The organism is Pseudaquabacterium pictum (genome assembly GCF_005403045.1).
Lineage (GTDB): Bacteria > Pseudomonadota > Gammaproteobacteria > Burkholderiales > Burkholderiaceae_C > Pseudaquabacterium > Pseudaquabacterium pictum.
In genome coordinates, this window is sequence record NZ_BJCL01000008.1 from 222,485 (window position 1) to 280,155 (window position 57,671).

At 71.4% G+C, this 57,671-nt stretch carries 42 protein-coding genes (2 of these 42 running past the window's edge); 19 read left to right on the forward strand and 23 right to left on the reverse strand.

What is annotated here, in order from left to right; all coding sequences use genetic code 11:
* The 7 genes from FFT10_RS16655 to FFT10_RS16685 form a co-directional block, all read left to right on the forward strand.
* Nucleotides 1-625, forward strand: partial view of an ABC transporter substrate-binding protein gene (locus tag FFT10_RS16655; RefSeq protein WP_373282538.1) — the 3' portion only. It extends 545 nt beyond the left edge of the window; only the last 625 of its 1,170 coding nucleotides appear in the window; the start codon falls outside the window, past its left edge; it ends in the stop codon at nt 623-625.
* 11 nt (nt 626-636) lie between these two features.
* On the forward strand, nt 637-1,518 hold the full coding sequence (locus FFT10_RS16660; RefSeq protein ID WP_137733966.1) for a branched-chain amino acid ABC transporter permease: 882 nt from the start codon (nt 637-639) through the stop codon (nt 1,516-1,518).
* Nucleotides 1,515-2,531: a branched-chain amino acid ABC transporter permease gene (locus FFT10_RS16665; RefSeq protein ID WP_137733967.1), complete on the forward strand. Its 1,017-nt coding sequence runs from the start codon at nt 1,515-1,517 to the stop codon at nt 2,529-2,531. The genes FFT10_RS16660 and FFT10_RS16665 overlap by 4 nt, the downstream gene beginning before the upstream one ends.
* Nucleotides 2,528-3,274, forward strand: coding sequence for an ABC transporter ATP-binding protein (locus FFT10_RS16670; protein WP_137733968.1), 747 nt, complete (start codon nt 2,528-2,530; stop codon nt 3,272-3,274). The genes FFT10_RS16665 and FFT10_RS16670 overlap by 4 nt, the downstream gene beginning before the upstream one ends.
* A 1-nt stretch (nt 3,275) precedes the next feature.
* Nucleotides 3,276-3,992, forward strand: coding sequence for an ABC transporter ATP-binding protein (locus tag FFT10_RS16675; RefSeq protein WP_137733969.1), 717 nt, complete (start codon nt 3,276-3,278; stop codon nt 3,990-3,992).
* A 160-nt stretch (nt 3,993-4,152) separates the two neighbouring features.
* Nucleotides 4,153-4,389, forward strand: coding sequence for a hypothetical protein (locus FFT10_RS16680; protein ID WP_137733970.1), 237 nt, complete (start codon nt 4,153-4,155; stop codon nt 4,387-4,389).
* Between the two features lie 29 nt (nt 4,390-4,418).
* On the forward strand, nt 4,419-4,988 hold the full coding sequence (locus FFT10_RS16685) for a hypothetical protein (RefSeq protein WP_137733971.1): 570 nt from the start codon (nt 4,419-4,421) through the stop codon (nt 4,986-4,988).
* Between the two features lie 17 nt (nt 4,989-5,005).
* Here FFT10_RS16685 and FFT10_RS16690 read toward each other — a convergent pair whose 3' ends face one another.
* Nucleotides 5,006-5,638 (reverse strand): LuxR C-terminal-related transcriptional regulator, encoded by a 633-nt coding sequence (locus FFT10_RS16690; RefSeq protein ID WP_162520822.1) that lies wholly within the window; start codon nt 5,636-5,638, stop codon nt 5,006-5,008.
* 73 nt (nt 5,639-5,711) lie between these two features.
* Between FFT10_RS16690 and FFT10_RS16695 the strand changes: the two genes are divergently transcribed.
* The gene (locus FFT10_RS16695; protein WP_137733973.1) at nt 5,712-7,532 is read left to right on the forward strand and encodes an ATP-binding response regulator; all 1,821 of its coding nucleotides are present in this window, start codon (nt 5,712-5,714) and stop codon (nt 7,530-7,532) included.
* On the forward strand, nt 7,514-7,723 hold the full coding sequence (locus tag FFT10_RS27660) for a hypothetical protein (protein ID WP_162520823.1): 210 nt from the start codon (nt 7,514-7,516) through the stop codon (nt 7,721-7,723). The genes FFT10_RS16695 and FFT10_RS27660 overlap by 19 nt, the downstream gene beginning before the upstream one ends.
* A gap of 150 nt (nt 7,724-7,873) precedes the next feature.
* Here the strand turns inward: FFT10_RS27660 and uvrA are convergent, their stop codons facing one another.
* The 4 genes from uvrA to FFT10_RS16715 all read right to left on the reverse strand — a co-directional run bounded on the left by uvrA (nt 7,874) and on the right by FFT10_RS16715 (nt 21,334).
* A complete protein-coding gene (uvrA, locus tag FFT10_RS16700; RefSeq protein WP_137733974.1) occupies nt 7,874-13,633 on the reverse strand; it encodes an excinuclease ABC subunit UvrA in 5,760 nt (1,919 codons plus the stop codon).
* Between the two features lie 120 nt (nt 13,634-13,753).
* Nucleotides 13,754-14,380 carry an OmpA family protein gene (locus FFT10_RS16705; RefSeq protein ID WP_137733975.1) on the reverse strand — a complete coding sequence of 209 codons (627 nt, stop codon included), beginning with the start codon at nt 14,378-14,380 and terminating at the stop codon, nt 13,754-13,756.
* A 20-nt stretch (nt 14,381-14,400) separates the two neighbouring features.
* A complete protein-coding gene (locus FFT10_RS16710; RefSeq protein WP_162520824.1) occupies nt 14,401-19,683 on the reverse strand; it encodes a two-partner secretion domain-containing protein in 5,283 nt (1,760 codons plus the stop codon).
* A 13-nt stretch (nt 19,684-19,696) separates the two neighbouring features.
* Entirely contained in the window at nt 19,697-21,334 is a 1,638-nt protein-coding gene (locus FFT10_RS16715; RefSeq protein WP_162520825.1) for a ShlB/FhaC/HecB family hemolysin secretion/activation protein, read from the reverse strand.
* 200 nt (nt 21,335-21,534) lie between these two features.
* On the opposite strand from FFT10_RS16715, the gene FFT10_RS16720 reads away from it, so the two are divergent.
* The 5 genes from FFT10_RS16720 to FFT10_RS16740 are packed head-to-tail and all read left to right on the forward strand — an operon-like array spanning nt 21,535 to nt 25,866.
* Entirely contained in the window at nt 21,535-22,635 is a 1,101-nt protein-coding gene (locus FFT10_RS16720; RefSeq protein ID WP_228027146.1) for an ABC transporter substrate-binding protein, read from the forward strand.
* Entirely contained in the window at nt 22,632-23,330 is a 699-nt protein-coding gene (locus FFT10_RS16725; RefSeq protein ID WP_137733979.1) for an ATP-binding cassette domain-containing protein, read from the forward strand. Before FFT10_RS16720 ends, FFT10_RS16725 begins: the two co-directional genes overlap by 4 nt.
* Entirely contained in the window at nt 23,327-24,589 is a 1,263-nt protein-coding gene (locus tag FFT10_RS16730) for an ABC transporter permease (RefSeq protein WP_137733980.1), read from the forward strand. Before FFT10_RS16725 ends, FFT10_RS16730 begins: the two co-directional genes overlap by 4 nt.
* Before the next feature lie 3 nt (nt 24,590-24,592).
* Nucleotides 24,593-25,180 (forward strand): DUF3299 domain-containing protein, encoded by a 588-nt coding sequence (locus FFT10_RS16735; RefSeq protein ID WP_137733981.1) that lies wholly within the window; start codon nt 24,593-24,595, stop codon nt 25,178-25,180.
* Nucleotides 25,177-25,866 (forward strand): phosphatase PAP2 family protein, encoded by a 690-nt coding sequence (locus FFT10_RS16740; protein ID WP_137733982.1) that lies wholly within the window; start codon nt 25,177-25,179, stop codon nt 25,864-25,866. The genes FFT10_RS16735 and FFT10_RS16740 overlap by 4 nt, the downstream gene beginning before the upstream one ends.
* Here FFT10_RS16740 and FFT10_RS16745 read toward each other — a convergent pair.
* Nucleotides 25,849-26,103, reverse strand: a complete 255-nt coding sequence (locus tag FFT10_RS16745; RefSeq protein ID WP_137733983.1) for a hypothetical protein — start codon at nt 26,101-26,103, stop codon at nt 25,849-25,851. The genes FFT10_RS16740 and FFT10_RS16745 overlap by 18 nt on opposite strands.
* Before the next feature lie 149 nt (nt 26,104-26,252).
* Between FFT10_RS16745 and FFT10_RS16750 the strand changes: the two genes are divergently transcribed.
* The 4 genes from FFT10_RS16750 to FFT10_RS16765 all read left to right on the forward strand — a co-directional run bounded on the left by FFT10_RS16750 (nt 26,253) and on the right by FFT10_RS16765 (nt 29,887).
* Nucleotides 26,253-26,960, forward strand: a complete 708-nt coding sequence (locus FFT10_RS16750) for an SOS response-associated peptidase (RefSeq protein ID WP_137733984.1) — start codon at nt 26,253-26,255, stop codon at nt 26,958-26,960.
* 24 nt (nt 26,961-26,984) lie between these two features.
* Nucleotides 26,985-27,386 (forward strand): DUF2946 family protein, encoded by a 402-nt coding sequence (locus FFT10_RS16755; RefSeq protein WP_137733985.1) that lies wholly within the window; start codon nt 26,985-26,987, stop codon nt 27,384-27,386.
* Nucleotides 27,387-27,464: 78 nt separating this feature from the next.
* Nucleotides 27,465-29,540 carry a TonB-dependent receptor gene (locus tag FFT10_RS16760; RefSeq protein ID WP_137733986.1) on the forward strand — a complete coding sequence of 692 codons (2,076 nt, stop codon included), beginning with the start codon at nt 27,465-27,467 and terminating at the stop codon, nt 29,538-29,540.
* Nucleotides 29,541-29,656: 116 nt separating this feature from the next.
* Complete coding sequence (locus FFT10_RS16765; protein ID WP_137733987.1) at nt 29,657-29,887, forward strand: hypothetical protein; 231 nt, start codon at nt 29,657-29,659, stop codon at nt 29,885-29,887.
* A gap of 11 nt (nt 29,888-29,898) precedes the next feature.
* Here the strand turns inward: FFT10_RS16765 and FFT10_RS16770 are convergent, their stop codons facing one another.
* The 3 genes from FFT10_RS16770 to FFT10_RS16780 form a co-directional block, all read right to left on the reverse strand.
* The gene (locus tag FFT10_RS16770; protein ID WP_137733988.1) at nt 29,899-30,480 is read right to left on the reverse strand and encodes an NnrU family protein; all 582 of its coding nucleotides are present in this window, start codon (nt 30,478-30,480) and stop codon (nt 29,899-29,901) included.
* A 39-nt stretch (nt 30,481-30,519) separates the two neighbouring features.
* Complete coding sequence (locus FFT10_RS16775) at nt 30,520-31,806, reverse strand: hypothetical protein (protein WP_137733989.1); 1,287 nt, start codon at nt 31,804-31,806, stop codon at nt 30,520-30,522.
* 100 nt (nt 31,807-31,906) lie between these two features.
* The gene (locus FFT10_RS16780) at nt 31,907-32,893 is read right to left on the reverse strand and encodes a Tim44 domain-containing protein (RefSeq protein WP_174246122.1); all 987 of its coding nucleotides are present in this window, start codon (nt 32,891-32,893) and stop codon (nt 31,907-31,909) included.
* 185 nt (nt 32,894-33,078) lie between these two features.
* On the opposite strand from FFT10_RS16780, the gene FFT10_RS16785 reads away from it, so the two are divergent.
* On the forward strand, nt 33,079-33,378 hold the full coding sequence (locus FFT10_RS16785) for a protease inhibitor I42 family protein (RefSeq protein ID WP_137733990.1): 300 nt from the start codon (nt 33,079-33,081) through the stop codon (nt 33,376-33,378).
* A gap of 11 nt (nt 33,379-33,389) precedes the next feature.
* Here the strand turns inward: FFT10_RS16785 and FFT10_RS16790 are convergent, their stop codons facing one another.
* The 14 genes from FFT10_RS16790 to FFT10_RS16855 form a co-directional block, all read right to left on the reverse strand.
* Nucleotides 33,390-34,226, reverse strand: a complete 837-nt coding sequence (locus FFT10_RS16790) for an alpha/beta fold hydrolase (protein ID WP_137733991.1) — start codon at nt 34,224-34,226, stop codon at nt 33,390-33,392.
* The gene (locus FFT10_RS16795; protein ID WP_137733992.1) at nt 34,223-35,302 is read right to left on the reverse strand and encodes a branched-chain amino acid ABC transporter permease; all 1,080 of its coding nucleotides are present in this window, start codon (nt 35,300-35,302) and stop codon (nt 34,223-34,225) included. The genes FFT10_RS16790 and FFT10_RS16795 overlap by 4 nt, the downstream gene beginning before the upstream one ends.
* Before the next feature lie 7 nt (nt 35,303-35,309).
* Nucleotides 35,310-36,338: a branched-chain amino acid ABC transporter permease gene (locus FFT10_RS16800; RefSeq protein ID WP_137733993.1), complete on the reverse strand. Its 1,029-nt coding sequence runs from the start codon at nt 36,336-36,338 to the stop codon at nt 35,310-35,312.
* A complete protein-coding gene (locus FFT10_RS16805; RefSeq protein WP_137733994.1) occupies nt 36,335-37,072 on the reverse strand; it encodes an ABC transporter ATP-binding protein in 738 nt (245 codons plus the stop codon). Before FFT10_RS16805 ends, FFT10_RS16800 begins: the two co-directional genes overlap by 4 nt.
* Nucleotides 37,069-37,860: an ABC transporter ATP-binding protein gene (locus FFT10_RS16810; RefSeq protein WP_137733995.1), complete on the reverse strand. Its 792-nt coding sequence runs from the start codon at nt 37,858-37,860 to the stop codon at nt 37,069-37,071. Before FFT10_RS16810 ends, FFT10_RS16805 begins: the two co-directional genes overlap by 4 nt.
* Nucleotides 37,861-37,867: 7 nt before the next feature.
* A complete protein-coding gene (locus FFT10_RS16815; protein ID WP_137733996.1) occupies nt 37,868-39,073 on the reverse strand; it encodes a substrate-binding domain-containing protein in 1,206 nt (401 codons plus the stop codon).
* 229 nt (nt 39,074-39,302) lie between these two features.
* Complete coding sequence (locus tag FFT10_RS16820) at nt 39,303-41,231, reverse strand: ATP-binding protein (protein ID WP_137733997.1); 1,929 nt, start codon at nt 41,229-41,231, stop codon at nt 39,303-39,305.
* A gap of 49 nt (nt 41,232-41,280) precedes the next feature.
* Nucleotides 41,281-42,789, reverse strand: coding sequence for a sigma-54 interaction domain-containing protein (locus FFT10_RS16825; RefSeq protein WP_137733998.1), 1,509 nt, complete (start codon nt 42,787-42,789; stop codon nt 41,281-41,283).
* 56 nt (nt 42,790-42,845) lie between these two features.
* On the reverse strand, nt 42,846-43,784 hold the full coding sequence (locus FFT10_RS16830) for an MCP four helix bundle domain-containing protein (RefSeq protein ID WP_137733999.1): 939 nt from the start codon (nt 43,782-43,784) through the stop codon (nt 42,846-42,848).
* Between the two features lie 116 nt (nt 43,785-43,900).
* The gene (locus tag FFT10_RS16835) at nt 43,901-46,465 is read right to left on the reverse strand and encodes a ligase-associated DNA damage response DEXH box helicase (RefSeq protein WP_137734000.1); all 2,565 of its coding nucleotides are present in this window, start codon (nt 46,463-46,465) and stop codon (nt 43,901-43,903) included.
* A 29-nt stretch (nt 46,466-46,494) separates the two neighbouring features.
* On the reverse strand, nt 46,495-47,868 hold the full coding sequence (locus tag FFT10_RS16840; RefSeq protein ID WP_137734001.1) for a TolC family protein: 1,374 nt from the start codon (nt 47,866-47,868) through the stop codon (nt 46,495-46,497).
* Between the two features lie 55 nt (nt 47,869-47,923).
* Complete coding sequence (locus FFT10_RS16845) at nt 47,924-49,255, reverse strand: HlyD family type I secretion periplasmic adaptor subunit (protein WP_228027147.1); 1,332 nt, start codon at nt 49,253-49,255, stop codon at nt 47,924-47,926.
* The gene (locus FFT10_RS16850) at nt 49,252-51,546 is read right to left on the reverse strand and encodes a type I secretion system permease/ATPase (protein ID WP_137734002.1); all 2,295 of its coding nucleotides are present in this window, start codon (nt 51,544-51,546) and stop codon (nt 49,252-49,254) included. The genes FFT10_RS16845 and FFT10_RS16850 overlap by 4 nt, the downstream gene beginning before the upstream one ends.
* 232 nt (nt 51,547-51,778) lie before the next feature.
* Nucleotides 51,779-57,671 carry part of the coding region annotated (locus FFT10_RS16855; protein ID WP_174246123.1) for an SdrD B-like domain-containing protein on the reverse strand (this coding region is incomplete at its 5' end). The annotated region continues 734 nt past the right edge of the window, so 5,893 of the 6,627 annotated nt are shown.

A 57,671-nucleotide genomic window follows, 5' to 3' on the forward strand; every position in this document is an offset into this window, starting at 1 on the left:
GGGCTTCACCGAGGCCTTCGAGAAGGGCGGCGGCAAGGTGGTCAAGGACCTGAACCTGCCCTTCCCCAACGTGGAGTTCCAGGCCCTGCTGACCGAGATCGCGTCGCAGAAGCCGGACGTGGTGTTCGCCTTCTTCGCCGGTGGCGGTGCGGTCAAGTTCGTCAAGGACTACGACGCCGCAGGCCTGAAGAAGACGGTGCCTCTGATGGGCTCGGGCTTCCTGACCGACGGCACGCTGGAGGCGCAAGGCGCCAGCGCCCAAGGCCTGCTGACCTCGCTGCACTATGCCGACGGCATCGAGACGCCGCGCAACAACGCCTTCCGCAACAAGTACGCCGTGGCCTACAAGATGCAGCCCGACGTGTATGCGGTGCAAGGCTATGACGCGGCCCAGCTGCTGGCCGCCGGCCTGAACGCGGTGAAGGGCGACTTCAACAAGCGCGACGAGATGGTGGCCGCGATGCGCAAGACCACGGTGGACAGCCCGCGCGGCAAGTACACCCTGAGCGCGGCGCACAACCCGGTGCAGGACTTCTACGTCCGCGAGGTCAAGGGCCGTGAGAACGTGCAGACGGGCATCGCCGTGAAGGTCCTCCCCGACCCGGCGCGCGGCTGCAAGATGTGACGTAGCGAAGGATGGACCTCGCCACCTTCCTCATCCAGTGCCTGAACGCCCTGCAGTACGGGTTGCTGCTGTTCCTGGTGGCGGCGGGGCTGACGCTGATCTTCGGGATCATGGGCGTGATCAACCTCGCCCATGGCAGCTTCTACATGATCGGCGCCTACATGGCCTACGCGCTGGCGCCGGTGGTGGCCAGCACGTTCGGCGGCGGCTTCTTCGCCACGCTGTTCGTCGGGCTGGTGCTGGCGGTCATCCTGGGCTATGTGCTGGAGTGGGCGTTCTTCAGCTTCCTCTACGAGCGTGAGCACCTGCAGCAGGTGCTGATGACCTACGGCCTGATCCTGGTGTTCGAGGAGCTGCGCAGCCTGATCGTCGGCGACGATGTGCACGGCGTGAAGCCGCCCGACATCCTGGCCGGCACCCTGCCGCTGGGCGACGTGATGACCTACCCGGTCTACCGGCTGTTCATCAGCGGCGTGTGCCTGCTGCTGGCGCTGGGCATGTGGTTCGTCTTCACCCGCACCCGGCTGGGCATGATGATCCGCGCCGGCAGCACCAACCGCGAGATGGTGCAGAGCCTGGGCGTGGACATCAAGTTCCTCTACCGCGTGGTGTTTGCCGCCGGCGTGGCGGTGGCGGTGCTGGCCGGCATGGTGGCCGCGCCGGTGTCGTCGGTCTACCCGAACATGGGCGGCCAGGTGCTGATCATCTGCTTCGTGGTGGTGGTGATCGGCGGCATCGGTTCGATCCGCGGCGCCCTGCTGGCCGCGCTGCTGATCGGCGTGGTCGACACCTTCGGCAAGGTGATCTTCCCCCAGGCCGCCGGCGTGCTGGTCTATGTGCTGATGGCGCTGATCCTGCTCTGGAAGCCCGCAGGCCTGTTCAAGGCCGGATGAACACGATGACTGCTTCCCCCAAGGCCCTGTTCGTCGCCCTGTGCCTGGGCGGGCTGGCGCTGTACCCGCTGGCCGCCGGCGACTACGGCATGGACCTGGTTACCAAGATCATGGTCTACGCCATCTTCGCCTTGAGCCTGGAACTGCTGGTCGGCGCCACCGGCCTGGTGTGCTTCGGCCATGCGGCGTTCTTCGGCATCGGCGCCTATGCGGCGGTGCTGCTGTCGCCCGAGAGCGATGCCGCCCAGCTGCTGTGGCTGCTGCCGGCCTGCGTGGCCGCAGCTGCGGCCTATGCGCTGTTCATGGGCGCCTTGAGCCTGCGCACCCAGGGCGTGTACTTCATCATGGTGACCCTGGCCTTCGCCCAGATGGCCTACTACATCGTGCACGACACGCCGCTGGGCGGCGGCACCGACGGCATCTACCTGAACGTGAAGCCGCAGCTGCAGCTGGGCGGCAGCACCTGGCTGGACCTGGACGGCGACCACACCATCTACTTCTTCACCTGGACCGCGCTGGTGGCCGTGTTCGGCTTCCTGGGCCTGCTGCTGCGCAGCCGCTTCGGCCGCGCGCTGGCCGGCATCAAGGCCAATGAGCAGCGCATGCGCGCCACCGGCTTCTCCACCTACCCTTACAAGCTGGCGGCCTTCGTCATCTCCGGCGCCATCGCCGGGCTAGCGGGCTTCCTGTTCGGCGTGAAGGACGGCTACGTCAACCCCGAGCTGATGAGCTGGCACCTGTCGGGCGCGGTGCTGATCATGATCATCCTGGGCGGCCTGGGCCATTTGCGCGGCGCGCTGGTCGGCGCCTTCGCCTTCGCGCTGCTGCAGGAGTTCTTCAAGAGCGAGGCCATCTTCGGTGCCTTCGCCAAGCACTGGCACCTGGGCCTGGGCCTGACCATCATCGCCAGCGTGGCCCTGCTGCCCAACGGCCTGGTGGGCCTGCCGGCGCTGTGGCGCCAGCGGCTGCTGGGCAAGGCGCGCGGCGCCGCGCCGGCGGGAGAGCAGGCATGAGCGACGTGCTGCTGCGCGGCCAGGGAATCACCCGCCGCTGGGGCGGCCTGGTGGCCGTCAATGATGTGGCGCTCGATCTGAAGCGCGGCGAGGTGCATGCCGTCATCGGCACCAACGGCGCGGGCAAGAGCACGCTGATCAACATCCTGTCGGGCGAGATCCCGCCGTCGGCCGGCACGGTGCAGCTGCTGGGGCAGGATGTGACGGCCTGGTCGCAGCCCAAGCGCGCCCGCGCGGGTCTCGGCCGCAGCTACCAGCGCAACACCATCTACCCCGGCTTCAGCGTGCTGGAGAACTGCCGCCTGGCCGCCCAGGCCCGCACGCCCAGGCCCTGGCACTGGTGGCAGAGCGCGCAGCACTGCGAGGCCAGCCTGGGCGCCGCCCGACAGGCCGCGCAGCAGGCCGGTCTCACCGAGGTGCTGGACCGCCCGGCCGGCAGCCTATCGCATGGCCAGAAGCGCCAGCTGGAGATCGCCATGTGCCTGGCCACCGCGCCGCAGGTGCTGCTGCTGGACGAACCGCTGGCCGGCATGGGCGCCGAGGAGACCGACCGCATGCTGGCCCTGCTGGCCACGCTGAAGGCCGGCCACGCCATCCTGCTGGTGGAGCACGACATGGACGCGGTGTTCCGCATCGCCGACGTGATCACCGTGATGGTCAACGGCGCGGTGATCTTCAGCGGCGCGCCGGCCGCCGTGCGCAGCAGCCCTGAGGTGCAGGCCGCCTACCTGGGAGGCCACTGAGATGGCCGCAGCAGAACTGATCCTCGACGCGCGCGACATCCACGCCTGGTACGGCAGCAGCCATGTGCTGCACGGCGTGCAGCTGCAGGTGGCCAGGGGCGAGACGGTGGGCCTGCTGGGCCGCAACGGCATGGGCAAGAGCACGCTGATCCGCAGCCTGCTGGGCCATGTGGCGCAGCGCGACGGGCAGATCCACCTGTTCGGCCGCGATGTGTCACGCGCCAAGCCGCACGAGGTGGCCCGCCTGGGCGTGGCCTATGTGCCCGAGGGCCGTGGCATCTTCCCCAACCTGAGCGTGCGCGAGAACCTGGTGATGGCCGCCCGCCCGGGCCGCGATGGCCAGCAGGACTGGACCCTGGAGCGCGTGCTGGCCACCTTCCCGCGGCTGGCCGAGCGCCTGGGCAACCTGGGCGCGCAGCTGTCGGGCGGCGAGCAGCAGATGCTGTCGATCGGCCGCGCGCTGATGACGCACCCGTCGCTGATCATCCTGGACGAGGCCACCGAAGGCCTGGCACCGCTGATCGTGGCCGAGATCTGGCGGGTGATCGGCGAGATCCGCGCCGCCGGCATCGCCACGCTGATCGTCGACCGCGACTACCGCAAGGTGCTGGCGCGCAGCGACCGTGCGCTGGTGCTGCAGAAGGGCCAGGCGGTGCTGCACGGCGCCGCCGACGAGGTGGCGACCAGCCCGGCGCTGGCGGGCTTTCTCGGCGTCTGAGCCTGCCCGGGCCACGCGCCGCGATCTGACCAGCCATCCTCAGGGTTGGGGATCCGTGTCGGCCGTTCGGCCGATGGGCGGCCGGGTGGCTGCAACCTATGGTCACGGGCCATGAACAAGCGCATCCCGCGGCTTGTCCTGCATCCCGGAGCCCCCGCACATGGCAGACCTTCTTCGCACCGCGGCCCCCCGCGGCCTGGCGCCGCTGTGCCTCACCCTGTGCCGCTGGCTGCTGGCCGCGTGCGTGCTGGGCCTGGCCGGTTGTGGTGGTGGCGGCGACAGCAGCGAACCAGCCGCCACCACCACCGCGCCCACGCCCCCTGCCCCACCCGCCAGCGCCGCAGCACTGGCCTGGGATGGCGCGCAAGCCACCTGGGACAACGTCGTCTGGCAATGACGCCTCTTCACGCACCGAGCACCTCCACCATGAAACTACACGCCTTTGCCGCGGCCGTCGCCGCCATCAGCCTCACCCTGGCCGGCGCTGCCAGCGCCCAGGTCACCGTGCCCAACACCTTTGTGGCCGGTGCCCCGGCCCGCGCAGCAGACGTCAACGCGAACTTCCAGGCCCTGGCCACGGCCATCAACAGCCTGGCGGCGCGCGTGGCCAAGACCGAAGGCCAGCTGGTGGCCGCCGACCTGGCAGGCAGCTACACGCTGTCGCGCTTCCAGACCGAGATGGGCACCGGCACCAACAGCGGCTGGGTGGCCAGCTATGTCAGCGGCGGCACGCTGACGCTGGCGGCCAACGGCTCGGCCACGCTCAGCGGCATGACCGAGTCCGGCAGCCAGGTCGACTTCCCCAGCGGCACGCGCCGGGCGCTCAACCGCACCGACGCGCCTGCCAGCTTCAGCTGGTCGCTGTCTGGCGGCAAGGTGGTGCTGCCCGATGGCGGCAGCTTGTCGGTGGCCGACGGCGGCCGCCTGCTGATCAGCACCAGCGCCAACACCGCCGACGGCACGACCGTGCTGCTGCTGTTCGTCCGCAGCAATTGAGCGCAGGCGCCGGGCTGTCAGGCGGCCGGGCTCGGCAGCACCGGCAGGCGCCAGCCCAGGCCGGCCACGGCCACGACCGCCTGCGTTCGCGTGCGCACCCCCAGCCTGCGGAAGATGGCCTCCAGATGGGTCTTCACGGTCGAGTCCGAAATCACCAACTGGCGGCCGATCAGCTTGTTGCTCCGGCCCTGCACCAGCAGGGCCAGCACCTGTTCCTGGCGCGGCGTCAGGCCCGTGGCCTGTGGCTGCTCGGGCAGCTCGACCAGCGGCTGGGGCAGGTAGACACCGCCGTCGAGCACCCGCTGCAGGGCCACCCGCATCACCTGGCTGCGCGCTGTCTTCGGGATGAAGCCGGCCGCGCCGGCGTCGATGGCCTGCAGCACCGTGGCGGGCGATGCATCGGCCGAGACCACGATCACGGCCGCCTGCGGGACATGCTGGCGGAAGGTGGCCAGCGTCTGCGCAGGCGTGCTGTCGGGCAGGTGCAGGTCGAGGAAGGCCAGCTGCAGGTCGGGGTGCTGCTGCGCCAGTTGCCGGGCCTCGGCCAGGCTGCCTGCCTCCAGCAACTGCAGCTGGGGAAAGTGGTGGGCCACCAGCAAGGCCAAGCCATCACGGAACAGTCCGTGGTCATCCACCAGCATGGTCTTCATCGCCGCATCCGTTGTCCCCACTGTCGCGGCCGGTGTCGCGCGCTTGTGATGGCCAGACAGTACCATCCGGTCGATGCGCAGCGCATCGGGTGAAGCGGCCGCTGGCGGCCCGGCGCCCGCTGAAGCCAGGCTGCAGCTGGAGCAGCTTCGGCTGACCTGCCACCAGGCGGCCCACTTTCCCTTGCCAGTGGTGGCGGTCGATGCCCTCCTGGCCTGGCTGCAGTGGCGCGAGGGCATGCCGGCCCTGGCCGGCGCCTGGTTGGCGATGCGGCTGCTGCTGCAAGCGGGTCTGAGCTGGTACGTGCGGGCGCTGCAGCGCCGGCTGGACGCCAACACGCCCGGGCCGGCTGGCTGGCACCATGCGCAGCGGGTGCTGGCCTGGCAATTCGGCCTGATGGGGGCCTCGCGGGCCCTGCTGGTACCGGCGCTGTTCGGCGCCACGCCCGGTGAGTCGCAGTACATCTTCACCATGGTGTGCATGGGCCTGGCCGCGGCCGGCGTCGGCAATGTGGGCGGCCAGGTGCGGGTGTATGCCGCCTTTGCCCTGCCGCTGGGTGCGGCGCTGGCCGCGGGCTGGGTGCTGCAGGGCGGCGAGGTGCCGGTCATGGTCGGCGTGCTCACGCTGGCCGCGGTGGCTTTCCTGCTGAGCTTTGTGCGCGAGCAGGCGCGGTCGATGCGACAGGTCTATGCCCTGCTCGAGGAGCGCGAGCAGTTGGCCGCCAGCCTGCACCTGGAGCACCAGCGGGCGCAGGACGCGCTAGCGGCCCGCTCGCGCTTCATCGCCTCGGCCAGCCATGACCTGCGACAGCCCGTCACCACCATCGGGCTGCTGGTCGGGCTGATGACCGACAGCACGGCGGATCCCTCGTCGCAGGCCATGCTGGCCCGGGTCGCCCGGTCGGTGGGGGCGCTGGAACACCTGTTGCGCGGCCTGCTCGACCTGTCGCGGCTGGAATCCGGCACGGTCAGCCCGGTGATGCGCCCCGTCCCGCTGGCCGCACTCTTTGCCCAGTTGCAGGCGCACGTCGAGCCCGGCGCGCGCACCAAGGGCCTGCGGCTGCGGTGGCGCGGTGACAACCTGTGCGTGCACAGCGACCCGGTGCTGCTGCACCAGATGCTGCAGAACCTGCTGGACAACGCGCTGCAGCACACGCAGCGCGGCGGCATCCTGGTCAGTGCACGGCGCCGGGGCGCCGCGGGTGTGCTGCTGGAGGTGCGCGACACCGGCTGCGGGATCGCGGCGCAGGACCAGCGGCGGGTCTTCGAGGAGTTCGTGCAGCTGGGCCAGTCGCGGCCGGATGGACGCGGTGGCCTGGGACTGGGCCTGGCCATCGTCCAGCGCAATGCCGACCTGCTGGGCCACCGGCTCACCCTGCGCTCGCAGCCAGGCCGAGGCAGTTGCTTCGGCATCGCACTGGCGCTGGCCACCACGCCATCGGCCGTGGGCGCCGACGCTGGCGCCGGGCTGGATGGCAGCCTGGATGGCAGCCCGCCGGCAGCCACGCCGCCCGGCCCGGGTGTGCTGGCCGGCATGGTGCTGTGGCTGCTGGAGGACGATGCCACGGTCCGCGCCGCACTGGCGGCACGGCTGTCGGCGTGGGGCGCGCAGGTGCAGCCGTTCGGCCAGCTGGCGGAGCTGCACGCCGCGCTCGACCAGGCGCAGCCGGTGCCACACGGGCTGCTCACGGACCACCGGTTGCCCGACGGCAGTGGCCTGGATGCCATCGACGCGGTGCGCAGCCGGCATGGTCTGGTGCCTGCGCTGGTCCTCACCGGTGACACCGGCCGCGACGAGCTGATGCGGTTCAAGACGCGTGGTGCGCCAGTGCTGCACAAGCCATTCCGGCAGGACGAGCTGCTGGCGCGCGTGGCATCGTGGCGGCAGTCTGCCTGAGGTGGCGCCTCAGGCAGAGCGATGTCGACCAGGGCCGGGTGATGGGCGCCGCCGCGGTGGCGCGGCTGCAGAGCGATGCCACGGTCCAGGCCCAGCTGGCAATGGCGCGGCAAGAGGTGACCGAGACCCGCACCAAGGGTGCCAAGTCGCCGCTGAACTGCGCGGCGGAGAAGGCGGTGCTCGGGCGGTGAGCAGGTCTCCTTTGGGCTCTTTGCGGAAGTCCCCGACTTGCCACGTTCGGCGCGAGGCCGAGGCCAGCGGGGGACATGGAGCAAAGCAGGCCCTCCCGGCCCGGCGCGATCGCGCAGAACCAAACGTCCGCTACGAGCCCAGAGCAGCCCTCACCCCCGCGCCAACACCGGCGCCAACGCCCGCCCGGTGTGCGTCCCGCGCTCCACCAGCGTCTCGGGCGTGCCGGTGCACACCACCGTGCCACCTGCATTGCCGCCCTCCGGGCCCAGGTCGATGACCCAGTCGGCCTCGGCGATCACGTCCAGGTCGTGCTCGATCACCACCACGCTGTGGCCGCCGGCCACCAGGCGGTGCAGCACGGCGATCAGCCGCTCCACATCGGCCATGTGCAGGCCCACCGTGGGCTCGTCCAGCACGTACAGCGTGTGCGGCGTCTTCTGGCCGCGGCGGGTGACGTCGTCGCGCACCTTGCTCAGCTCGGTCACCAGCTTGATGCGCTGAGCTTCACCACCGCTCAGCGTCGGGCTGGGCTGGCCCAGCGTCAGGTAGCCCAGGCCCACGTCCTTCAGCAGCTGCAGCGGGTAGGCGATGTTGGGCATGCTGGCGAAGAACTCCACCGCCTCGTCCACCTCCATGCGCAGCACGTCGCCGATGCTCTTGCCGCGCCAGCTCACCGCCAGCGTCTCGGGGTTGAAGCGCTGGCCGTGGCACTGGTCGCAAGGCACCTTCACATCGGGCAGGAAGCTCATCTCGATGGTGCGCATCCCCTGGCCCTCGCAGGCCGGGCAGCGGCCGTCGCCGGTGTTGAAGCTGAAGCGCGCCGCCGCATAGCCACGCGCCTTGGCCTCCAGCGTCTCGGTGAACAGCTTGCGGATGGTGTCCCAGAAGCCGATGTAGGTGGCCGGGCAGCTGCGCGGCGTCTTGCCGATCGGCGTCTGGTCGACTTCCAGCACCCGGTCGATCGGCATGAAGCCGCTGATGCCGGTGCAACCCGTCAGCGGCGGCAGCTGGCCCGCGGCCAGCGCATCGCGTCCGGCCTTGCTGACCTTGGTGGCCACGATGGCCTGCACGTTCGCCAGCAGCACATCACGCGCCAGCGTGCTCTTGCCCGAGCCGCTGACGCCCGTCACCGCCACCAGGCGTTGCAGCGGCACCTGGATGTCGACGTTCTTCAGGTTGTGCAGATGCGCGCCGGTCAGCGCCAGGTGGTCGACCGCCCGGTTGACCTTGCGCCGTGGCTGCAGCGGGTGATTCAGCGGATGGGCCAGGAAACGGCCGGTCAGTGAATCGGGGTTCTTTGCCAGATCGGCCGCCACACCCTGGGCGATGACGGTGCCGCCGCGCTTGCCGGCACCGGGGCCGATGTCGATGATGTGGTCGGCCCGGCGGATGGTGTCCTCGTCATGCTCCACCACCACCAGGGTGTTGCCCTGCTCGCTGAGCCGGCCCAGCGCCTTCAGCAGGATGGCGTTGTCACGCGGATGCAGGCCGATGGTGGGCTCGTCCAGCACGTAGCACACGCCCTGCAGGTTGCTGCCCAGCTGCGCGGCGAGGCGGATGCGCTGCGCCTCGCCGCCGCTCAGCGTGGGCGCGGCGCGGTCCAGCGTCAGGTAGCCCAGGCCCACTTCTTCGAGGAATTCCAATCGGCTGCGGATCTCGCTGACCACGTCACGCGCGATGGCCGCATCACGGCCTTCCAGTGCCAGCGCGGCGCTCCACTGCCGTGCCTCGTCCACCGCCCAGCCGGCCACCGCGGTGATGGTGTGGCCATCGAAGCGGATGTTGCGGGAGATCGGGTTCAGCCGCGTGCCGTGGCAATCGGGGCACGGCTCGCCGCTGAGGCCTTCCACCTCGGGCTCGTCGGACGGGAAGCTCTGCTCGCGACCCTTCTGGTCATCGTCCCTGACCGAGTCATCCAGCGCCTTGCGTTGCTCGCGGGTCAGCGTCAGCCCGGTGCCGACGCAGCCGGTGCACCAGCCATGCTTGCTGTTGTAGCTGAACATGCGCGGGTCCAGCTCGGGGTAGCTGGTGCCGCACTGCGGACAGGCGCGCTTGGTCGAGAACACCTTCAGCGTGCCGATGTGGGCGGTGCTGCCACCGCCTTCCATCGCTGCGGCCAGACCGTCCAGCGGCGTCAGCAGGTGCAGCACGCCCTTGCCCACGTCCAGCGCCTTGGCCAGCAGTTCGCGCAGTTCCGCTTCATTCGATGCCGACACCACCAGGTCACCCACCGGCAGCTCCAGCGTGTGTTCCTTGAAGCGGTCCAGCCGCGGCCAGGGGTCGACCTTGACGAACTCGCCATCCACCCGCAGGTGGGTGTGGCCGCGGGCCTTGGCCCACTTGGCCAGATCGGTGTAGACGCCCTTGCGGTTGACCACCAGCGGCGCCAGCAGGCCCACATGCTGGCCCCTGTGCTCCTTCAGCAGCTGCGCCGCGATGCTCTCCACGCTCTGCGGCCGCACCTCGGCGCCGTCGTGCACGCAACGCTGGGTGCCCAGCTTCACCCACAGCAGGCGCAGGAAGTGCCACACCTCGGTGGTGGTGGCCACGGTGCTCTTGCGGCCGCCGCGGCTCAGCCGCTGCTCGATGGCCACCGTGGGCGGAATGCCGTACACCGCATCCACCTCCGGCCGGCCGGCCGGCTGCACGATGCTGCGGGCGTAGGCGTTCAGGCTTTCCAGGTAGCGGCGCTGGCCCTCGTTGAACAGGATGTCGAAGGCCAGCGTGCTCTTGCCCGAACCCGACACGCCGGTGACCACGGTGAACTTGTCGCGCGGGATGTCGACGTTCAGGCTCTTCAGGTTGTGCTCGCGGGCGTTGACGATGCGGATGTCGTTGCCCGCCGCCTGCTTGGCCGCATCCCGCCGGGCCTTGGCCACCAGCTGCAGCGGCCGGCCTTCCTCGGCCGTCAGGCTGATGCCCAGCGCGGTGTCGTACTCGCGCAGCGCCTTGCCGGTGTGGGATGTCGGATGCGCCTTCACATCCTCCGGCGTGCCGGCGCACACCAGCTGGCCGCCGGCATCGCCGCCCTCGGGGCCCAGGTCGACGATCCAGTCGGCGCTGCGGATCACGTCCAGGTTGTGCTCGATGACGATCAGCGAGTGGCCCGCGTCCAGCAGCTTGCGCAGGCTGCGCATCAGCTTGGCGATGTCGTCGAAGTGCAGGCCGGTGGTGGGCTCGTCGAACAGGAACAGCGTGCCCTTCTTGGCCGCCGGCTGGCGCGGCCCGGCCGCGGCCTCGGCCAGGAAGCCGGCCAGCTTCAGCCGCTGGGCCTCGCCGCCGCTGAGCGTGGGCACCGGCTGGCCCAGGCGCACATAGTCCAGGCCCACGTCGACGATGGGCTGCAGCCGCGCCGTCACAGCCGGGTCGCCGCTGAAGACCACGCAGGCCTCGCTGACGGTGAGCTCCAGCACGTCGGCCACGCTGAGCTGGTAGGCACCGCGGATCAGCTTCACCTCCAGCAGCTCGGCGCGGAAGCGCTTGCCGTCGCAATCGGGGCAGCGCAGGTACACGTCCGACAGGAACTGCATCTCCACATGCTCGAAGCCGCTGCCGCCGCAGGTGGGGCAGCGCCCATCGCCGGCGTTGAAGCTGAACATGCCCGCGCTGTAGTGCCGCTCCACCGCCAGCGGCGCCAGGGCGAACAGCTTGCGGATCTCGTCGAAGGCACCCACGTAGCTGGCCGGGTTGCTGCGCGCCGTCTTGCCGATGGGCGACTGGTCGACAAACACCGCATCGGCCAGCCAGTCCATGCCCAGCAGCGCCTGGTGTGCGCCGGCGCCCTCGGTGGGCTTGCCGAAGTGGCGCTGCAGGGCCGGCACCAGCACGTCCTGCACCAGGGTGCTCTTGCCGGAGCCGCTGACGCCGGTGACCACGGTCAACCGCTGCAGCGGAAAGCTGACTTCGATGTTCTGCAGGTTGTGCTCGGTCACGCCCTGCAGGATCAGCTTGGGCGTGGCCTCGTTGACGAAGCGACGCAGGCCGATACCCACATGCTTGCGCGCGCCCAGGTAGGCACCGGTCAGCGTGTCGGCGTTGCGCGCCGCATCGGGCGTGCCGTCGAAGACGATCTGGCCGCCCCGCTCGCCCGGTCCCGGGCCCATGTCGATCAGCCGGTCGGCGGCCAGCATCACCGCCGGGTCGTGTTCGACGACGACCAGCGTGTTGCCGGCATCACGCAGCCGGTGCATGGCCTCGACGATGCGGTTCATGTCCCGCGGATGCAGGCCGATGCTGGGCTCGTCCAGCACGAACAGCGTGTTGACCAGGCTGGTGCCCAGCGCGGTGGTGAGGTTGATGCGCTGCACCTCACCGCCACTGAGCGTGCGGCTTTGCCGGTCCAGCGTCAGGTAGCCCAGGCCCACGTCGCACAGGTAGCGCAGCCGCGTGCGCATCTCGTCGAGCAGCAGCTTCAGCGCTTCGTCCAGCATGGTGCTGGGCAGCGTCAACCCATCGAAGAAACGCCGCAGCCGCTCGATCGGCAGCAGCATCAGGTCATGCAGGCTGAGGCCGGGCAGCGCCTCCAGCTGCGCGCGGCTCCAGGCCACGCCCACCGGCAGCATGCGCTTCTCAGGCGCCATCACCGCATCGGCCGCCGCCTTGTCGCCCATGCGCCAGAGCAGCGCCTCGGTCTTCAGCCGTGCACCGCCGCAGGTGCCGCAGGGGGTGTAGCTGCGGTACTTGCTCAAGAGCACACGGATGTGCATCTTGTAGGCCTTGCTCTCCAGGTAACCGAAGAAGCGCCGCACGCCGTACCACTGCTTGTTCCAGTTGCCCGAGAAGCTGGGGTTGCCCTCGATCACCCAGTCCCGCTGGGCCGGGCTGAGCTGCGCCCAGGCGGTGTCGCGCGGGATGCCGGCCTCGCCGGCGTACTTCAGCAGGTCGTCCTGGCACTCCTTCCATGCCGGCGTCTGCAGCGGCTTGATGGCGCCGTTGCGCAGGGTCTTGCGGTGGTCGGGGATCACCAGGCCCATGTCGACGCCGATGACCCGGCCGAAGCCGCGGCAGGCCTCGCAGGCGCCGAAGGCCGAGTTGAAGCTGAACAGCGCCGGCTGCGGATCGGCATAGCGCAGGTCGCTGTCGGGGCAGTGCAGGCCGGTGGAATAGCGCCACAGCACCGGCTCGGCCTCACCCTCGCCCAACGCATAGACGTTGACCCGGCCGCTGCCGCGCTTCAACCCCAGTTCGATCGCCTCGACCACGCGGATCTTGTCGGCGCCGGCGATGCGCAGCCTGTCTGCAACGACATCCAGCACCTTGCGGTCATTCACCGTGCGCTCGGCCTGCACCCGGGTGAAGCCGCTGGCCGACAGCCACTGCTCCACCTCGGCCGGTGTCACCGTGGCCGGCAGTTCCACCGGGAAGGTGATGACCAGGCGCGGGTCCCCTGCGGCGGCAGCCTTGGCCAGCAGGTCGGCGTGGATGGTTTCCGGCGTGTCGTGCCGCACGGCCTGCGCGGTCTGCTTGTCGAACAGCTGGGCGGCGCGGGCGAACAGCAGCTTCAGGTGGTCGTTCAGCTCGGTCATCGTCCCGACCGTGGAGCGTGAGGTGCGCACCGGGTTGGTCTGGTCGATGGCGATGGCCGGCGGCACGCCGTCCACCCGGTCGACCGCGGGGCGGTCCATGCGGTCGAGGAACTGGCGGGCGTAGGCGCTGAAGGTCTCGACATAACGCCGCTGGCCCTCGGCATACAGCGTGTCGAACACCAGGCTGCTCTTGCCCGAGCCGCTGGGCCCGGTCACCACCGTCAGCTCGCCGGTGTGGATGTCCAGGTCCAGGTTCTTGAGGTTGTGCTGCCGCGCGCCGCGGATGCGGATCAGCCCGGTGGTGGGCCCGGCCGACAGGCCTTCGGTGTCATCCCCCTGTGGCGGAACCAAGGCGCCTGCAGGCGGGTCGACGGGACGGTTCATGCAGCAGGCTCCGGGAGGCAAGGCCCAGCATTCTAGGGACCGGACCCCGCCCGGGACGACCCAAGGGCATGCCGATGCAACCCGGCGCGCGCCGGCTCCTGACAGCGCGGTGTCAGGAGGTCATTGCGTGGTGACGATGGTGACGCGGCGGTTTTCCTGCGCCTCGGGCTGGCCGGGGTTCAGCAGCTCGGTGCTGCCCTTGCCCACCGGCTGGATGCGGTCGGGCAGGACGCCCAGCTTGGTCGTCAGGTAGCTGGCCACGCTCTGCGCCCGCTCTTCCGACAGCTTCAGGTTGTACTCCAGCCCGCCGCGCGGATCGGCATGGCCCTCGATGCGGAAGGCGAAGCCCGCCAGCTTGTCCGACTGCAGCGCCTTGGCCACCGTCTCCAGCACCTTGATGGTTTCGGGCGTCAGCTCGGCCGAGCCGGTGGCGAAGGTGATCAGCAGATTGGCCTTGCCCGGCGCCGCCGGCTTGGCCGGGCCGGCCTTGGCCGGCTGGAAGGTGGAGCCGCCGGGCCGGGTGGCCGGCCGGAAGCCGCGGGTGGCGCCGCTGGCAGCCTCGGCCGGCTCGGGCACGTCGATGGCCAGGGCGTCGACCAAGGCGTCTTCGGTCACCTGGCTGGTCTTCAGCACCGGGGCGGGCGCGGTGGCCTGGGCCCAGGCCGGTGTCACGGCAGCACCTGCCAGCGCCAGAACCAGCGCCTGACCCAGGGCAAACCGGGACCAGAGGGGGGCAGCAATGTGCATCACAGGCTCCTTCGCTTGCGTCAACGGACGTCCAATTGTCGCTGCTCGAACAGGTAGTCGGCGCCGGGCTCGTGGCCGCCACCGCGGCTGGCACCGTACTGCGGCCGCTGCGGCAGCTTGCGCGCCACGGCGAAGCGCACCTGCTCGAACAGGTTGCTGCCGGGCTTCCAGCCGCCCACCTGCTGCAGCGACTGCATCAGGTTCCAGGCGAACGGCGAGTGGCCGTTGGAGCCGGCATCGAACACGGGCTCGTTGCCGCCCGAGGTCATCACCACCACCGCCCGCTTGGCCAGCAGGCCGCTGGCGTCGGGCGTGGTGGCCACGCCGCGGATGCGCTCGCCCGACACCAGGCTGCCCGAGTAGCAGCTGTCGGACACCATCGCCAGCTGCTGGGCCGGCAGCTGGCGCAGCAGGCGGTCGATGTCGGCGTTGGAGATCCAGGTCTCGGGCCGGGCGGCATCGGCGTCGGACGGCTGCCAGTAGCCCAGGCCGGTCTTCTCGACCCGCTCGCCATGGCCGGCGTAGTACACCACCACCGAGTCGTTCGGGCCCACCTGCGCGGCCAGCTGGTTCAGCACCCGGAAGATCGTGGCCTTGCCGGGGTTCTCCAGCACCACCGTCTCGTAGCCCAGGTTCTGCGCCAGCGTGCTGGACATGGCGCGCACGTCGTTCACCGCATTGGCCAGCTTGGGGATGCGGCCATCCAGGTAGTTGTCGACGCCGATCAGCACCGCAATCTTGCGCTGGATCTGCGGCACCGCGGCACGGGCCACGTTGCGCCGCTGCGGCAGGTTGACCTGCAGATCGGCCGGCAGCGGCTGCACCCGCAGCGCCGCCGTTGCGGGCCGCGCCGGCACGGCCGCCACCGCCGGCGCCGCGGCGGGTGCAGCGGCAGGGGCCGGGGCGGGTGCAGCCGGCGCCGTGGGCGCAGCGGTGGTGGGCGCCGTGATCGGCGCACGCTCGACCACCCGGGCATTGGAGATGTCCAGCCCCACGCCCAGCGGCTTGACCACCAGGCACTGGCCGCTGGCGGCCTGCTGGGCCGTGGCACAGCCGGTGGCGTCGGCCGCCGCGGGGTTGCCTTCTAGCTCGGCCAGGGCGTCGCGGAACACCGTCTTCTTGTAGGCGTCCCGCGCGGCCAGCACCGAGGCCACGGTGGCGCTGGGCAGGTTGTCCAGGTCCAGCGTGCCGAAGCTGCCGCTGCGGCCGTCGCCCTGCAGGCCGGGCACGGCATCCAGCGCCCGACCAGAGCCGGCCGAGCTGCCCTGCGGTGTGGTCAGCACCGCCGCCACCGCACCCAGGGTCACCAGGGTGTTCACCGGTTCCTGGGCGGCGGGCGGTTCCACGGGCGGCAGGTTGATGGCCAGCGCAGTCGCATTGGAGGGCGCCTGGGTGAAGACATAGTTCCGCGCCGTCAGCCCGCTGCCGTTGATGGCGTACAGCCCGGGCTCGGATTCGGTGGTGGCGGTGGTCTGGAACTTCAACTCGCCCAGGGTGGCGGTGGCCAGGGATTCTTCGTTGACGAAGCCCTGCACCGTGCCGGTCAGCGCCGGCAGCGTGGCACCGCGCGTCAGCGACACCGGCGTGGCCGAGTAGCGCAGCGTGGCCGGCGTGATGTCGGCGCTGGTCGTGGCACGGCTGGTGCCCAGTCGGTAGTTGCCGGCATCCAGCCCGCCCAGCGACAGGGCATCGGCCGTCACCAGCTTGGCCGCGCCGACATGGGGGTCACCAAAGCTGGCGCTGCCGCTGGCCACCGTCACCAGATCGCCCTCGAGCACACCCGACAGCGTCCAGCGGGTGATGGCCGCGGCCGTGCCGCCGTCATACACCTTGCTGGCGGCCAGCACCTCGGTGAGGTTCAGCGTGATCGGGGTGACGCTGACCCGCAGCGTCGCAGCATCGAGGGCATAACCGAAGACCGGCGTGCCGTCGCTGGCGATCACCGTGTTGCCCAGGGCGCCCAGGCTGGGCAACAGTGCCTTGGATTCGCCGGCGTTGCGGTCCTGCAGCATCAGGTCACCGGCCAGGGCCTGGCCGTCGCGCAGACCGGTGATACCGAGGCCCAGCGCTGCCAGGTTCACCGCCACGCCGCCATCGTAGGCCTTGGCCAGCACCGATTCGCTGGTGGGCTCCAGGCCCAGCACCGGGGTGGCGGTGAACAGGAAGCCGTTGCCCGGCGCCGCCGGCGCGCTGCTGCCCGGTGTGGCGCCGTATTGCCAGAAGTCGGCGCGCAAGCCGCCGGGCTGGAAGGTGATGCCCTCGCCGTCGTCGGAGTCGAATGCCTCCAGCTGCCAGCGGCCGTTGGGCGCCTGCAGCACCGTGCTGCCGCCCAGATTGATGAAGTTCAGCACCGGCGAACCGGCAGCCTTGCCGGTGATGCGCAGGGCATCGCCGGTGGCGCCGGCAAACAGCAGGGCGTCGCTGCCCAGCGACACGGTGTCGGCAGCGATCTCCAGGCGGCCGCCGGTGGCCAGCACCACGGACGCATCCAGCGCGGGCAACGCAGCGGGCTTGACGCCGGGCACGGTCGACAGCGAGCGCTTACCCGGTACCGCCCGGGCACCCAGGAATTCGCCCTCGAATTCGCCGCCGTCGTCGTCGTCGCCCGGCAGGCCGATGGCCAGGATGTCGGCCCGCACCGACACCAGGGTGTCGGCATCGAACCGGATCTGGGTGCTGGACTCGCCGGACCCGCCGATCGCCACGGTGCGGCCGGCCAGGGCCACGGTGGTCGGGGTGCCGTCGATGGCCGCATCGCCGATGATCAGGTCGCCAGCGGCCAGCAGGCTGAGGCTGCCGCCGGCGGGCGCCCGGATGCGGCCCGACAGCAGCAGGTTGCTGCTGGAGTCCAGCACCAGGCTGCTGCCTGCCGTGGCGTCGATCTCCGCATCGCTGTCGTCCATCAGGATGCCGTAACCCAGGCCCGCGGTCTCGGTCGTCCCGCGGATGGCGACCTCGGCACCGGCCAGCGCGACGAGTTTGCTGCCACTGCCACCCAGGCGCATGCCGATGCGCGGCAGGCCGTCTTCCTCCGCACCGGTGTCGATGGCCGTGCCGCTGAGCAGCAACACGGGCGCGCTGGCGCCTTCCGGGCGTGTGGCGCCCTCCACGCCCACCCGCAGCAGGCTGTTGCGACCGATGTCCACACCGGTGGCGAACACGCCATCGCTGCCGGTCAGCGCGGTGGCCACGCTGCCGGTGATGCGCAGCTCGTCGGTGGCAGCGATGCCACTGTCGGACACCACCACGCCGTGGCGCAGGCTGGCCTCGGTCAGCACCCCGGCATCCACCGTGCCGCGGATGGTGATGCGGCTGCCTTCGAGCTGGCTGCCGTCGGCAATGCGCACACCAGCGGTGTCGGTGAAGCCGACCAGGCTGTGGCCATCGATCTGGATGCGGCCGGTGCCGGCACGCAGGCTGCTGCCGCTGATCGCGACGCCATCGAACACGCTGGTGCCCGACGACGCCACGGCGCCGGTGTTGCCGGCCGCGCAGCCGAAGACCGGGCCGCAAGCCAGGCTGGGGCCGCCCAGGGTGATGTCGCCGCCGGCGGTGGCGATCAGCGAGTCCGTCAGCTTGATGCCGCCGCCAACGCCGCCGGCGTCGCCCAGGCCCACGCTGCCGCTGCCCACGCCGGCCTGCAGGTTGACTGTCAGCGGTGCGTTCAGCGTCTGGATGCTGGAGTTCTCCATCACCAGGCTGCCCGCCGCCTTGAAGGTGAGGCTCACCGCCGCGGTGGGCGCCACGTTGAGGAAGGCGCTGCTGAGCGTGATGTCGCCGCGGCCTTCGCTCTCCGGCCGGTCGGCGGTGGTGATGGTGACGTTGTTGTTGGCGTTTAGCGCCCGGCTGATGGTGAAGGTGCTGAGGGTGGCATCGCTGTCGCTGGTGGTGAAGTCGGGCCCGGCGCTGATGCCGCTGTCGCTGACATCGCTGCTGATGAGCAGGTCGTCGGGGTCGATCAGCCACCGCCCGGCGCGACCAGCGCGGGCGCCGGCATCGACCGCCGCGGGTCGCACATCGATCCAGCCGCCCGAGGTCTCGATGAAGCCGCCGTCGCCGCCCAGCGCGCCGCCGCGGGCGCTGAAGCTGCCGTAGGCGCGGGCCGTCTTGCTGCCCCACAGCACCACCAGGCCGCCGTTGCCGCTGGCCAGCGCATCGGCACGCAGCTGCGCGCCGGCAGCCATGAAGGTGGCGTCGGCATTGCGCCAGGCCGGATCGGCCCCCTGCAGACCGCCACCCACCCGCACCGCGCCGCCGCCGCTGGCGCCGGAGGCATCGGCCAGCGCGCCATCGAGCAGGCCCACCTGGCGGCCCAGCAGGCCGATGCTGCCGCCGACACCGTGGCTGCCCTGGGCGCTGACCGTGCCGCTGGCCAGCAAGGTGCCGCCGCCGGCATCGACGACCACCTGGCCGCCGCTGGCGCCATCCGCGCTGGTGCGGCTTCCAGCCGCCAGCGTGGCACCCTGGCTGGCGCTGACCAGCACCTGGCCGCCCGGGCCGGCGCCCAGGCTGTCGGCCCGCACGATGCCCTGCTGGTTGACCAGCGCGGCCTGCAGGTCGATGCGGCCGCCGGCGGCCGCGAGCGCGCCCAGGTTCAGCACCTCGCCCTGCGGCGCGCTCAGCTGCAGGCCCAGCCGCGGCGTGGCGGTGTCGACCAGGTCGACCCGGGCGCCGGCGGCCAGCAGCACCTGGCCGTCGGGCGCCTCGATCAGGCCCTCGTTGCGCACGCCGCCGGCACCGCCGATCAGCAGGATGCGGCCGCCGCTGGTGCTGCGCAATTCGCCCTGGTTGACCACGCCGGCGCTGAACGAGCCGTCGGCCGCGCCGCCCAGGCTGAAGCGGCCGGTCGCCAGGCCGGCGCGCCAGGCGTTGTCGTCCAGGCGCAGGGTGCTGGCCACCAGGCCGGCCACGTCGATGCGCGCACCGGCGCCGAACAGCACGCCGTTGGGATTGAGCAGCCAGACCTGGCCGTTGCTCGACAGGCTGCCGAAGATGGCCGACGGGTCATGCCCCACCACCCGGTTCAGCACCTTGCTGCTGGCACTGGGCTGCACGAAGCGCACGGCATCCTGGGCGCCGATGGAGAACTGCTGCCAGTTCAGCACCGCGCCGGCGCTGTTGGTGACGGTGAGCTGGCGGCCGCTGGTCTGCAGCGTGGCCTGGCCCTGCATCACCTGCAGGCCGGACGGCAGCACGGGCCCGGCGGCTTGCAAGCTGCCGCCGGCACACAGGCTGGCGGCGGCCAGGGCCAGCGGGCGCAGGGCCCGCAGCCGGGAGGGAATGCAACGGAAGCTGGCGGTCATGGGAAGGTTCCGATCAGAAGCTGGCGGACAACACGACATGGGCGCGCCAGTCGCCGCGCTCGGTGCTGACGGCGTCTTGCATGGCGCGCGCGACATCGGCGCGCAACTGCACCGGGCCCCAGCCCAGGCGCAGGCCGGCACCCACGGCACTGGCGCGGCAGCGGCTGGCGGCCGCGCGGCAGGCGGTGCCGCCCTGGTTGTTGACCTCGCCGGCATCGGCAAAGGCCACCAGGCGCAGGTCGGTGGTGGGCGGCAGCCAATCGGCACCCAGGCGCGGGCTCAGCAGTTCCAGCGACAGCTGCCAGCCGGAGTCGCCGGACAGCTCGCGCTCCTGGTAGCCGCGCACCGATTGCGCGCCGCCCAGGCCGAACTGCTCGCCAGCCACCAGCGCGTCGCCGCTGTGCTGCAGGCTGAAGCGGGCGGCCACGCGGGCCTCGTCCAGCACCGGCATGCTGCCCTGCGCGCCGGCGCGCAGCACGGTGTAGCGGCGCGGTGCGCCAGGGCGCACGGCGTCGAAGTCGGCCTGGTCGCCGTGGCTGCCGCCCAGCGCCAGGTTCTGGGTGACGCCCAGGGTGAACAGCATGGGCGTGGTGCCGCCCTGCTGGGCCGCCCATTCCACCGACAGGGGCTGCACCGACACGCTCTCGCCGGCAGCGCCGCAAGCGCCGGCAGGCAGGCCGGCCACGCTGCAGTCGTTGAGGTAGGCGCGGCTCTCCAGGCCGGTGGTCAGGCGCTGGTCGAATTCGCCCAGGCGCGGCAGGTACCAGACCACCCGCGCACCGGCGATGCGGCCTGCGCCGGCGAAGCTCAGGTCACCGGCGGCGATGGTCTGCGTGCCGCCGTCGACGTTGGAGTAGGCGGCGAACAGGTCGATGGCTGCGCGCAGGCCCGGCAGCGGCCAGCGGTAGCCGGCGCTGGCCACCCGCACCATGCTGGGCTCGGTGGGCGAGGTCTGCAGGTTGATGCTGAACTGGTCGTCATGGCCGGTCAGATCGGCATGCTGCCAGCCCACCGCCAGGCGGTAGCGGCCGGTGCGGGCGTTGCCCGAGTTGTCGAGCGAGGCGCTGAAACGGTGCACCGGCTGCTCGTCGACCTTGACCGTGGCCTGCACCTCGCCGGGCGCGGCGCCCGGGCCCAGCAGCACGGCCATGCTCCGGCCAGGGTTCTCGTTGGCGATCTGCAATTCGGCGTCGATGCGGCGCACCCGCGGCGTGGCGCCTTCCACCAACGAGGGCAGCGCGGCGCGCACCCGCGCCGGGCTGAGCCGCTGGTTGCCCTGCACCAGCACCTGGCCCACCTTGCCCTCGACCACGTTGAGCGTGACCACGCCGTCGTTCACAGGCTGTGGCGGCAGGTAGACCACCACCGCCGCCCAGCCAGCCTGCACATACAGCGCCTGCACCGCCTGGGCGGCCTTCTGCAGATCGGCCAGGCTGCGCGCGCCGGTGTGCGGCGCCAGCGCGGCCTGCACCGCCGCGGTGTCGATCAGGGTGTTGCCTTGCACCTGGAAGCTGCGCACCTGCACCTGCTCGGCGGCAACGGCCTGGGCCTGCGCCGTGGGGTGGGTGGCCAGCCAGGGCAGCGCCACGGCGGCGGCCAGGGCCAGTGCATGCCCGCGTCGCGGTCGGGCCGCGCGGTGGGTCAGGTTCATGGATCCTCCTCGATCTGACGACGGGCCGGCCTGTCGATCGGCCGCATCCCCAACCATGCCATGTTGCCTGCTGGCTGCCCAGCCACCCATCCAGATGTCCACCGAAATGGAGAGATGCGGCACCGGCGCGACAATGCCGACTCATCCGCCTCCCCCGGCCCTCCCCCCAGACCGATCGCCACGCCATGCTGCAGCGCCTGATGCTTCTCGTCCTGCTGGCCGTCGCCGCTGCACTGCCGGCGCGGGCACAGATCCTGATCGGCCAGACGGCCGGCCACACCGGCGCGGTGGCCGCCACAGTGAAGGAGGCCACGGCCGGAGCCAAGCTGCTGTTCGACAGCCTCAATGCGCGCAACGGCATCGGCGGCCAGAAGCTGGAGCTGGTGGTGCTGGACGACGGCTTCGATCCGCAGCGCGCGGCCGACAATGCGAAGGCGCTGATCGAGCGCGGCGTGGTGGCGCTGTTCCTCACCCGGGGCACGCCGCACAACCAGAAGATCATGCCGTTGCTGACCGAGTACAAGGTGCCGCTGGTGGGCCCGAGCACCGGCGCGATGGTGCTGCACGAGCCGGTGCACCCCTGGCTGTTCAATGTGCGCGCCACCTACCAGCGCGAGGCCGAGCGCAGCATCAAGCACCTGCTGGCCACCGGCGTCACCCGCATCGCCCTGGTGCAGGTGGACGACAGCTTCGGCCAGGACGCCGCCACCGGCGCGCTGCGCGGCTTCGGCACCGGGCTGAAGCCGGTGGTGCACGACACCTACGACCGCGCCAAGCCCAGCTTCGGCGCCATCGTGCAGCGGCTGGTGGCGGCCGATGCGCAGGCCGTGCTGTTCATCGGCTCGGGCACGGCGGTGGTCGAGGGCATCCAGGCGCTGCGCAATGCCGGCTCTCGGGCCCAGGCGCTGACGCTGAGCAACAACGCCTCGGCCGGCTTCATCAAGGCACTGGGCGAGCAAGCCCGCGGCGTGGTGGTCAGCCAGGTGCTGCCGGGCGAGCGGTCGATGGGCGTGCCGATGGTCAAGGAAGCACACGACCTGGCCAAGGCCCGTGGCGTCGACCCGCAGGCCATCACCCCGGCCTTCCTGGAAGGTTATGCCGCCGCCAAGGTGCTGGCCGAGGGCCTGCGCCGCGCCGCCGCCAGCGGCGCGCTGAACCGCGCCGGCCTGCAGCGCGCGCTGGAGGGCCTGAAGAACTACGACCTGGGCGGGCTGGAACTGAGCTTCAGCGCCACCGACCACACCGGCCTGGACTACGCCGATCTGTCGATCATCGGCGCCGACGGCCGTTTTCGGCGGTGAGCGCCAGCGGCACCGCGGCGCTGGACCTGCAGGGCCTGCGCTACCGCTGGCCGGGTGCAGCGGCCGACACCCTGGCCATCGAGGCGCTGACGCTCGCGCCGGGCGACAGCGTCTTCCTGCGCGGGCCCAGCGGCTGCGGCAAGAGCACGCTGCTGAGCCTGTGCGCCGGCGTGCTGCTGCCCGATGCCGGCGCGGTGCGGCTGCTGGGCCAGCCCTGGCAGGCGTTGGGCGCCAGCGCCCGTGACCGCCACCGCGCCGACCACCTGGGCTACATCTTCCAGCAGTTCAACCTGCTGCCCTACCTCAGCGTGCTGGACAACGTGCGCCTGCCGCTGCGCTTCTCGGCGCGGCGGGCGCAGCGCGCCGGGCCGCAGGCCGCCGAAGACCTGCTGGTCCGCACCGAGCTGCCCCGCGCGCTGTGGACGCAAGCCGCCGGCACGCTGTCGGTGGGCCAGCAGCAGCGGGTGGCGGCAGCGCGGGCGCTGATCGGCGCGCCGGCGGTGGTGATCGCCGACGAGCCCACCTCCGCGCTCGACGAAGCCCTGCGCGAGGCCTTCATGGCCCTGCTGCTCGACAGCTGCGCCGCCGCCGGCAGCGCGCTGCTGTTCGTCAGCCATGATGCCCGGCTGGCGCAGCGCTTTGCCCGGGTGGTCGATCTGCCGGCCATCAACCACGCGGCGCGGGCGGCGGCATGACCGCGTTGCTGCATCTCGCCGCGCGCAGCGCGTGGAACCGCCGCTTCGTGCTGGGGCTGGTGGTGCTGTCGATCGCGCTGAGCACCTTCCTGCTGCTGGGCATCGAGCGGCTGCGGCAGGACCTGCGGGCCAACTTCGCGCAGGCGGTGTCGGGCACCGACCTGATCGTCGGCGCGCGCACCGGGCCGGTGCAGCTGCTGCTGTACGCGGTGTTCCGCATCGGCAACGCCACCAACAACATCCGCTACAGCAGCGCCGAGGCCATCGCCCAGCACCGCGGCGTGGCCTGGATGGTGCCGCTGAGCCTGGGCGACAGCCACCGCGGCTTCGCGGTGCTGGGCACCACCACCGGCTACTTCGAGCATTTCCGCCACGGCCAGAAGCAGCGCCTGGTGCTGGCCCAGGGCAAGCCCTTCGAGGCCCTGTACGACACCGTGGTCGGCGCTGAAGTGGCGCGCCGGCTGGGCTACACGCTGGGCCAGCGCATCGTGCTCAGCCATGGCGACGGGGCCATGGCCGCCAACGACCATGCCGACAAGCCGTTCACCATCGTCGGCATCCTGGCGCCCACCGGCACGCCGGTGGACCGCACGGTGCACATCAGCCTGCAGGCGATGGAGGCCATCCACCTCGACTGGATGGCCGGCGCGCCGCTGCCCGGCCAGGCGGTCAGTGCCGAGCAGGCGGCGCAGAGGGACCTGACGCCGCGCACCATCACCGCCGCGCTGATCGGCCTGAAGAGCCGGGCCGCGGTGTTCGCGGTGCAGCGCGACGTGGCCGCCTTCCGCGCCGAGCCGCTGCTGGCCATCCTGCCCGGCGTGGCGCTGGATGAGCTCTGGGACGTGGTCGGCCTGGGCGAACGCGGCCTGCAGGCGATGAGCGCCCTGGTGGCCACCGTCAGCCTGGCCGGCCTGGTGGCGGTGATCCTGGCCGGGCTGAACGAGCGCCGGCGCGAGCTGGCCATCCTGCGCGCGGTGGGTGCCGGCCCGCGGCAGATGCTGGCCCTGCTGGCGGCCGAGGGCCTGCTCGTCACCGGTGCCGGCGTGGCCCTGGGCGCGCTGGCCTGCTGGGGCACGGTGGCGCTGGCCGGCGGCTGGGTGCAGGCGCAATTCGGCATCACGCTGCAACTGCTGTCACCTGGCTATGCAGAATGGCGCCTGATGGCCGCGGTGCTGGCCGGCGGCCTGCTGGCCAGCCTGGTGCCGGGCTGGCGGGCCTACCGCCTGTCGCTGTCCGATGGCCTGTCTCCCAGGATCTGAACCATGCCCACCTCTGCCCTCCCCCGCCGCCAATGGCTGCAGTGCGCTGCCGGCCTGCTGGCGGCTGGCGCGCTGCCCTTGGCCGCCCAGCCGCTGCCCAAGCCCACCACCAACAGCGCGGGCTACACCGAGATCCGCTGGGACGACCTGGTGCCCAAGGGCTGGGATCCGGCCAAGCTGCTCAAGGACAAGGGCCTCGGCGACACCGCCATGCTGATCGACGGTGATCCCAAGACGCAGGCCCTGATGCAGCAGATGCGCGAGGTCTGGGACAACGCCCCCACCGAGCCGGCACTGAACAACACCCGCGTCAAGCTGCCCGGCTACCTGGTGCCGCTGGAAGAAGTGGCCGAGGGCCACACCGAATTCCTGCTGGTGCCCTACTTCGGCGCCTGCATCCACACGCCGCCACCGCCGGCCAACCAGATCGTGCTGGTGGTGCCGGCCAAGCCGGCCGGCGGCCTGCGCAGCATGGACACGGTGTGGGTCAGCGGCGTGCTCAAGACCAGCCGCAACAACTCGGCCATGGGCACCACCGGCTACCGGCTGGAGGCCGCCCTGGTGGAACGCTACAAGCCGCCGGCGCGGTGAGCGAGGCCGCGCTGCCGGGCGGTGTGGCCTGGTGGTGGGCGCAGATCACCCGCCTGGGCGAGGCGCAGATCCTGCTGCCGGCGATGGCGCTGTCGCTGCTGTGGCTGTGGCGCCAGCCGGGCGGGCCGCGGCTGGCACTGGCCTGGCTGCTGGCCAGCGGCGTGGCGGTGGCCGTCACCACCACCAGCAAGATCGCCTTCCTGGGCTTCGGCATCGGCCATGCGCCGCTGGACTTCACCGGCTTCTCGGGCCACGCGATGTTTGCGGCGGCGCTGATGCCGTTGCTGCTGCGCCTGGCGCTGGGGCCGCGCACGGCCGACGGCCGGCGGCGGGTGCTGATCCTGGGCTACCTGCTGGCGCTGGCGGTGGCGGTGTCGCGGGTGAAGGTGGGCGCACACTCGGTCAGCGAGGTGGTGGCCGGCTACGGCCTGGGCGCCGCGGCCAGCGCGCTGGCGCTGCGGGCCGGGCGCTGGCCGGCGCTGCCGCTGGCCCGCTGGATGCCGCTGGCCCTGCTGGCCTGGGCGCTGCTGGGGGTGGTCGGTGCGCCGGCGTCGCGCACCCATGACTGGGTCACCCGGCTGTCGCTGGCGCTGTCGGGCCGGCCGCAGGCCTACCAGCGCTGGGAGATGCACCGCGACCACCAGCAACGGCTGTCGCCGCCAGCGGTGTCACTGCCAACACGCTGACGGCGCCGCCGGCGCGCCCAGCGCAGCCAGCCACAGCGCGGCCACGGTGCCGTCATCGGGCAGGTCGGACGGACCCAGCTCCTGCACCGCCAGGCCCTGGCGCAGCGCCCAACTCGATTCGAACCAGCCGCAAACCGGGCTGGCGTCCTCCACGGGCGGGTCGCCATCCACCGCGGCGGGCGGCACCCGGGGGATGCTGACATGCACGACGATGCGGGGGCGGTCGGTGGTGGCCATGCGGGTCTCCGGCAGTGGTTGGCAGGCAGGTGCAGCCATGGTCGGCCGGCCAGCGACGCCGCACCATCACCCGGCGGTCGGAGAGAAGGGGGGACCCCGCGACGGGGGAGCTGTGCAAACATCACAACCCGCCCAGCCCGGAGCACCGCATGTGTGGCCGCTACGTCGTCGCCTATGACCCGCAGACCCTGGTGTCGGGCTTCAGCCTGACCCGCATCCAGCCCTTCGGGCCGCGCTTCAACATCGCGCCGCAGTCCGACGTGCCCGTGGTCTACGAGACCAAGGAAGGCGAGCGCATCGCCGAGACCATGCGCTGGGGCCTGGTGCCGCACTGGGCCAAGGACCCCGCCCTGGGCGCCAAGCTGAACAACGCCCGCAGCGAGGGCATGGCCGAGAAGCCGTCGTTCCGCCAGGCGGTGCGGCGGCGGCGCTGCATCCTGCCGGCCAGCGGCTTCTACGAATGGCAGCCGGTCACCGGCCCCGACGGCAAGCCGGCCAAGCAGCCGCACTACATCAGCCCGGTGGACGCGCCCTTCTTCGCGATGGCCGGGCTGTTCGAGGCCTGGCGCGCCCCGGCGGCCGAGGGCGCCGACGCCGGCGACTGGCTGCTGACCTGCTGCGTCATCACCACTGCCGCCAATGCGCTGATGGCGCCCATCCACGACCGCATGCCGGTGATGCTGCCGCCGGCGCAGTGGGCCGCCTGGCTGGACCGCGGCAACACCGACGCCGCCAGCCTGGCGCCGCTGCTCCAAGGCCTGCCCGAGGGCGCGATGCAGGCCTGGCCGGTGGCACGCGCGGTGGGCCGGTCCAGCGCCGAGGGGCCGGACCTGATCCTGCCGCTGCCGCCGGCCTGACGGCCACGGTCACCGCAGCCGGCTATGCTCGGCGCCTCCATGCGCCAGCGCCTGCTCGCCCTCTCGCTCAGCCTGCTGCTGCTGCTCACGCAGCAGCTGGGCGCGCTGCACCTGCTGTCGCATGTGCTGCAGCCCCCTGGGCTGGCCACGCTGGAGACCGGGGCCGACAGCGGGCCACACGGCCACGACCATGGCCACCACCACGGCGACCACCACGGCGACGGCGGCCATGCCGACGCCGGCGATGCGCTGTGCCAGATCTGCCTGGTGCTGGCGACGCTGGGCGCGGCCAGTCTGCCGGTGGTCTGGGGCTGGCTGGCCCGCCAGGCCCGCGGCGGAGCGCCGCTGCCCATGCCACGGCCGGCACCCCGGCGGCTGGCCACGGCCCCCTGGCAAGCCCGCGCCCCGCCCCTGCGCCTGCACTGACCCGCCCGCCTGCCCGCGCAACGGCCCGCCTCCACGGCGGGCTGGCGCCGGCCACCGTCATTCCTGCAGGACTTCCCCATGCCTTTGCCTCTGCATCTGCGGAGCGCGCAGCGTCGCGCGCCCCGCTTCTCCGTCTTCACCCTCGCCCTGGCCAGCGCCCTGCCCGGCCTGGCCCTGGCCCAATCGAACGCCCCCGCCACCGTGGTCATCACCGGCAATCCGCTGGGCAGCCGGCTCACCGCGCCCAGCAGCGTGCTGGCCGGTGACGAGCTCACCCGCCGACGCGGCGGCACCCTGGGCGACACGCTGGACGGCCAGCCCGGCGTGGCCGCCACCAGCTTCGGCCCGCAATCCAGCCGGCCGGTGATCCGCGGCCTGGACGGCGACCGCATCCGCCTGCTGGACAACGGTGGCGCGTCGGCCGATGCCTCCAACCTCAGCTTCGACCATGCGGTGGCGGTCGACCCGCTGGTGGTCGAGCGGCTGGAAGTGCTGCGCGGCCCGGCGGCGCTGCTGTATGGCGGCAATGCCACGGGCGGCGTGGTCAATGCCATCGACAACCGCATCCCGCGCAGCGCCCTGGGCGCACTGGGCGGCCGGGCCGAGCTGCGCCTGGGCGGGGCCGCCCGCGAGACCGCCGGCGCCGCGGTGCTGGAAGCCGGCGCCGGCGGCCTGAACTGGCATGCCGACGTGGCACGGCGCCAGAGCGGCGATCTGCGCACACCCGACTTCATCCGGCCGGGCGACACGGCGCCCAGCCACCGCGTGGCCAACAGCGACGGCACCAGCGAGGCAGCGGCGGTCGGCGCCTCCTGGGCCGATGCACGGGGCTTCGTCGGCGCCGCGGTGGACGCCTACCGCAACAGCTATGGCGTGACGGTCGATCCCGAGGTCCGCATCCGGATGCGCCGCGACCGCCTGCAGCTGGCCGGCGAGCGGCGCGGCCTGGCCGGCCCGTTCGACAGCCTGGGCTGGCAGGCCAGCACCACCCGCTACCAGCACCAGGAAGTGGAAGGCGACGGCGCGGTGGGCACCACCTTCAAGAGCACCGGGCAGGAGCTGCGGCTGCAGGCCACGCAGGCACCGCTGGCCCTGGCCGGCGGCACACTGCGCGGCGTGCTGGGCCTGCAGGCCGAACGGCTGGACTTCTCCGCCCTGGGCGAGGAAGCCTTCGTGCCCGACACCCGCACCCGCAGCGAGGCGCTGTTCACCCTGCAGGAGCTGAGCCTGGGCGCCGCCACGCTGCAGGCCGGCCTGCGGCTGGAGACGGTGCGTGTGCGCAGCGATGGCGATGCCGCCGATGCGGCCGAGCCGAAGTTCGGCCCGGCGCTGTCGCGCAGCTTCCGCCCGCGCAGCCTGCTGCTGGGCCTGCAGCTGCCGGTGGGCGCCAGCGGCTGGCGGGCCACCGCGTCGCTGGGCAGCACCCAGCGGGCGCCGGCCTACTACGAGCTGTTCGCCAACGGCGTGCATGTGGCCACCGGCGCCTTCGAACAGGGCGATGTCGACCAGAAGCTGGAGCGCAGCCGCCACCTGGAAGTGGGCCTGCAGTGGCAGCAGGCTGGCCACAGCCTGCGGGCAGCGCTTTGGCACACCCGCTTTGCCAACTACATCGCGCTGGACGCCACCGGTGCCACCGTGCCGGTCGAGGATGAGGACGGCAACCCGATCGACGTGCCGGTCTACCGCTTCAGCGGCGTGCCGGCGCGGCTGGTGGGCGGCGAGATCGAGGCCCGCAACCGGCTCGATGCCGGGGCCTGGCTGCCCGGCTGGACGCTGGAGGCCAGCGCCGGCCTGGACTGGGTGCGCGGCGACAACCGTGCCAGCGGCCAGCCGCTGCCGCGCATCGCCCCGCTGCGGCTGCAGGCCGGACTGGAGGCGGCGCAGGGCGCCTGGCGCGGCGGCCTGCAGCTGCGCCACGCCGCCCGCCAAAGCCGCGTGCCCGACAGCGACGTGGCCACGCCGGCCTGGACCACGCTGGACCTGTGGGCCAGCTGGACCCAGCGCCTGGGCGCGGGCGCCGAAGCGCTGTGGACGCTGAAGCTCGGCAACCTGGGCGATGCCCTGGCCACCAACGCCGTCGCCCTGCCCACGGCGCGGGCGCTGGCGCCGGCCGGCGGCCGCGCCCTGCAGGGCAGCGTGCGCGTCGTGTTCTGACGCCAACCCGCCGGGCGTGACGGATGCACGCCCTGGGCGGCCAACAGCGCAACAGCGGCTGCCCGGCGGGCCTGTTCGGCCGATCGGGCGGTGCCGGCGGCGGTAGTCTGCCGGCCATGCGCACCACCCGCCCACCGCTCCACGACCGCCGCGCCTGGCAGGACACCACGCCGGGTGAATTGGCGCCCGCCATCGGCCAGGCCGACTTCAAGCCGGGCACCCGGGTGCAGCCACCGCTGCAGGAGGTGCTGCAGGGGCTGGATGCCCGCGAGCTGGAAGGCGAGACCGTCTTCGACCAGCTGTTCGGCCCGCGGCCGGGCGGCGACCCGCGGCTCCAGCGCGGCTGATCCGCGGCGGTTCAGCGGCCGAAAGGCCGCACGCCGAACAGCAGCCCGTGCAGCCAGAAGGCGAACGCGGCCCACAGCAGCACGCCCAGCACCACCGCAACCACGGTGCGGCCTGCGCTGCCCGGCGGGTAGACGGTGCCGGCCGCGCGGTCGCGCTGGCGTGACGAGCGGAAATCCAGCACCGCCCAGACCAGGAAGCTGCCGAACAGCAGCAGGTCGGCCAGCGTGTTGTTGGCCAGCAGGTGGGCCAGTGCCCACACCTTGACGCCCAGCACCATCGGGTGGTGCACCCGGGCCTTGATGCCGTTGCCCGGCACCTGGGCCGCGGCCAGCAGCACCAGGGCCACCAGCACCAGCAGGGCCGCGAGGTGGCGGGTCCACACCGGCGATTCCCACAGCACCACCGGTTGCATCCGGGCCTGGCCATAGCCCCAGATGATCAGCCCGAAGCCGACCAGCGAGACCACGGTGTACAGGCCTTTCCAGGCCCCCGGCCCGCGCTGGGCGATCACCTGCGTGCGCCAGCCTTCGGCCACGATGCGGGACGAATGCATGCCCAGGAACATCAGCAGACCCAGGATCAGGGCACTCATCGGCGGTCTTTCAAAGGTGGTGGTGGGTGCGGCCGGCGCTCACTTGCGCGCCGGGCTGTCGATGTAGACGGTGAACAGCCGGGCCAGGTCGGCGGCGCCGTCGCTGCCCTTGACGGCGGCAAACGCCGCCTTGGCCTGGTCGGCCTTGCCCGCGCGCAGCGCGACGATGCCCTGGTGCAGCTGGGCATCGTCGGGCCGGCGCAGGCCGCCCTTGGCGATGCCCTGGGTGATCAGCGCCAGGCCACGCTCATGCGCGCCGGTGGATGACACCGCCATGCCCAGGCCGTACAGCGCATTGCCGTTGGGCGCCTTCAGCGCCGCCGCCTCGGTCTCGGCCAGCGTGGCGCGGTCCTGCGCCGCGGCCTTGGTGGCCGATTCGCGCAGCTTCTGGTCGGCGGCGGCATTGGGGCCCTTGCCCAGCAGGCCGGCCTTGTAGCCGTCGTCCAGCAAAGCCTGGGCCTCGGCCGGCAGGCCGGCCTGGTTGGCGCGGAAAGCCATGTCACCGATCTCGTCACCCTCCAGCGCGATGCCCACCACCAGGCGCAGCCGGTACACATCCAGCCGCAGGCGGTCGTCGGCAAAGCCGTCCTTGCGCACGGTGCGGTTGATCAGCTCGTCCCAGTAGTCGGTCTTGCCGGTGCTGCCGGCCAGGCGGGTGAGCGTGGCCAGATAGCCCACGCTGTCCTTGACCTGGTTCTGGCTGGACGCCAGCAGGCGCAGCGTGGCCTCGGGCGTGGGGCGCTTGGCGGCCTCGTCGGCGGCCACCACCGGCAGCAGGTGGGCGATGACGCCGGCATGGTCGTTCTGCACGCTCAGGACCTGCGGGTACAGGCTGGCGATCTCGGCGTTGGGTCCGCGGCTGTCCAGATAGGACTTCATCAGCGCCTGGGCGGTGGCGTACTGCTTGAGCTGCAGCGCCAGCTTGATGGTGGTCTCGGTCAGCGGCAGCTTCTCGGCCGTGGGCAGCAGCGGCGATGCCACCACCTTCTCGAACAGCGCCAGCGCACCGGCCTGGTCTCCGCTGCCGAACAGCGCCGGCGCCTTCAGGCGCATCACCACGTACTGCTCATACGGCGTCAGCGCCGGCATGGCCTCGGCTTCGGCGATGCGGGCCAGGGCTTCGGCGCTCTTGCCGCTGCGCACGGCCTCCTGGGCGGCCGTCAACGGCTTGGCCAGCTCGGCCCGCAGCGTGGGGCCGGACGCGGCGGCCGCCGGCGCCGGCGCGGTGGCCTGGGCCCAGGCCTGGCCAGCGGCCAGCAGGCCCGCCAGCAGCAGCGGCGCGAACAGGAAGGATGCGGTACGCGGAACGGGGCGGGCAGAGGTCACGGGCAACGCCTGGAGATGTCCTGCCAAAGCGGCAGGACACGGAGTGTATGCAGGTCGAAAAAAAGCGGCCCGCAGGCCGCCTCGTCGGGCACCGGGCCCGTCATTGCACCGGGGTGATGCCGGCGATCGCCCAGTCGCCCGCACCGCTGGCGGGGCGCACCAGGTGCCACAGCTCGTTGAACGGCTCGGCGCCGGCGCCAGCCTGCTCACGCACCAGGCCGTGGAAGCGCACACTGACGATGTCCTGGCCGTTCTCCTGGGTCACTTCGACCACCTGGGCGTCGATCTGCACGACATCGGTGGTCTGGGTGGCGCTGCCACGCTCCTGCAGGTCGAGCCGCAGCGAGGCGAACAGCTCGGGCGTGGTGAACTTGCGCAGATCGTCCACGTTGCCGGCATCGTTGGCGGCCTGCATGCGGATGAAGACCATCTTGGCCAGGCGCTCGAAGTCGGCCGTGGCCATGCCGCCGGGCAGCGTCAGCGGGGCAACCGGCGCTGCAGCGGCAGCCGGAGCGGCGCCGGAGGTTTCTTCCAACGCGCTGCGGAACACCGGCGTGGCCGGGTTGGCGGCCACCGGGGCGTCCGGCTGCGGCATCTGCCGCTGGGCCTGCCAGCCGCCAGCCGATCCACCGGCACCGGCCGTGGCACCGGCCAGCTGCGGGCCAGCAGCGCGCTTGGCACCACCGCCGAAGCGGGCCAGCAGGAAGCGGATCAGGAAGAACGCCGCCACCGCCATCAGGGCCAGCATCATGAAGTTGGCCAGGCCTTCGCCCATGCCCAGGTGGCTGAACAGCGCGGCAATGCCCAGGCCGGCGGCCAGGCCGGCCAGCGGGCCCATCCAGTTGCGCTTGGGCGCGGCAGCGGCTGCCGCGGCGCCGGTGGTGGCTGCTGCCGGTGCGGCAGCGGCCGCGGGCGCAGCCGCCGTGCTGGGCGGCGTGTTGGTGGGGGTGGACGACGGCGGCGGCGCCTGGCGCTGCATGCCGGCGGCCTTGCCGCCCCCGAGTCGCTTGGCGTCGGCGTCGCCCGGGGCGAGGCCCAGCGAGACGGTGGCGACAGCCACGGACAGGGCAACCAGCAGGTGTTTCACAGTGTCAGTCTCCGGAAGTTGGACGATCGGCCCGGCAGCAGGCCGCTAAGCTTGGAGCGCCGAACGGTACCGCAGTTCCCACCACATGGTGAAAAAAGTGCCATGCAGGCAGGTCGGGCCATCGGCGTGGACTTCAAGGGGCGCGCGGTCCATGATCGGCTGCTCCGCCGCACCGAAAGCCTGCCATGCCCCGACCCGACCGCCCCACCCTGTCGCTGCAGGCCCGCGCCGGCGAGGCCGTGGCGATCGTGCTGGATGCCCAGCCGGGCGCGGGCCTGCTGTGGCAGGCGCCGCCGGCGCCGCCGGGCTGCACCCTGGTGGCCGATGGCCACGCCGCGGCTGGCGCGGGCGATGGTGCCGCGGTGCAGCAGCGCTTCCTGTTCACCGCCGCTGCGGCCGGCACGCATGCCTTGCGCTTCGTGCTGCAGCGCCCCTGGGACGACCAGCCGCAGGCGCTGCAGCCGGTGACGGTCCACGTGGTCTGATCGCGCGCCGGCTAGCCGGCGAAGAACCGCTCGACCAGGGCGAACTGCGCCGGCGTGTTCAATGCCGGCGCATGGCCGCAGCCGGGGATGGTGACCACCACGGCGCGGGGGCCGCGGTTGCGCATGGCCTCGGCCACATCGGGCAGCAGCAGGTCGCTGTCGGCGCCGCGCAGCACCAGCACCGGGATCGGCAGCGCGTCCCAGGCATCCCACTGGTCGTAGTCCTGCGGGTGGACGGTGAACTGGCGCACCATCGCCGGGTCGTAGTGCGGCGTCACCCGGCCGTCGGGCAGGCGGCGCACGCTGGTCTCGGTGAGGCGCCGCCACTGGGCGTCGGTCAACGTGCCATAGGGTTGGTAGATGGTGCGGAAGTACTGCTCCAGCGCGCCCACGGTGTCAAAGGCCGGCGGGCTGCCGGCATAGCCGCGGATGCGCGCCACGGCCGGCGCGGCCAGCTCGGGGCCGATGTCGTTCATCACCAGCCGTTGGATGCGCCCGCGCAGCACCGTGGCCGCCGCCCGCAGGCCGATGGCGCCGCCCATCGACGTGCCCAGCCAGTGGCACTGGGCGATGCCGAACTGGTCAAGCAGGTCCTGCGCCTGGGCGGCGTAGAAGCCCAGGTGGTATTCATCGTCGGGCGCCGGGCTCCACTGCGACAGGCCGCGGCCCAGGGTGTCGGGGCAGATGACGCGCCAGCGCTGGGCGAGGTGGGCGGCGATGTCGTCCATGTCGCGGCCGGTGCGGGCCAGGCCGTGCCAGGCCACCACCACCTCGGCCCGCGGATCGCCCCAGGCCGTGACATGCAGTTCGCGGCCCTGGCAGACCAGGTAGTGCGAGGTGGGCGTCATGCGCCGCTCCGCGCCGCCAGCGCCCGGGCCCGCAGCCGGCCCACCACGCCGGTGGGGAAGTGGTAGACGCTCAGCACGAACAGCACGCCCAGCCACAGCAGCCAGCGGTCGGGCGTGATGAAGGCGCTGAGCACCGGCACGCCGTCGAGCGCGGTGGCGCCCAGCTTCAGCAGGTCCTGCAGGTAGTTCTGCGCCAGCACGAACAGCACCGCGCCCACCACCGCGCCGTACACCGTGCCCATGCCGCCGATCACCACGATCAGCAGGATGTCCAGCATGATCTCGAAGCTCAGCGTGGTGTCGGGCCCGGTGTAGCGCAGCCACAGCGCCAGCAGCACGCCGGCCAGCGTGGCGAACAGCGCGGCCAGCACATTGCTGAGGGTGCGGAAGACCACCGTGCGGTAGCCGATCGCCTCGGCCCGGAAGTCGTTCTCGCGGATGGCCTGCAGCACCCGGCCGAAGGGTGAATTGACGATGCGCAACAGCGCCGCAAACGCCACCAGCACCACCACGAACAGCAGGTAGTAGCTGAGCACCCGGCCGTCGATGGAGATGCCCAGCACCGGGCCCGAGAACGGCTCGAACGACGGGCTGAGCACCGCCGGGTTCTTGAAGGTGAGGCCGTCTTCGCCGCCGGTGAAATCGCTCAGCTGCGAGGCCAGGGTCTGGAAGGCCGAGGCCACGGCGAGCGTGATCATGGCGTAGAAGATCGCCTTGACCCGCAGCGAGAACAGCCCGATCACCAGCGACAGCACCAGCGACACCCCCAGCGCGCAGCCCGCGCCCACGGCCAGCGCTGCCCAGCCCTCGCCCATGCGGGTGCTGGCAATCGCCACGCCGTAGGCGCCGATGCCGAAGAACATGGTGTGGGCGAAGCTGACGATGCCGGTGTAGCCCAGCAGCAGGTCGTAGCTGGCCACCAGCAGGATGAACACCAGGATCTTGGCCGCCACGCCCAGCGGCTTGCTGCCGGGGAACAGGAACGGCGCCGCCGCCAGGCCGATCAGGATCAGCAGCAGCGTGGCGGCCAGCCAGCGGCTGCGCGGCAGGTCATGCGAAAGCAGTCTGTTCAGCATGGCGCGCTCAGCGGTTGGTGACGGGATACAGGCCCTGCGGCCGCCACAGCAGGATCGCCACCATCAGACCGATGTTGGAGAACAGCGCCACCTTGGGTGCCAGGAAGCCGGTGTAGTTGGCCATCAGCCCCACCAGCAGCGCGCCGACGAAGCAGCCCAGCGTGCTGCCCAGGCCGCCGATGATGATGACGATGAAGATCAGCACATTGACCTGGGCGCCGATCTGCGGCGTCACGTTCTGCTGGTACAGGCCCCACATCACGCCGCCCAGCCCGGCCAGCGCCGATCCGGCCACGAACACGCCGACGAACAGCCGGCGGATGCGATAGCCCAGGCTCTCCACCATCTCGCGGTCCTGCACCCCGGCACGGATCAGGAGGCCGACCTTGGTGCGATTGAGGGTGAAGGCCAGCGCCGCAAACACCAGCAGGCCGATGCCGGCGGCCATCACCCGGTACTTCTCGACCGAGGCATCGCCCACCAACCAGGAGCCGGTCAGCGACGAGGGCAACGGCAGCGCGATCTGCTGCGGGCCCCAGATGACCTTGATAATCTCCTCGCCGACGATCATGCCGCCCATGGTGATCAGGATCTGCTTCAGGTGCAGGCCGTAGACCGGCCGCACGATCACCCGCTCGAAGGCCCAGCCCACCGCGCCAGCCACCGCCATGGCCACCAGCATGGCGCTGAACACGCTGACCAACTGCAGCGCACCGGACTCGCCGGCCCAGGGCGTCATCGCGGCCATCACCGTGGTGGCCATGAAGGCGCCCAGCGCGATGAACACGCCGTGGCCGAAGTTCAGCACGTCCATCAGGCCGAAGACCAGGGTCAGGCCCGAGGCGATGACGAAGATGATCAGCCCCATCGCCAGCCCGGCGACAGTCAGCGTGACCCAGGTGCTGGGCGAGCCGATGGCGGGCAGCGCCAGCGCCATCAGTGCGGCCAGCAGGGCCAGCGGGCGCCAGTCGAACTGGGCCTTGGGCACGGCGGTCGCGGCGGCCGCCGGGGTTTGCACGGTGGCAGCGGTGCTCATTGGTGCGCTCCCAGGCTCAGGCCCAGCAGGCGCTGCTGCATGCCCTCGTCGCCGGCCAGCTCGGCCATGGCGCCGCGGTGCACCACCCGGCCGTTGTCCATCACCGCCACGGTGTCGCCCAGGGCCTTGGCCATCATGAAATTCTGCTCCACCAGCAGGATCGTGGTCTTCTGGCGCTTGAGTTCGCCGAAGGCATCGATGAGGTTGCGGATGATCGACGGCGCCAGGCCCTTGCTGGGCTCGTCGATCAGGATCAGCGCACGCGGCTCGACGATGGCGCGGGCCACGGCCAGCATCTGCTTCTGCCCGCCGCTCAGCTTGCCGGCCGGGTAGAGCCAGAATTTCTTCAGCGCCGGGAACAGGCTGAAGATCCAGTCCAGCCGCTGGCTGTCCAGCTCGCTGGCGTTGCGGGCCTTCCGGGCGGCCAGCACCATGTTCTCCTTCACCGACAGGTCGGTGAAGATGCCCATGCTCTCGGGCACGTAGGCGATGCCTTGGGTGGCGATGTCGGGCGTGGCCACGCCCTTCAACGACCGGCCCTGGAAGCGCAATTCGCCCTGGCTGGCCGGCCACAGGCCCATGATGGTGCGCAGCGTGGTGCTCTTGCCGGCGCCATTGCGGCCCAGCAGCATGGTGACGCCGCCTTCGGGCACGGCGAAGTCCACGCCATGCAGGATGTGGTACGCCCCAATGTGGGTGTGCACCCCGGTCAGCTCCAGCAGGTTGGTGCTCATGCCGGTTCTTCCGCCGCCATGCCCAGGTAGGCCTGCTGCACCACCGGCGAGGCAATCACCGCCGCCGGCTCGCCGTCGGCCACCAGCTGGCCGTTGTGCAGCACGATGATGCGGTCAGCCAGCTCGCGCACCACGTCCATCTTGTGCTCGACCAGCAGGATGGTGCCCTTGCCGCTGGCCCACAGCTGGGCCTTCAGGCCGCGGATCAGGTCCAGGATCACCGGCACCTCGTCCACGCTCATGCCGGCGGTGGGTTCGTCGAACATGAACACCTTCGGGTCCAGCGCGATCAGCAGCGCCACTTCCAGCTTGCGCTGGTCGCCATGCGGCAGCGCGGCGGCCAGCAGGTCGGCCTTGCCGGCCAGGCGCACCTGGGCCAGCACCGCCTCGGCCTCGTCGATCCAGGCCTTGCGGTCCAGCCAGACGCGGAACAGGTCCACCCCGCCCCAGCCGCCGCCCTGCCCGCGGCCGGCTTCACGCGCCTGGATGGCCAGGCGCACGTTCTCGCGCACGGTGAGGTTGGCGAACAGCTGGGTCAGCTGGAAGGCCCGGCCCAGGCCCAGCCGGGTGCGCAGCGGCGCCGGCAGGCCGGTGATGTCCTGCCCGTCCAGCAGCACCTGGCCGGCGCTGGCTGGCAACTGGCCGCTGATGAGGTTGAAGTAGGTCGTCTTGCCCGCGCCGTTGGGCCCGACGATGGCCGTCAGCGTGCCGGGCTGGAAGGCACAGGACACCGAATCCACAGCCACATGGCCGCCGAAGCGGATCGTCAGGTCGCGGGTCTCGAGCACGGCAGGCTCAGCGCTTGTTGCGGATGGGCACTTGCATTTCTTCCGCCTTGATCTCACGAACCAATTCAGGCACGCCCCAGGCGAAGGCCGGGTCCACCTTGATCTTGAAGTGGTACATGTCCTGCAGCGCCTGGTGGTCTTCCTTGCGGAAGGTCATGCGGCCCTTGGGCGTCTGGAAGCTCATGCCCTCCATCGCGGTGATCAGCTTCTCGGTGTTGGTGTCGGCCTTGGTCTTCTTCAGGGCCTCCACCACGGCGATGGCCGCGCTCATGCCGCCAGCGGTGAAGAAGTCGGGCGGGGTCTTGTACTGGGTGTAGTGGTTGGCCACCAGCCATTCATTGACCGGGTTCTTCGGGATGCCGAAGTAGTAGTACAGGCCGCCTTCCATGCCGGGGAAGTTCTTGTAGGCCGTCATCGCCGGCAGGATGTTGCCGCCGGTGGCGATCTCGATGTTGTGGCGCTTGAAGTCCAGCTCGGCGATCTTGAACGGGTTGCCGCCGGCCCAGATGATCCAGACGATCTTGCGGCCGGGCTGGTCCTTGAGCTTGTCGATGATGCGCTGGGCGGCGGCGGTGAAGTCGCTGGTGGCCGCGGGCAGGTATTCCTCGTGCGCCAGCTTGGCCTTCTTGATGGCCTCCTTGAAGGCCTTGACGCCGTCCTTGCCGAAGGCGTTGTCCTGCGCCAGCGTCACCAGGGTGGTGCCGGGCTTGTCCAGCGCCACGGCATTGGCGATGGCGTCCTGGCTGGAGTTGCGGCCGGTGCGGAAGATGTACTTGTTCCACTTCTCGCCAGTGATGCTGTCGGCCACGGCGGGCTCGACGATCAGGATCTTCTTGTACTCCTCGGCCACCGGCAGCATGGCCAGCGCCACCGGCGATGCGGTGGGGCCGACGGCGATGTCGACCTTGTCGTCGGCATAGGCCTGGGCCAGCAGGGTCTTGCCCACGTCGGGCTTGCCCTGGTCGTCCTTCTCGATGACCACCAGCTTCTTGCCGTTGACGGCCATGGTGCCGCCGGTGGCGTAGTTCAGGCCCATGTTGAAGCCGACGATGGTCTGCTTGGCAAAGGCCTCCAGCGGGCCGCTCTTGCTGCTGATCAGCGCGATCTTGACTTCGCCCTGGGCCAGGGCAGCGGCGGGGGCCAGCAGGACGGCGGCGGCCAGGGCCAGCGGTTGCAGGCAGGCCAGGCGGCGGGTGGTCGGGCGATGGGTCATGGTGTCTCCTTGGGGGATGGGTGGCCGTGCCGTGGCAGCGGTCGTGGGTGCCACTCCGCAAGCGCAGTGCCAGCAGGCACCAATTCAGGGCAAACCCTTGGTTTGAGGCCGATTTCAGGCCGCCAACGGCAGAAGGCGCCCAGTCAGGCGCCGTCCAGCCAGCATCAACCGCCCGAGAAGCAGACACTCGACATGCCAAGATGCCTGCAAAAGAGACATTGTCTGAATATCAGGCAGAAAATCCCGTGTCGATCGGCACATCGACCCAGAAGGCGCAGCCGCTGCGGCGGTGCGGGTCCAGGCCCAGCGTCGCGCCCATGGCCTCGGCGAGGCGCTGCGCCAGGGCCAGCCCCAGACCCAGGCCACCCTGCGGGCGCGTCAGCGACGGGTCGCCCGGCTCGAAGGGCCGGAACAGCCGCTCCAGCTGGCTGCCGTCGATGCCGGGGCCATCGTCGGCCACCTCCAGCCGCAACTGCGCCGGGCCGCCCGCGGCCGGTTGCCAGCGGGCCTGCAGCAGCACCGTGCCGGCGGCGCTGAACTTGACGGCGTTGTCGACCAGCACCTCCAGGATCTGGCCCAGCCGCTGGCCGTCCAGCAGCACCCGGGCCGGCAGCACCGCCGGCACCTGCACCTGCAACACCAGACCCTTGGCCTGGGCGGCGGTGGCATGCGCCGCCTGCACGCTGGCCAGCAGGGCCCGCAGATCGGTGGGCTCGGCCTGCATCCGCGCCTGGGCGTCCAAGGCGACATAGTTCAGCAGGTTGTCGAACAGGCCGTTGAGCTGGCGACCGGCGGCCAGGGCCCGCGCCAGCTGGTCGGCCTGGCGGTCATCGGCCGCGCGGCGGCGCGCCAGTTCCAGCAGACCCATGATGCCGTTCAGCGGGGTGCGCAACTCATGGCTGACGATCGACAGGAACACGCTCTTGGCCCGGCTGGCGGCTTCGGCCACCGTCTTGGCACGCTGCAGCTCGGCCGTGCGGGCGGCCACCTCGCGTTCCAGCAGGTCGCGGTCCAGCGCCAGCTGCGCCGCGGCGCGCTGCTCGGCATCGGCGCGCAGGCGCTGCAGCTCGGCATCCAGCCGGGCGTGCTCGGCCGTGTGCCGGGCTTGCGCCAGCTCGGTGCGGTTGAACAGCAGCCGGGTCTGCAGGTCGGCGCGGCGCTCGCGGGCGGCCAGTTCCTCGGCGTGCAGCCGCTCGAGCTGGTCCAGCGCGGTGGCCAGGTCACCACGCGCGCGGCAACCCTGCACCAGCTGCCGGCGCGCGCGCAGACGCAGGTCGGGATCGGCCGGCGGCGGGCCGGCATCGAGCTGCTGCACCAGGGCGTGCTGGCTGGCGGGATCGGGCGCCACCTCGAAGGCCATGCTCGCCAGCGCCAGCTCCACCGTGGCCTGCAGACCGGCATAACCCTGCGCGCGGGCCAGCACCAGGGCCTGTGCAAAGTGCTGGCGGGCCAGGTCGACATGACCGAGGCGCCGGTGGATGCCGCCCAGGTTGGCCTGCACCGTGGCCGCGGAAAAGCTCCGCGGCATCGACTGGACCACGGCGGCCGCCGTCTCGGCCAGCGGCAAGGCCTGCAGCAAGGCCTGGCGCGCCGGCTCGCCGGCGAGCCGGTCCGCCTCCAGCACCCAGCGGCGCGACAGGTTGTTGAGCGCCGACACCCGCACGTCCAGCGCTGGCAGCTGGTGCGACAGTTCCAGCGCCTGGATCAGCAGGTCCAGGCCGTGGCGCTCGCCGTCGGCATCGTCGGCGGCCGTGCCCAGGCGGTTCAGCGCCCAGCACTCGGCGTTGGCGTCGCCACAGGCGCGGGCCAGTTCCAGCGCGGAGGCGGCATGGGCGACGGCCAACTGGTGCAGGCCGGCACGCTCATAGGCCATCGACAAGGTGCTGTGCGCCTGCGAGAGCAGCGCCGCTGGCCCGGCGCCGGCCAGCGCGCGCTGGCAACTGGCCACCGCACCTTCCACGTCGCCCAGGGCCACCTGGTGGCGCGCCAGCATGGCCTGCGCCTCGGCGGCCAGGCCCACGTCGCCATGCGACGCCGCCAGATCGGCGGCCTGCCGGGCCAGGCTGGCGCCATGCCGGTAGGCGCCCTGGCCACGGGCGGCATCGGACTCGGCGAGCAGGTTGCGGATCTGGTGCGCAGGCGACGGAACGGTGTCCATGCAGCATCCTAGAGCGCTGGCAGGGCACGCCGGCGCCGTGGGTCGCGGTTCAGCGCCAGTCGGCCGGCAGCTTCTCGTACAGCGTGGCGCGGGCGATGCCCAGCAGCCGGGCTGCCGCCACCTTGTTGCCGCCGGTGGCGGCCAGGGCGGCGGTGATGGACCGCGCCTCCAGCTCGGCAATCGCCTGCGGCAGCGGCTGGATCGCATCCAGCGCCCCCACTGCCGGCGCCGGCGCCGCGGTGGGTGCCGGCGGCGCGGGTGAAGCGGCCACCGCAGGCAACCGGCCGGCGCGCGGCGCGGCGGCCAGCGCGCTGTCCAGGTCCTCCGGCCGCAGCACCGGCGCGTCGGTCATCAGCGCGGCCTGCTCCAGCACATTGCGCAGCTCGCGGATGTTGCCGGGCCAGTCGTGCCCGGCCAGGCGGTCCAGCGCATCGGCCGACAGCGCCTTGTGCGGCAGGCTGCTGCGGCGGGCGATGTCGTCGAGCAGGGCCTCGGCCAGGGCCTCGATGTCGGTCAGCCGCTCGCGCAGCGCGGGCAGGCGGATCGGCAGCACGTTGAGCCGGTAGTACAGGTCGGCGCGGAAGCGGCCGTCGGCCACCATCGTGGCCAGGTCGCGGCTGGTGGCGGCGATCACCCGCACGTCCACCTTGATGACCTGGTTGCTGCCCAGCGGCTCCACCTCCTGCTCCTGCAGCGCGCGCAGCAGCTTGGCCTGCAGGGCCAGCGGCATGTCGCCGATCTCGTCGAGGAACAGCGTGCCGCCGTCAGCCACGCGGAACTTGCCGTCGCGGCCCTTGCGTTCGGCGCCGGTGTAGGCGCCGGCGGCCACGCCGAAGAACTCGGCCTCCAGCAGGCTGTCGGGCACGGCCGCGATGTTGACGCCGACAAACGGCTTGCCGGCCCGTGGTGATGCCGCATGGATGGCATGGGCCAGCAGCTCCTTGCCGGTGCCGGTCTCGCCCAGCAGCAGCACGGTGGAACCGGTGGCCGCCACCCGCCGGGCCTGGCGCTTGACTTCCAGTGCCGCCGGGCTGCTGCCGATGTAGCCGGCGATGGTGTACTTGGGCCGGCGGTTGCGCACCTGCTCGGCCACCAGCTGGCGCTGGGCATCGGCCAGCTCGCGCTGCAGCTGGGCGAACTTGGCCATCAGCGGCTGCATGGTGCTGTCGGGCGTGACGCCGGACTGGTCCATCAGCACCATGCCCAGCGCGCCGATCACCTGACCGGCCGCGTCGCGCAGCGGCACCCGGCTGACCAGGAAGGTGCCGGCCTTGTTGGTCAGCAGGTCGACCATGATCGGCTGGCCGCTGTCGATCACCTGGGCCAGCAGGGTGTTGGGCACCACTTCCTCGACCAGGCGGCCGACGAACTCATGCTCGCCCGCAAAGCCCAGCGCCGGCAGGAAGCGCTTGTAGCCCTCGCTGATCCACACCACGCGGTGCGACCGGTCGACCACCATCATGCCCTGCACCGTCTGGGCATACAGGTCGAACATCGACTGTGCCGCCAGCTTCAGCAGGCTGTCGGCATCTTGCGGCAGCACGGGCAGGGTCGGCATGGTGGCGGTCGCGCGGGGCAGGCCCGCACTGTACGGCAGGCCCGCGGCCGGCCCGCTCAGCGTGCCGGTGGGCTGTCGGGCGGATCGGCCGGGCTGTCAGCCCCGGCCGCCGGCGCGGTGGCCGCCCCGGCAGCGGGCCGGTCGATCAGCCGGCGCAGGCCCCGGGCTGCGCCGTCCACCTGCTCGGCCAGGTGGCGGGCCTCCAGGGCAGACAGGCCGGCCGCCCGGCCCGGCTCGCCGCGGCGGGCCGTGGCCACGGCGGCATTCAGCACCTGCAGGTGCTGGCGGGCGGCGCCGCTGTCCAGCGGATCGGTGGGCGGTGGGGGCAGCGGCCGCGCCGGCAGGTGCAGCAGCGCCCAGGCCACGGCCAGGGCCAGCGCCACCAGTGCGCCCTGGGCCCACACCAGCAGGGTGATGCGCTGGGCCAGGGCGACCGCATCGCCGGCAGCCTGCGCGGCGGCCTGTTCGGTGGCCGTCCACCAGGCCTCCAGGTCGGCACGCAACCGTTCATAGGCCTGCTGCGCCTCGCCTGTCAGCAGCTGGCGGGCCAGCGCGGCGGCGGCGGGGTCCTGCGTGGATTGGCGTGACGCGGCGAGCAGCCGGTCCTGCGCCGTCCAGAAAGCGGCCAGGCTGGCCTGCACCTCGGCATGGTGGCGGCGGTCGGCATCGTTCTGCAGGCGGCGGGCCTGGCTCTGCATGCGCCGCTCGACCTGCTGGCGGCTGGCCTGCAGGCGGTCTTCCAGCGCGGCGCGCTCGGCATCGTCGCGCAGCGTCAGGTGCAGCGCCGCCATGCCGCGCTGGTCGTCGATCTGGCCGGCCAGCAACCGGGCCTGCTGCAGGGTGGGCAGCACCACGGCGGCCTGGGCCACCACCTGCGCCTCGACATCGCGGCTCTGCGACACCGACACGCCGGCGAGCAGGCCCAGGGCCAGCAGCAGGAGCACCAGCAGCTGGCGCAGACGGGTGGCGGGCGGGGCGGAGAGGCTCAACAGCATGGCAGCGGCAACATCGCCAGCGATGATCGGCGCGCCGGTCTGCCGACCATCGACCGAAGAGCGGCCTTGCACGCAGGCTGATCGGGCTCAAGCCGCCCGGGCCGTCGACCGGCCGCTCAGGCGCGCGGCTTGCGCGGCCGGCGGCCTGGCCGACCTGTCGGCAGTGCCGCCTGGGTGCCGGGCACGTCGGCCTGCATCGCCGCTTCGGCATCGGCCACGATGCGGGCCAGCCGGTCGGCCAGCTTCTCGGTGCTGAGCTGCTCGCGGAAGCGCTCGACCATCAGCGCCAGCGCCAACGGGCTGGGCGCGCGCAGCTGCACGGCCGCCACCGTCCAGGCCCGCAGCCGCCGCAGGCTGGCAGCCAGCTGGCGCAGGTTCAGCTCCTGCGCCAGCACCTCGGCATCGGCCTGGTGCAGCAGGCGGTTGCCGGGGTCGTACTGGCGGAACACGTCGTAGAACAGGCCCGAGCTGGCCTGCAGCTGGCGCGTGCTCTTGGGCGCGCCAGGGTAGCCGCTGAACACCAGGCCGGCGACACGGGCGATCTCGCGGAAGCGCCGGCGCGCCAGCTCGCTGCTGTTCAGGCTGGCCAGCACATCGGCCAGCAGGTCGGGGCCGGGGTCGAACACCGACTGGTCGTGCACCGTGGCCAGGTCCACCTCCTCGGCGGCCAGCAGCTCGAAGCCGTAGTCGTTGACGCTGATGCTGAAGGTGTTGGGCCGGTGCTGCGACAGCCGCCAGCCCAGCAGGCTGGCCAGGCCCAGGTGCACATGGCGGCCGGCGAACGGGTAGACGAACAGGTGCCAGCCCTCGCGCGAGCGGTACTGCTCCACCAGCAGCGTGCCGGCGGCCGGCAGCTGCGACAGCCGGCGCTGGGCATCGAGCATCGGCGCGGCGGCACGCAGCTCGGTGTCGATGGGCACGGTGTCGGCACCCGCTTGCTGGACACCGGCCAGCACCGCCAGCGTGGCATCGGCCAGCTCGGACGACAAGGGCATCTTGCCGCCGGCCCAGCTGGGCACCACGCCGCGCTTGCCGGTCGCCTTGCGCACATAGGCCGCCATGTCCTGGGTGCGCACGTACTCCAGCACCCGGCCGCCGAAGACGAAGCAGTCGCCCTTGTTCAGCCGGGCGATGAAGCTCTCTTCCACCTGGCCCAGGGTGCCGCCACTGAGCCACTTCACCAGCATCGCCGACTCGCCGACGATGGTGCCCACCTGCAGCCGGTGGCGCAGCGCGATGCCCTTGTCGGACACCCGGTACACGCCGTCCTCGCCACGCACCACGCGGTGGTACTCCGGATAGGCGCCCAGCGAGGCACCGCCGCGCTCGACGAAGTCCAGCGCCCACTGGAAGCTCTCGGCCGGCAGCGCCCGGTAGCTGTGGGTGCGGCGCACCTCGGCCAGCAGCGCCTCGGCGGTGAAGCCGCCGCCCAGCGCGATGCTCACCAGGTGCTGCACCAGCACGTCCAGCGGCGCCTCGGGTGCGTGGCGCGGCTCCACCTGGCCCGCGGCCACGGCGCGGCGGGCGGCCACGGCCTCCACCAATTCCAGCGTGTTGGTGGGCACCAGGGTGATGCGGCTGGGCCGGCCGGGCTGGTGGCCCGAGCGGCCGGCACGCTGCAGCAGCCGCGCCACGCCCTTGGCCGAGCCGATCTGCAGCACCCGCGTCACCGGCAGGAAGTCCACGCCCAGGTCCAGCGACGAGGTGGCCACCACCGCCTTCAGCGTGCCGGCCTTCAGGCCGGCCTCCACCCACTCGCGCACTGCCTTGTCCAGCGAGCCGTGGTGCAGCGCGATCTCGCCGGCCCAGTCGGGCCGCGCGGCCAGCAGCATCTGGTACCAGGCCTCGGCCTGGCTGCGCACGTTGGTGAAGACCAGCGTCGTGCCGCCGCCGGCAGCCACGGTGCGGGCGATCTCCTCGGCCACCGGCTGCTGCATCTGCGCGCCCAGGTGGCCACCCCAGCTGAAGCGGCCCGGGTTGGGCGGCAGCAGGGTGTCGATGACCAGCGCCTTGTCGATGCGGCCCTGCACCAGCACCGGCGGCCCGTCGCCCGGCGGCTGCGGGCCCTGCAGCATGGCCAGCGCCTCGGGCAGGTTGCCCAGGGTGGCCGACAGGCCCCAGACCAGCAGCCGCGGGTTCCAGCCGGCCAGGCGGGCCAGCAGCAGCTGCACCTGCACGCCGCGCTTGTTGCCCACCAGCTCGTGCCATTCATCCACCACCACGGTGTGCACGCCGGCCAGGCGCTCGGCGGCATCGGCCCTGGTCAGCAGCAGGGTCAGCGATTCGGGCGTGCTGACCAGCACCGTGGGCAGGCGCCGGTCCTGCCGCGCCCGTTCGGCGCTGGACGTGTCGCCGCTGCGCAGGCCCAGGGTCCAGGCCGGCGCCAGGTCGGCCAGCGGTGCGGACAGGGCGCGCTGGCTGTCGGCGGCCAGGGCACGCATCGGCGTGATCCACAGGATCCCGGCCGGCGGTGCGGTCTTGCCGGTGAAGGGCACGCCCAGCGCCGCGGCGCGGGCCAGCGCGCCCAGGGCCACCGCATAGGTCTTGCCGGCGCCGGTGGTGGCATGCAGCAGGCCGCCGCGGCCGGCGGCCATGGCCGCCCAGACCTGGCGCTGGAAATCGAAGGGCTGCCAGCCGCGGCGCTGGAACCAGGCATCTGCGGCGGTCGGCTCCAGGCTCATCGCCCGGATTGTGCCGACGCGCCTGCCGATCAGCCGCCGAGGCCCAGCGCGGGCAGCAGCTGGCCGGTCAGCGCCAGCTGCCGCATGCGGTTGGCCAGCAGGCGGTGCGCCTGGTCGGCACGGCGCTGGGCGATGGCGTAGCGGCTGTCGCGCAGGGCGATCAGCTGCTGCAGGCTGCGGCGGCCGGCGTCGAACTGCAGCTCGCCGGCGCGCACCAGCTGGTCGTACTGCTGCAGCTGCCGGTCCAGCACCACCAGCGCGCGCTCGGCGATGGCGATGCGGGCGCCCAGGGATTCCAGGTCGGCACGCACGGTCTGGGCGATGCGGTCGGCCTCGGCCTCGGCCGCCTCGGCCCGGCGCATGCCCTCGTTGCGGCGGGCGATGGTCTCGCCCATCACCGGGAAATCCCAGCGCGCGACCAGCTGCCAGTTGCTCTTCTGCTCGGTGGTGAGGATGGGGTTGGTGCGGTCGCTCAGGCGCTGGCGCATCTCGAGGTCGATGCGCGGCGCGAGCAGCGACACCGGCGGGCGCACCCGCTCGCGGGCGGCGTCCGCACGCAGGCGGGCGGCCTCCACCAGGCCGGGCTGGCCATTCTGCAGCGTGGCGGCCGGGACTGGCGCCAGCACCACCGGCGCCACCTCGCGCACCTCGGTGCCCACCTGGGCGGCCAGCTTGGCGCGGGCGCTGGTCTGGTCGGCCAGCAGCTGCTCGTGGGCGATCTCGGCATCCAGCAGCGACGCCTCGGCCTGGGTGGCATCGGCCGCGCTGGCCTTGCCCGCGTCGGTCTGCTGGCGCACCTGCTCGGCCAGCTTGCGCACCGCCGCCAGCCGCTCGGCCGCCGGGCCCAGCTGGGCCTGCACATGCAGCAGCTCGACATAGGTTTCGGCGATGCGCTCGGCCGCGTCTTCGCGGGCGCGGCGCAACTCCTGGTCGGCGGCGGCCAGGTCCCGCTCGGCGCCGGCCAGTTCGGCACGGTCGTTGCCGCTGTTGTAGAGGTTCCAGCGCAGGCCCAGCTCGGTGCGGTCGGTGGTGCGGCTGATGGCGCCCTGCAGGATCTCGGTCTCGCGGCCCTGGCCGTAGCTGGACTGCAGGTACAGCGACGGGCCCAGACGCGAGCGGGCCTGCAGGCGGCGCTCGTCGGTGGCCTGGCGCTGGGCCAGGGCCACGCGCACCTGCGGCTCGCGCGGCAGGATGCGGGCCAGCAGGTCGGCCAGGCGCTCGGGCTGGCCGGCGGGCGGCGGCGGCGGCGCCGCGGGCAGCACCGCCGGCGTGGCCGGATTCAGCCAGGGCAGGAACGGTGCGTCGGCGGGCGCGGCAGCACCCTGGGCGGCGGCCGGTGGCAGCCAGGCGGCCAGGATCAGCGCCAGCGGAGCGGCCAGGGCGTGCGGGGGAAGACGAGGCATGGGACGGAACTTCTTCAGGAGGGCCGAAGCCGGGGAGGACAGGCCAGGCGCCGGATCAGCGTTCCTGCAGCGCGCCCTGCACGCTGCGCAGCACCGGCTTCAGCAGGTACTGTGCGACGCTGCGCTCGCCGGTGAGGATGCCCACGTCCACCGGCATGCCGGGGGTGATGGCCAGCGGCTTGCCGTGCAGCTTGAGCTGGTCGCGCGGCGCACTGATCTGCACTTCGAAGTACGGCTCGCCGGTCTTCTCGTCCATCACCGCATCGGCGCCCAGGTTCTGGACCTTGCCTTCGAGCTTGCCGTAGGTGGCGGCGTCGTAGGCCAGCACCCGCACATGGGCATCGTGGCCGATGCGCACGAAACCGACGTCGGACGGCTTGATGCGGGCGTTGATCAGCAGCGTGGCTTCCTCGGGCACGATCTCCAGGATGGCCTTGCCGGGCTGGGCCACGCCGCCGAGGGTGGGCACCAGCACGCGGTTGACGACACCATCGACCGGCGAATACACCTCGCGCCGCGCCACCCGGTCCTGCTGGCCGCTGAGGGTGCTGGCCAGGGCCGCCACCTTGGTCTCGTACTCGCTGCGCTGCGCGCCCCACTGCGAGCGGGCGCGGGCGCTGGCCTCCATCGCCGCGGCCTGGGCCTCGGCCAGGTTGGCCTGCAGGCGCGGCACGCTCTGGCGCAGGCCATCCAGCTCGGTCTGCAGCTGCAGCAGGCGCTGCTGCGCGGCCAGGAAATCGGCGCGCGCGCCGGCGCCCTCGCGGAACAGCCGCTCCTCGATGGCGAAGCTTTCCTCGGCCACGCGCAGCGAACCCTGCAGGCTCTGGCTGCGGGCCTGGGCCTCGGCCAGCTCGCTGCGGCGTGCCTGCACCGCCTCGCGGGTGGCCGCGCCGTTGGCCTGGAATTCCTGCATCGCGTCGCGCCAGAGCTGGGTCTCCTTGGCGATCAGTTCAGGCGCTTCGCGCTGCCACTCGGGGTCGAAGCGCGGTGCGGTGCCGGTCAGCAGTGCATCCACCCGCGCCCGGGCGGCCAGCGCGGCCAGCTGGTTCTGGCGGCTTTCGCCGACGCTGGCGGTGTACTGCGCGGTGTCCAGGCGGGCCAGCAGCTGGCCCTTCTTCACCGGTTGGCCGGGGGCCACCAGCATCTGCTGGACGATGCCGCCTTCCAGGCTCTGCACCTCCTGCACCCGGCTGGGCGGGATCACCGCGCCGCGGGCCTGCACCGCCACATCCAGTTTGGCCACCAGGGCCCAGACCACGGCACACACCAGGAACAGCACCACCACGGCGATCATCGCCACCACGGTGCGGCGGGGGCCGCGGTCGGGGTCGATCTGATCGCCGGCCGGGCCGCGCATGCCGACCATGTCACCTGTCAACTCGCTCACAGCTGCCCCTTCAGGCGGTCGGCCACGAAGCTGGCCGGCCCGCCGGCCGCGCGCGTCGGCATGGCGGCGCCGCCGGCGCCGCGCTGTGGCGGATCATTCGCGGCCGGGCTGGCCGGCGGGTTGCCAGGCTCGGCACCGGCCGCCGGCTTGGTGGCACCACCACCCTGCTGCTGGGCAAGGGCGCGCAGCACCTCGTCGCGGCGGCCATCGGCCACCACACGGCCACGGTCCATCACCACCAGGCGGTCGACCAGGGCCAGCATGGCCATGCGGTGGGTGACCAGCACGATCGTGGTGTCGCCCAGCGCACGCAGGCGGGCGATCAGCTTCTGCTCGTTGCCGGGGTCGATCATGCTGCTGGGCTCGTCCATCAGCAGCAGCCGGGGCTTGGTCAGCAGCGCGCGGGCGATCGCCACGATCTGCCGCTGGCCGCCGGACAAGCGCTCGCCACGCTCACCCACCTGGGTGCCCACGCCGCCGGGCAGCTGGGCCACGATCTCGTCCAGGCCCGACACCCGCATCGCCTCCAGCAGCGCGGCATCGTCGGCCTGCACCCGGCCGAGCTCGATGTTCTCGCGCAGCGTGCCGTGGAACAGCGTCACGTCCTGCGGCACATAGCCGATCTGGCGGCGCAGGCTCAGCGGCTCGAGCTGGGTGTTGACGATGTCGTCGACCAGCACGCTGCCGGTGGTGGGCGCGTACTGGTTGAGGATCAGGCGCAGCAGCGTGCTCTTGCCCGAACCCAGCTTGCCGATGATGCCCACCCGCTCACCGGGGCGGATGCGCAGGTTCAGGCCTTCGACCACCGGCGGCTGGCCGGGGTAGGCGAAGTTGACGTCACGGAATTCCAGCCGCCCGGTCATCGGCGGCGCCTGCAGGCTGACCGGCGCCTCGTCGGTGGGCGCCTTCATGATCTTGTCCAGCGCTTCGTAGCTGAGCTTGGTCTGCTCCCAGCGCACCACCAGGCCGGCGATCTGGCTGACGGGCGCCAGCGCCCGCCCAGTCAGCAGGCTGACGGCGATGATCTGGCCCAGCGTCATCGCGTGTTCGCTCATCAGCACCGCGCCCACGGCCACCACCGCCACGTTGGCCAGGCCCAGCACCATGGTGTTGAGGTAGGTCACGCGGGAGCTGATCTCGCGGGTTTCCAGGCTGTTCTGCGAGATGGCCTGGGTCAGGCTCTCCCACTTGCGGCGGCTCCAGGCCTCGGCGCCCAGGCTCTTGATGTTGTCCAACCCGTTCATCGTCTCGAACAGGTGGGCGGTGCGCTGGCTGCTTTCCTGCATCGATTCATTGACCTTGCGCGCCAGCGGCCGGCGCGACATCAAGGCGATGCCCAGCAGCACCGGGATGGCCAGCAGCGGCACCACCGCCAGCCAGCCGCCGACCAGGGCGATCACCGCCAGGTAGAGCAGCATGAAGGGCAGGTCGCCCAGCACGGTGAGGGTGCTGGTGGCGAAGAACTCGCGCACCGATTCGAAATCGCGCACGGTGTTGGCCAGCACGCCGCCCGAGGCCGGCCGCGAGGCGGCCCGCATGCGCAGGCACTGGGCGAAGACCTGGGCCGACAGCGCCACGTCGATGCGCCGGGCAGCTGCCTCCAGCAGGTGGCTGCGCAGCAGCCGCATCATCAGCTCGAAGCCGATGATCATCACTGCCGCCACCGTCAGCACGCCCAGGCTGCCCAGGGCGTTGTTGGGGATGACGCGGTCGTAGACCGCCATGCTGTAGAACGGCACCAGGGTGCCGAACAGGTTCAAGGCCAGGGTGCCCAGCAGCGCCCAGGTGAACATCCAGCGGTTGCGGTTGAAGGTGTCCCAGAACCAGCGCTTGGCCTGCGGCAGGGTGTAGAGCAGGCTGCGGGTGTCGAAGTGCATGGCCGGGCGGACCGCCATCCACAGCGCGCGCGGCACCTCCTGCTGCAGCATCTCGGCACTCAGCCAGGTGCTGCCGTCGATGCCAGGCACATGGCATTCGAAGCGCCCGTCCTTCATGCTCACCACCACCAGGCAGCTGCCGCCCTCGCCCAGCAGCAGGGCCGGCATCTCGGTGGGCCGGCGCGGCCGGCCCACCGGCAGTGGGCTGCCCACCAGGCCGGCATGGCGCAACAGCTCGGCCATGGCCTCGCCCGACAGCGCAGGACCGTGCGTCAGGTCGTGCGAGGCCAGGCTGTCGCGCAGGCGCTCGACCTGCACCGGCGTGCCCAGGAAGCGGGCGAGGAACACCACGCTCTCGTGCAAGGGCACGGGACCGACGGTGGTGGGGGTGGGCTGGCTGAAGCTGACGGTCATGGAACTGCTTTCAGGCGATCACTGCGCGCAGGCGATTGGATCCCAGATGGGCCGGCCCGTGGGCGGGAACACCGGGCGGATGCCGGTGCAGTTGCAAGGCACCCCAGCCGCGGCGCGCGCGGTGGGTGCCGGAAAGCGCCATCGCCACGCCGCCCTCTCGGGCAGCGTGGCGATGGTGGACGGCACCCGCAGGTGCCGCCCCTGGCATGGCCCGCGTGCTGCGGGCCATGGATCAGGCTGCCGCCGGCGCGTGGGCGCAGTCGGCCCGGCTCAGGGCCGCCAGGCGGCGCAGCGCTTCCGAGGCATCACCGCAGCCGGCCGCGGCATCGCCGCAGTCAGCCAGCGTGCCTGCGCCCTGGGGCGTGGCGCCCAGCAGACTGTCGAGCGAGCTGTCGTTGCCCAGCAGATCCGACATCGTCGGCAGCGTGACACCGGCTGCCGCAGCATCTTCGGCCGACACGTTGAAGTACACGTCGGTCATCGCGATGCTCTGGCCATCGGCCAGGGTGGCGGTGCTGCGCTCGAGGTGCAGGTTGCCCTGCGCGTCGAGCTGCGGCAGCTCGGTGTAGGCCACCGTCAGGCTGGCCACGCCGGCGTCGACCAGGCTGACCATCTCACCGGCGTCGGTGGCATGGTTGCCGTTGGCATCGCGCCAGACCATCAGTTGGCCGAAGGCCGCGTCCAGGTCGTTGACCAGACCGTCGCCGTTGCTGTCGAACGAGGCCAGCTTGGCGAAACCGTCGCCCTTGCCGTTGCCGCCGAACAGCTCGGCGATGCTGTCGATCTTGCCGTTGCCGTTGGTGTCGATCGCCAGGAAGCCGTCACCGCCGGAGATCCAGCCCGAGACCACCGCCTTGCCGTTGCCGAACAGATCGAAGCTGCCGCCCGCATCGGCACGCGCCACGGTCTGGATGCCGTTGCCGTCCAGGTCCAGCACGATCGGCGTGATGCCGGCGTCGCGCGTCTGGTCGCTCTGGCCCGAGTGCAGCGTGAACTGGCTGGTGACGGTCAGGTTGGTGGTCGACGTGGCGTTGCCGGTCACATCCGAGTCCCGCGTGTCGTCGCCGGCATCCTTGACCGCCCACTTCCAGGCGTTCATGTTGAAGCCGCGGTGCATCACGTTCGCCTTGTCGAACTGCAGCACGTAGCTGCCCGGATCCAGGTTGCTGAACTGGTAGTTGCCGGTGCTGTTGGTCGTGGTGGTGTGCAGCACCGTCGTACCGGTGCTGTTCAGCAGCCGGACGATGACGTTGGCGATGCCGACCTCACCCGCGTCCTGCAGGTTGTTGTGGTTGCTGTCCTCCCACACGCGGTCGCCCACGCTGGCCTTGCGGTAGATGCCGGCATCCACCGTCAGGTCGTGCTCGTTGGCATCCAGGGTGATGACGCTGGTCGTGCCGCTGCTGTTGGCATCGGAATCGGCCGCGTCGTTACCACCCAGGTCAGTCTTGGTGAAGTTCCAGCCCGCGGCAGTGACGAACCGCACCGTGTACTTGCCAGCGTCGAGATTGTTGAACTCGTACAGGCCGTTGGCGTTGGTGGTGGTGGTGTGTGTGATGTCGTCCTTGGTGCCGAAGACACCGTCCTTGCCCGCACCGGTCAGGATCACCTTGACGCCGGACACGCCGGCCTCGCCATGGTCCTGCACACCGTCGAAGTCCTTGTCCTCCCACACGCGGTCGCCAAGCGAGCTCTTCAGCGCGCCGGTGCCGGTGTAGTAGGCGTCGTCCGCGTCGGTCACGGTGCGGCCGCTGCCGGTGCTGTCGGCCGCGGTGACGGTGCCGGTGTTCTTGATGGTGCCGGCCGAGGCCACTTCCTTGGCGGTGTAGGTCCAGGTCTCGTTGGTGTCGAGCAGGCCGTCCTTGTCAGTGTCGCCACTGACATAGGTGACGGTCTGGATGCGGTCGTCGACCAGCACCACGTCCTTCAGCGCCGTGTCGCCGGTGTTCTTCACGATGTAGGTGAAGGTCACCGTGCTGCCGGTCTTGACTTCCAGTCCCGGAGGCGCATCGGCGTCGTACAGGTCGGACGCGACCACACAGCTCCAGAGCGTCTTGTCGGTGTTCCAGTCACAGCCCTTGGTGTTCTCGCGCTCGTAGGCCTTGCTGCAATCGTCATAGCGGCCGGTGTCCACACCCCACTTGGTGTGGGCGATGACCTGGTCCTTGCTGTAGGCGTAGTCGACCTTGGTGTGGCAGGCGTTCAGGTAGGCCGCCACGCTCTCGCGCAGGAACTTGTCGACGCTGGCGGTGCCGGTGCCGCAGAGGATCTCGTAGATCGACTTGGTGCCGCCGGCCAGGTTGCAGCCGAAGATCTGGTTGAAGCTCTCCTTGCCGGTGATGCCGCTGACGCCGCTCCAGCCGCTGGGCGTCTTCACCTCAGCCCAGTAGCCGGTGAACCAGCTGGTCGACACCCACTGCATGCTGCTGGTGGTGACGCACTTGGACAACCATTCGCCGCAGGAGCCGCCCTCGCTGCCGCCGTGGTTGCTGGTGGTGCTGAGCGTGCCCGACACGTACTTCTCGACATCGATGCCCAGCTTGGCGACGCCGACCAGACCGGCGTCGACCGTCAGGTTCTGCTGGCCGGCAGCGAGCGTGACCACGCCAGTGGTGCCGGTGGTGGCGTTGGCGTCGGAGTCGATCGCATCGCTGTTGTTGGTGTTGGCGTCGGCCGTGGTGAAGCGGTAGCCGGTCAGGCCGCCGAACGTCACCTTGTACTGGCCGGCATCGAGGTTGCCGAACAGGTAGGCGCCGTTGTTGCCGGTGGTGGTGGTGGCGGTGACGTCGTCGGCCGTGCCGAAGCTGCCGTCCTTGCCCGCGCCCTGCAGCGTGACCTTCACGCCCGACAGGCCGCGCTCACCCGTGTCCTGCAGGCCGTTGCCGTTGACGTCTTCCCACACGCGATCGCCCAGCGAGCTCTTGAGCGCGCCATTGCCGGTGTAGTAGGCATCGTCCTTGTCGGTGACCGACGCCACACCACCCACCGAATCCACCGCGGTGACGGTGCCGGTGTTCTTGATGGTGCCAGCCGAGGCCACTTCCTTGGCGGTGTAGGTCCAGGTCTCGTGGGTGTCGAGCAGGCCGTCACGGTCGGTGTCGCCGCTGACGTAGGTGACGGTCTGGATGCGGTCGTCGGTCAGCACCACGTTCCGCAGCGCGGTGTCGCCGGTGTTCTTCACGATGTAGGTGAAGGTCACCGTGCTGCCGGTCTTGACTTCCAGTCCCGGGGGCGCGTCGGCGTCGTACAGCTGGGTGTCGACCACGCTGCTCCAGATCGACTTGCTGTCGAACCAGTTGCAGCCCTTGGTGTTCTCCGACTCGTAGGACTTGCAGCCGTCATCGAACTTGCCATTGTCGGCACACCACTTGGTGTGGGCCAGCACCTGCTCCTTCGAGAACGCGTAGTCGACCTTGTCGTGGCAGGCGTTCAGGTAGGCCGTCACGCACTCACGCATGAACTTGTCGGTGAGCGAGGTGCCGGTGCTGCGCAGGCAATCGAACAGGTTGCGGGTACCCCAGCTGAAGTTGCAGCCGAAGATCTGGTTGAAGGATTCACCGCCGGTGCAGCCGGAAACACCGCTCCAGCCGGTGCTGGTCTTGCACGAGGCCCAGTAGCTGCTGTGCGCGCCCTCGGTGCCACCGCAGTCAGGCGTGCTGGTCTGCGTGCCCGAGACGTACTTCTCGACGTCGATGCCCACCTTGTAGACGCCGGCGTCCCAGCTCAGGTCGGTCTCGCCGGCGCTGAGGTTGGTGTTCGCCATCTGGCCCCACTGCAGCGTGGCGCCCGGCTGGTCGGCGCGGATCTCGACGTCGGAGTCGATGCCATCGGACGTGTTGCTGTTGACGTTCGGCCGGGTGAACACGAAGCCCGACGGCAGGGTGGCCTCCCGCACGTCGATGAAGTAGTCGCCGGCCTTGGTCAGGAAGCTGTAGTTGCCGTTGGCATCGGTGGTGGTGGTCAGCACCGTGGTCTTGGTGACCGCGTCCTTCAGGTCGATGGTCACGCCCGACACGCCGGCCTCGCCGGTGTCCTGCAGGCCGTTGGCGTTCTTGTCGTACCAGATCCGGTCGCCGATCTTGGCCTTGGCCGCCTCGGTGACGTAGTGGCTCATGTCCGAGTCGCTGGGGCCGCCGTTGGCGACGGTGACCGTGGCCTTGTTGGCATACACGCCGCCGGTGGTGGCGGCCTGCAGCACCAGCTGCTCGAGCTTGAAGAAGTCCTCGGGCGAGGTGTCGGTGGTGTCGGCCGCGATGATCAGGGTGTTGCCCGCCAGGTTGCCGGCGTTCAACTCCGCCCAGCGGGCAGCCGACGAGGTGGTGGTGTTCACCTCGCTGAAGGCCATGCTGGACAGCACCGCATTGCTCATCGTGGTGATCGGGCTGTTGGCATTGCCGATCCACATCTGCAGGTCGCTGTCGCAGACGACATAGCCCAGGAAGGCCTTGTCGATGACCACGTTCTGCGAGAACTGGAACACGATGTAGTTGTCGCGCCCGGTGTTGTCGATGGTGTGGAGCTGGTCGCCAGCGCCATCACCCTCGCTGCTGTCGGTCACGCCCAGGCCGCCGCCATAGGCGCCCAGGAAGGCTTCCGACCAGGCGCCGGTGCTGCGGTCACGGCTGAAGGCCTCGGCGTTGACGGTGATGCCGTTGGCCGTGTAGCTGCGCACATTGCCGTCGGTGCCGTCGGTGGCCGAATTGCCGCTGAAGTCGAACGTGGTGGTGGCGCCCATGCCGTTGAGGGCCTGCACCGTGCCGGTGGCATTGTAGAGCCAGGTCTCGCCAGCCTCCAGCAGGTTGTCGCCGTCGTCGCCCGACTGGTAGGTGACCTTGCCGTTGGCCGTGGTCAGGTCGTCAGCAGTGTTGCCGACCGTGCCGTTGTCGTCCACGATCGACACATCGGCCTTGGTGAAGCTGGTGTTGCCGGTGTTGGTGACCTTGTAGGTCCAGGTCACGTCCGAGCCCACGGTCAGGATCGGCACGCCGGCGCCATTGGCGGTGTCCTCGTTGTCGTAGTCGGCCGCGGTGGTGTTGGAGTTGCTCGAACCGCTGGTGGTCTTCTCGATGTCGATGCCGGGGCGCTGGACGATCTCGCCGAAGTTGTTGTTGATGCTGTCCACGCCCGCGGGCAGCGTGATGGCGCTGAGCACGTCGTTGCCCAGGGTGCCGCCGGTCGAGCCCAGCGTGTCCTTGCCGTCCAGGTAGCCAGCGGGCTGGGTCTCGGTCACCGTGTAGGTGCCCGGACGCAGCGTGTCGAAGCTGTACTTGCCGGTCGCGTCGGTCGTGGTCGTCAGGCTGACCGGGTTGCCCAGGTCGTCCGTGCCGGTGAGCTTGACCGTGACACCGGGGATGCCGGTCTCGCCAGCGCCCTTGACGCCGTCGTTGCCGGTGTCTTCGTAGACGAAGCCCGACAGGCTGGAGGCCTTGATCTCGCCGAAGTTGTTGTTGATGCTGTCCACGCCCGCGGGCAGCGTGATGGCGCTGAGCACGTCATTGCCCAGGGTGCCGCCGGTCGAGCCCAGCGTGTCCTTGCCGTCCAGGTAGCCGGCGGGCTGGGTCTCGGTCACCGTGTAGGTGCCCGGGCGCAGCGTGTCGAAGCTGTACTTGCCGGTCGCGTCGGTCGTGGTCGTCAGGCTGACCGGGTTGCCCAGGTCGTCCGTGCCGGTGAGCTTGACCGTGACACCGGGGATGCCGGTCTCGCCAGCGCCCTTGACGCCGTCGTTGCCCGTGTCTTCGTAGACGAAGCCCGACAGGCTGGAGGCCTTGATCTCGCCGAAGTTGTTGTTGATGCTGTCCACGCCCGCGGGCAGCGTGATGGCGCTGAGCACGTCGTTGCCCAGGGTGCCGCCGGTCGAGCCCAGCGTGTCCTTGCCGTCCAGGTAGCCGGCGGGCTGGGTCTCGGTCACCGTGTAGGTGCCCGGGCGCAGCGTGTCGAAGCTGTACTTGCCGGTCGCGTCGGTCGTGGTCGTCAGGCTGACCGGGTTGCCCAGGTCGTCCGTGCCGGTGAGCTTGACCGTGACACCGGGGATGCCGGTCTCGCCAGCGCCCTTGACGCCGTCGTTGCCCGTGTCTTCGTAGACGAAGCCCGACAGGCTGGAGGCCTTGATCTCACCGAAGTTGTTC

Excerpts from the sequence above, each read along its gene's own strand:
- FFT10_RS16755 (WP_137733985.1), top strand. The coding sequence starts at position 26,985 with ATGCTCGGCGCCTCCATGCGCCAGCGCCTGCTCGCCCTCTCGCTCAGC.
- FFT10_RS16765 (WP_137733987.1), top strand. The coding sequence starts at position 29,657 with ATGCGCACCACCCGCCCACCGCTCCACGACCGCCGCGCCTGGCAGGAC.
- FFT10_RS16665 (WP_137733967.1), top strand. The coding sequence starts at position 1,515 with ATGAACACGATGACTGCTTCCCCCAAGGCCCTGTTCGTCGCCCTGTGC.
- FFT10_RS16680 (WP_137733970.1), top strand. The coding sequence starts at position 4,153 with ATGGCAGACCTTCTTCGCACCGCGGCCCCCCGCGGCCTGGCGCCGCTG.
- FFT10_RS16835 (WP_137734000.1), bottom strand. The coding sequence starts at position 46,465 with ATGAGCCTGGAGCCGACCGCCGCAGATGCCTGGTTCCAGCGCCGCGGC.
- FFT10_RS16785 (WP_137733990.1), top strand. The coding sequence starts at position 33,079 with ATGCCCCGACCCGACCGCCCCACCCTGTCGCTGCAGGCCCGCGCCGGC.
- FFT10_RS16830 (WP_137733999.1), bottom strand. The coding sequence starts at position 43,784 with ATGCTGTTGAGCCTCTCCGCCCCGCCCGCCACCCGTCTGCGCCAGCTG.
- FFT10_RS16760 (WP_137733986.1), top strand. The coding sequence starts at position 27,465 with ATGCCTTTGCCTCTGCATCTGCGGAGCGCGCAGCGTCGCGCGCCCCGC.
- FFT10_RS16735 (WP_137733981.1), top strand. The coding sequence starts at position 24,593 with ATGCCCACCTCTGCCCTCCCCCGCCGCCAATGGCTGCAGTGCGCTGCC.
- FFT10_RS16685 (WP_137733971.1), top strand. The coding sequence starts at position 4,419 with ATGAAACTACACGCCTTTGCCGCGGCCGTCGCCGCCATCAGCCTCACC.
- FFT10_RS16675 (WP_137733969.1), top strand. The coding sequence starts at position 3,276 with ATGGCCGCAGCAGAACTGATCCTCGACGCGCGCGACATCCACGCCTGG.
- FFT10_RS16710 (WP_162520824.1), bottom strand. The coding sequence starts at position 19,683 with ATGACCGCCAGCTTCCGTTGCATTCCCTCCCGGCTGCGGGCCCTGCGC.
- FFT10_RS16805 (WP_137733994.1), bottom strand. The coding sequence starts at position 37,072 with ATGAGCACCAACCTGCTGGAGCTGACCGGGGTGCACACCCACATTGGG.
- FFT10_RS16795 (WP_137733992.1), bottom strand. The coding sequence starts at position 35,302 with ATGCTGAACAGACTGCTTTCGCATGACCTGCCGCGCAGCCGCTGGCTG.
- FFT10_RS16670 (WP_137733968.1), top strand. The coding sequence starts at position 2,528 with ATGAGCGACGTGCTGCTGCGCGGCCAGGGAATCACCCGCCGCTGGGGC.
- FFT10_RS16820 (WP_137733997.1), bottom strand. The coding sequence starts at position 41,231 with ATGGACACCGTTCCGTCGCCTGCGCACCAGATCCGCAACCTGCTCGCC.
- FFT10_RS16695 (WP_137733973.1), top strand. The coding sequence starts at position 5,712 with ATGCGCAGCGCATCGGGTGAAGCGGCCGCTGGCGGCCCGGCGCCCGCT.
- FFT10_RS16850 (WP_137734002.1), bottom strand. The coding sequence starts at position 51,546 with ATGACCGTCAGCTTCAGCCAGCCCACCCCCACCACCGTCGGTCCCGTG.
- FFT10_RS16770 (WP_137733988.1), bottom strand. The coding sequence starts at position 30,480 with ATGAGTGCCCTGATCCTGGGTCTGCTGATGTTCCTGGGCATGCATTCG.
- FFT10_RS16840 (WP_137734001.1), bottom strand. The coding sequence starts at position 47,868 with ATGCCTCGTCTTCCCCCGCACGCCCTGGCCGCTCCGCTGGCGCTGATC.
- FFT10_RS16690 (WP_162520822.1), bottom strand. The coding sequence starts at position 5,638 with ATGAAGACCATGCTGGTGGATGACCACGGACTGTTCCGTGATGGCTTG.
- FFT10_RS16730 (WP_137733980.1), top strand. The coding sequence starts at position 23,327 with ATGACCGCGTTGCTGCATCTCGCCGCGCGCAGCGCGTGGAACCGCCGC.
- FFT10_RS16790 (WP_137733991.1), bottom strand. The coding sequence starts at position 34,226 with ATGACGCCCACCTCGCACTACCTGGTCTGCCAGGGCCGCGAACTGCAT.
- FFT10_RS16720 (WP_228027146.1), top strand. The coding sequence starts at position 21,535 with ATGCTTCTCGTCCTGCTGGCCGTCGCCGCTGCACTGCCGGCGCGGGCA.
- FFT10_RS16705 (WP_137733975.1), bottom strand. The coding sequence starts at position 14,380 with ATGCACATTGCTGCCCCCCTCTGGTCCCGGTTTGCCCTGGGTCAGGCG.
- FFT10_RS16660 (WP_137733966.1), top strand. The coding sequence starts at position 637 with ATGGACCTCGCCACCTTCCTCATCCAGTGCCTGAACGCCCTGCAGTAC.
- FFT10_RS16745 (WP_137733983.1), bottom strand. The coding sequence starts at position 26,103 with ATGGCCACCACCGACCGCCCCCGCATCGTCGTGCATGTCAGCATCCCC.
- uvrA (WP_137733974.1), bottom strand. The coding sequence starts at position 13,633 with ATGAACCGTCCCGTCGACCCGCCTGCAGGCGCCTTGGTTCCGCCACAG.
- FFT10_RS16800 (WP_137733993.1), bottom strand. The coding sequence starts at position 36,338 with ATGAGCACCGCTGCCACCGTGCAAACCCCGGCGGCCGCCGCGACCGCC.
- FFT10_RS16825 (WP_137733998.1), bottom strand. The coding sequence starts at position 42,789 with ATGCCGACCCTGCCCGTGCTGCCGCAAGATGCCGACAGCCTGCTGAAG.
- FFT10_RS16750 (WP_137733984.1), top strand. The coding sequence starts at position 26,253 with ATGTGTGGCCGCTACGTCGTCGCCTATGACCCGCAGACCCTGGTGTCG.
- FFT10_RS16815 (WP_137733996.1), bottom strand. The coding sequence starts at position 39,073 with ATGACCCATCGCCCGACCACCCGCCGCCTGGCCTGCCTGCAACCGCTG.
- FFT10_RS16715 (WP_162520825.1), bottom strand. The coding sequence starts at position 21,334 with ATGAACCTGACCCACCGCGCGGCCCGACCGCGACGCGGGCATGCACTG.